Annotated in this window: 45 protein-coding genes and 1 pseudogene (2 of these 46 running past the window's edge); 23 read left to right on the top strand and 23 right to left on the bottom strand. The window is 68.8% G+C overall.

Annotation, left to right across the window (positions count from 1 at the left end; translation table 11 throughout):
• From MRB47_RS08080 to MRB47_RS08070, 3 genes are all read right to left on the bottom strand, one after another.
• Positions 1 to 857, bottom strand: the 5' portion of a protein-coding gene (locus MRB47_RS08080; protein ID WP_252102401.1) for an acyltransferase family protein. The gene continues 307 nt to the left of window position 1, outside the view; only the first 857 of its 1,164 coding nucleotides appear in the window; the start codon lies at positions 855 to 857; its stop codon lies off the left edge, out of view.
• Between the two features lie 186 nt (positions 858 to 1,043).
• Entirely contained in the window at positions 1,044 to 2,000 is a 957-nt protein-coding gene (locus tag MRB47_RS08075; protein WP_252102400.1) for an NAD(P)H-dependent flavin oxidoreductase, read from the bottom strand.
• Positions 2,001 to 2,078: 78 nt separating this feature from the next.
• Entirely contained in the window at positions 2,079 to 3,869 is a 1,791-nt protein-coding gene (locus MRB47_RS08070; protein WP_011805964.1) for an acyl-CoA dehydrogenase, read from the bottom strand.
• A gap of 136 nt (positions 3,870 to 4,005) precedes the next feature.
• On the opposite strand from MRB47_RS08070, the gene MRB47_RS08065 reads away from it, so the two are divergent.
• The gene (locus MRB47_RS08065) at positions 4,006 to 5,913 is read left to right on the top strand and encodes a hypothetical protein (protein WP_252100595.1); all 1,908 of its coding nucleotides are present in this window, start codon (positions 4,006 to 4,008) and stop codon (positions 5,911 to 5,913) included.
• Between the two features lie 560 nt (positions 5,914 to 6,473).
• Here the strand turns inward: MRB47_RS08065 and MRB47_RS08060 are convergent.
• The 5 genes from MRB47_RS08060 to MRB47_RS08040 all read right to left on the bottom strand — a co-directional run bounded on the left by MRB47_RS08060 (position 6,474) and on the right by MRB47_RS08040 (position 11,468).
• Positions 6,474 to 7,406 carry an electron transfer flavoprotein subunit alpha/FixB family protein gene (locus MRB47_RS08060; protein WP_015913713.1) on the bottom strand — a complete coding sequence of 311 codons (933 nt, stop codon included), beginning with the start codon at positions 7,404 to 7,406 and terminating at the stop codon, positions 6,474 to 6,476.
• Positions 7,407 to 7,427: 21 nt separating this feature from the next.
• A complete protein-coding gene (locus MRB47_RS08055) occupies positions 7,428 to 8,177 on the bottom strand; it encodes an electron transfer flavoprotein subunit beta/FixA family protein (RefSeq protein ID WP_088886426.1) in 750 nt (249 codons plus the stop codon).
• 161 nt (positions 8,178 to 8,338) lie between these two features.
• The gene (locus MRB47_RS08050) at positions 8,339 to 9,622 is read right to left on the bottom strand and encodes a mechanosensitive ion channel family protein (RefSeq protein WP_252102399.1); all 1,284 of its coding nucleotides are present in this window, start codon (positions 9,620 to 9,622) and stop codon (positions 8,339 to 8,341) included.
• A gap of 19 nt (positions 9,623 to 9,641) precedes the next feature.
• Entirely contained in the window at positions 9,642 to 10,460 is an 819-nt protein-coding gene (locus tag MRB47_RS08045; protein ID WP_252102398.1) for an enoyl-CoA hydratase, read from the bottom strand.
• A gap of 48 nt (positions 10,461 to 10,508) precedes the next feature.
• Positions 10,509 to 11,468: a histone deacetylase family protein gene (locus tag MRB47_RS08040; protein ID WP_015913716.1), complete on the bottom strand. Its 960-nt coding sequence runs from the start codon at positions 11,466 to 11,468 to the stop codon at positions 10,509 to 10,511.
• A 38-nt stretch (positions 11,469 to 11,506) separates the two neighbouring features.
• On the opposite strand from MRB47_RS08040, the gene MRB47_RS08035 reads away from it, so the two are divergent.
• From MRB47_RS08035 to mltB, 4 genes are all read left to right on the top strand, one after another.
• The gene (locus tag MRB47_RS08035) at positions 11,507 to 12,427 is read left to right on the top strand and encodes an AAA family ATPase (protein WP_011805970.1); all 921 of its coding nucleotides are present in this window, start codon (positions 11,507 to 11,509) and stop codon (positions 12,425 to 12,427) included.
• 4 nt (positions 12,428 to 12,431) lie between these two features.
• On the top strand, positions 12,432 to 13,457 hold the full coding sequence (locus MRB47_RS08030) for a DUF58 domain-containing protein (protein WP_252102397.1): 1,026 nt from the start codon (positions 12,432 to 12,434) through the stop codon (positions 13,455 to 13,457).
• A gap of 99 nt (positions 13,458 to 13,556) precedes the next feature.
• The gene (locus tag MRB47_RS08025) at positions 13,557 to 15,623 is read left to right on the top strand and encodes a transglutaminaseTgpA domain-containing protein (RefSeq protein ID WP_252102396.1); all 2,067 of its coding nucleotides are present in this window, start codon (positions 13,557 to 13,559) and stop codon (positions 15,621 to 15,623) included.
• A complete protein-coding gene (gene mltB, locus MRB47_RS08020; protein ID WP_252102395.1) occupies positions 15,620 to 16,684 on the top strand; it encodes a lytic murein transglycosylase B in 1,065 nt (354 codons plus the stop codon). Before MRB47_RS08025 ends, mltB begins: the two co-directional genes overlap by 4 nt.
• Before the next feature lie 108 nt (positions 16,685 to 16,792).
• On the opposite strand, the gene MRB47_RS08015 is transcribed toward mltB, so the two are convergent.
• A complete protein-coding gene (locus MRB47_RS08015; RefSeq protein ID WP_411275738.1) occupies positions 16,793 to 18,106 on the bottom strand; it encodes a branched-chain amino acid ABC transporter substrate-binding protein in 1,314 nt (437 codons plus the stop codon).
• Between the two features lie 64 nt (positions 18,107 to 18,170).
• On the bottom strand, positions 18,171 to 19,064 hold the full coding sequence (locus MRB47_RS08010; protein WP_252102394.1) for a DUF2242 domain-containing protein: 894 nt from the start codon (positions 19,062 to 19,064) through the stop codon (positions 18,171 to 18,173).
• Between the two features lie 192 nt (positions 19,065 to 19,256).
• Between MRB47_RS08010 and MRB47_RS08005 the strand changes: the two genes are divergently transcribed.
• A complete protein-coding gene (locus MRB47_RS08005) occupies positions 19,257 to 19,655 on the top strand; it encodes an Hsp20/alpha crystallin family protein (protein WP_172207315.1) in 399 nt (132 codons plus the stop codon).
• Between the two features lie 252 nt (positions 19,656 to 19,907).
• On the opposite strand, the gene MRB47_RS08000 is transcribed toward MRB47_RS08005, so the two are convergent.
• From MRB47_RS08000 to MRB47_RS07985, 4 genes are all read right to left on the bottom strand, one after another.
• Positions 19,908 to 21,113, bottom strand: coding sequence for an ABC transporter permease (locus MRB47_RS08000; RefSeq protein WP_187148620.1), 1,206 nt, complete (start codon positions 21,111 to 21,113; stop codon positions 19,908 to 19,910).
• Positions 21,113 to 21,883, bottom strand: coding sequence for an ABC transporter ATP-binding protein (locus MRB47_RS07995; RefSeq protein ID WP_252102393.1), 771 nt, complete (start codon positions 21,881 to 21,883; stop codon positions 21,113 to 21,115). The genes MRB47_RS08000 and MRB47_RS07995 overlap by 1 nt, the downstream gene beginning before the upstream one ends.
• Positions 21,880 to 23,289 (bottom strand): efflux RND transporter periplasmic adaptor subunit, encoded by a 1,410-nt coding sequence (locus MRB47_RS07990; protein WP_252102392.1) that lies wholly within the window; start codon positions 23,287 to 23,289, stop codon positions 21,880 to 21,882. Before MRB47_RS07990 ends, MRB47_RS07995 begins: the two co-directional genes overlap by 4 nt.
• 70 nt (positions 23,290 to 23,359) lie before the next feature.
• Positions 23,360 to 24,787 (bottom strand): efflux transporter outer membrane subunit, encoded by a 1,428-nt coding sequence (locus MRB47_RS07985; RefSeq protein ID WP_252102391.1) that lies wholly within the window; start codon positions 24,785 to 24,787, stop codon positions 23,360 to 23,362.
• A 158-nt stretch (positions 24,788 to 24,945) separates the two neighbouring features.
• On the opposite strand from MRB47_RS07985, the gene MRB47_RS07980 reads away from it, so the two are divergent.
• Positions 24,946 to 26,397, top strand: coding sequence for an aldehyde dehydrogenase (locus MRB47_RS07980; protein ID WP_252102390.1), 1,452 nt, complete (start codon positions 24,946 to 24,948; stop codon positions 26,395 to 26,397).
• Between the two features lie 68 nt (positions 26,398 to 26,465).
• Here MRB47_RS07980 and tsaD read toward each other — a convergent pair whose 3' ends face one another.
• Both tsaD and MRB47_RS07970 read right to left on the bottom strand, forming a co-directional pair.
• The gene (gene tsaD / locus MRB47_RS07975; protein WP_103738014.1) at positions 26,466 to 27,515 is read right to left on the bottom strand and encodes a tRNA (adenosine(37)-N6)-threonylcarbamoyltransferase complex transferase subunit TsaD; all 1,050 of its coding nucleotides are present in this window, start codon (positions 27,513 to 27,515) and stop codon (positions 26,466 to 26,468) included.
• Positions 27,516 to 27,592: 77 nt separating this feature from the next.
• Positions 27,593 to 28,771 (bottom strand): annotated as a pseudogene (locus tag MRB47_RS07970) (branched-chain amino acid ABC transporter substrate-binding protein).
• Between the two features lie 142 nt (positions 28,772 to 28,913).
• Here MRB47_RS07970 and MRB47_RS07965 point away from each other — a divergent pair.
• The 4 genes from MRB47_RS07965 to MRB47_RS07950 all read left to right on the top strand — a co-directional run bounded on the left by MRB47_RS07965 (position 28,914) and on the right by MRB47_RS07950 (position 32,886).
• Positions 28,914 to 29,534, top strand: coding sequence for an ANTAR domain-containing response regulator (locus MRB47_RS07965; RefSeq protein ID WP_011805986.1), 621 nt, complete (start codon positions 28,914 to 28,916; stop codon positions 29,532 to 29,534).
• A 331-nt stretch (positions 29,535 to 29,865) separates the two neighbouring features.
• Complete coding sequence (locus tag MRB47_RS07960; RefSeq protein ID WP_135149171.1) at positions 29,866 to 31,110, top strand: CmpA/NrtA family ABC transporter substrate-binding protein; 1,245 nt, start codon at positions 29,866 to 29,868, stop codon at positions 31,108 to 31,110.
• A 34-nt stretch (positions 31,111 to 31,144) separates the two neighbouring features.
• Positions 31,145 to 32,086: a nitrate ABC transporter permease gene (ntrB, locus tag MRB47_RS07955; RefSeq protein ID WP_088886412.1), complete on the top strand. Its 942-nt coding sequence runs from the start codon at positions 31,145 to 31,147 to the stop codon at positions 32,084 to 32,086.
• Positions 32,083 to 32,886, top strand: coding sequence for an ABC transporter ATP-binding protein (locus MRB47_RS07950; protein WP_011805989.1), 804 nt, complete (start codon positions 32,083 to 32,085; stop codon positions 32,884 to 32,886). Before ntrB ends, MRB47_RS07950 begins: the two co-directional genes overlap by 4 nt.
• A gap of 176 nt (positions 32,887 to 33,062) precedes the next feature.
• Here MRB47_RS07950 and MRB47_RS07945 read toward each other — a convergent pair whose 3' ends face one another.
• Positions 33,063 to 33,500, bottom strand: a complete 438-nt coding sequence (locus tag MRB47_RS07945; protein ID WP_011805990.1) for a CBS domain-containing protein — start codon at positions 33,498 to 33,500, stop codon at positions 33,063 to 33,065.
• Between the two features lie 179 nt (positions 33,501 to 33,679).
• A complete protein-coding gene (locus tag MRB47_RS07940) occupies positions 33,680 to 34,348 on the bottom strand; it encodes a DUF937 domain-containing protein (RefSeq protein WP_252102389.1) in 669 nt (222 codons plus the stop codon).
• 378 nt (positions 34,349 to 34,726) lie between these two features.
• Here MRB47_RS07940 and MRB47_RS07935 point away from each other — a divergent pair, with 378 nt between their 5' ends.
• The 8 genes from MRB47_RS07935 (at position 34,727) to cobA (ending at position 49,318) form a co-directional block, all read left to right on the top strand.
• Positions 34,727 to 36,067, top strand: a complete 1,341-nt coding sequence (locus MRB47_RS07935; protein WP_252102388.1) for an efflux RND transporter periplasmic adaptor subunit — start codon at positions 34,727 to 34,729, stop codon at positions 36,065 to 36,067.
• 18 nt (positions 36,068 to 36,085) lie between these two features.
• Positions 36,086 to 39,253: an efflux RND transporter permease subunit gene (locus tag MRB47_RS07930; protein WP_252102387.1), complete on the top strand. Its 3,168-nt coding sequence runs from the start codon at positions 36,086 to 36,088 to the stop codon at positions 39,251 to 39,253.
• Positions 39,250 to 40,836 (top strand): efflux transporter outer membrane subunit, encoded by a 1,587-nt coding sequence (locus MRB47_RS07925; protein WP_252102386.1) that lies wholly within the window; start codon positions 39,250 to 39,252, stop codon positions 40,834 to 40,836. The genes MRB47_RS07930 and MRB47_RS07925 overlap by 4 nt, the downstream gene beginning before the upstream one ends.
• A 489-nt stretch (positions 40,837 to 41,325) precedes the next feature.
• Entirely contained in the window at positions 41,326 to 43,791 is a 2,466-nt protein-coding gene (nirB, locus tag MRB47_RS07920; RefSeq protein ID WP_135148576.1) for a nitrite reductase large subunit NirB, read from the top strand.
• Positions 43,792 to 43,867: 76 nt separating this feature from the next.
• Entirely contained in the window at positions 43,868 to 44,257 is a 390-nt protein-coding gene (gene nirD / locus MRB47_RS07915; RefSeq protein WP_088886406.1) for a nitrite reductase small subunit NirD, read from the top strand.
• Between the two features lie 370 nt (positions 44,258 to 44,627).
• Positions 44,628 to 47,486 carry a nitrate reductase gene (locus MRB47_RS07910; RefSeq protein ID WP_252102385.1) on the top strand — a complete coding sequence of 953 codons (2,859 nt, stop codon included), beginning with the start codon at positions 44,628 to 44,630 and terminating at the stop codon, positions 47,484 to 47,486.
• A gap of 93 nt (positions 47,487 to 47,579) precedes the next feature.
• On the top strand, positions 47,580 to 48,509 hold the full coding sequence (gene ybiB, locus MRB47_RS07905) for a DNA-binding protein YbiB (RefSeq protein WP_252102384.1): 930 nt from the start codon (positions 47,580 to 47,582) through the stop codon (positions 48,507 to 48,509).
• On the top strand, positions 48,506 to 49,318 hold the full coding sequence (gene cobA, locus MRB47_RS07900; RefSeq protein ID WP_252102383.1) for a uroporphyrinogen-III C-methyltransferase: 813 nt from the start codon (positions 48,506 to 48,508) through the stop codon (positions 49,316 to 49,318). Before ybiB ends, cobA begins: the two co-directional genes overlap by 4 nt.
• A 4-nt stretch (positions 49,319 to 49,322) precedes the next feature.
• Here the strand turns inward: cobA and MRB47_RS07895 are convergent, their stop codons facing one another.
• Positions 49,323 to 49,823 carry an acyl-CoA thioesterase gene (locus MRB47_RS07895; protein WP_011806000.1) on the bottom strand — a complete coding sequence of 167 codons (501 nt, stop codon included), beginning with the start codon at positions 49,821 to 49,823 and terminating at the stop codon, positions 49,323 to 49,325.
• Between the two features lie 194 nt (positions 49,824 to 50,017).
• On the opposite strand from MRB47_RS07895, the gene MRB47_RS07890 reads away from it, so the two are divergent.
• From MRB47_RS07890 to MRB47_RS07875, 4 genes are all read left to right on the top strand, one after another.
• Positions 50,018 to 51,184 (top strand): ABC transporter substrate-binding protein, encoded by a 1,167-nt coding sequence (locus MRB47_RS07890; protein WP_123676045.1) that lies wholly within the window; start codon positions 50,018 to 50,020, stop codon positions 51,182 to 51,184.
• A gap of 70 nt (positions 51,185 to 51,254) precedes the next feature.
• Positions 51,255 to 52,496 carry an NAD(P)/FAD-dependent oxidoreductase gene (locus MRB47_RS07885; protein ID WP_252102382.1) on the top strand — a complete coding sequence of 414 codons (1,242 nt, stop codon included), beginning with the start codon at positions 51,255 to 51,257 and terminating at the stop codon, positions 52,494 to 52,496.
• A gap of 102 nt (positions 52,497 to 52,598) precedes the next feature.
• Positions 52,599 to 53,804, top strand: a complete 1,206-nt coding sequence (locus MRB47_RS07880) for an NnrS family protein (protein WP_123676044.1) — start codon at positions 52,599 to 52,601, stop codon at positions 53,802 to 53,804.
• Positions 53,805 to 53,874: 70 nt separating this feature from the next.
• Positions 53,875 to 54,174, top strand: coding sequence for a DUF2249 domain-containing protein (locus MRB47_RS07875; protein WP_011806004.1), 300 nt, complete (start codon positions 53,875 to 53,877; stop codon positions 54,172 to 54,174).
• 67 nt (positions 54,175 to 54,241) lie between these two features.
• On the opposite strand, the gene sufT is transcribed toward MRB47_RS07875, so the two are convergent.
• The 4 genes in view from sufT to MRB47_RS07855 are tightly spaced (each overlapping or abutting the next) and all read right to left on the bottom strand, a layout consistent with a single transcriptional unit that may run on beyond the window.
• Positions 54,242 to 54,799, bottom strand: a complete 558-nt coding sequence (gene sufT, locus MRB47_RS07870) for a putative Fe-S cluster assembly protein SufT (protein WP_088886400.1) — start codon at positions 54,797 to 54,799, stop codon at positions 54,242 to 54,244.
• Positions 54,796 to 55,275, bottom strand: coding sequence for a Fe-S cluster assembly sulfur transfer protein SufU (gene sufU, locus MRB47_RS07865; protein ID WP_011806006.1), 480 nt, complete (start codon positions 55,273 to 55,275; stop codon positions 54,796 to 54,798). The genes sufT and sufU overlap by 4 nt, the downstream gene beginning before the upstream one ends.
• Positions 55,272 to 56,537: an aminotransferase class V-fold PLP-dependent enzyme gene (locus MRB47_RS07860; protein WP_220637650.1), complete on the bottom strand. Its 1,266-nt coding sequence runs from the start codon at positions 56,535 to 56,537 to the stop codon at positions 55,272 to 55,274. The genes sufU and MRB47_RS07860 overlap by 4 nt, the downstream gene beginning before the upstream one ends.
• A protein-coding gene (locus MRB47_RS07855; RefSeq protein ID WP_252102381.1) for a SufD family Fe-S cluster assembly protein crosses the window boundary here: on the bottom strand, positions 56,530 to 57,032 show its final stretch. It continues 745 nt past the right edge of the window; 503 of the gene's 1,248 nt are visible here — the last part of the coding sequence; its start codon lies beyond the right edge, outside the window; it ends in the stop codon at positions 56,530 to 56,532. The genes MRB47_RS07860 and MRB47_RS07855 overlap by 8 nt, the downstream gene beginning before the upstream one ends.

The following is a 57,032-nucleotide window of genomic DNA, read 5'->3' as shown; positions in this document are numbered from 1 at the left end:
GGGCTGCGCATGGCCACCACCAGCAGCAGCGCAGTCACGCCGGCCAGCGCAATGCGGGGGCGCCACTCCAGCGCCAACGCAGCCACCACCAGCGCCGCGATCAGCAGCGCCCAGCTCCAGGCTCCCAGCGCCCGGGGCGACTGCACGGCCCAGTAGGCCAGCATGCCAAGGCCATAGGCACCGAAGAAATACACCGCCCAGACGTCCCAATCGGCGTCGCGGTTGAAGTACAGCAGCGAGGCGGCGACGCCCGTCGCCACGAGTGCCTGCGCGCCGCTCAGGGCCCAGGGCCAGTAGCGGGACATGCCGCGCGCACGCAGCGCCACCGCCGCGCGTGATACCCCAGTCAGGACCAGCGTGGTGAGCGCAAACAGCTGAAAGTCGATGGCCACGTACCAGACGCCGGCCGACAGCGACTCCTCGTCCAGCACGCTTTGCAGCAGCAGCGCATGCGCGAGCAACTGGCCCAGGTCCGGCACGTCGGATACCGAGGCGTGATCGAACCACGGTTGCACGGTCGCCTGCACGACGATGGCGATCACCAGCGCCACCGCGTAGGGCACCACCAGGCGCACGAAACGCCGTGCGATGCGCTGGGCAGGGTCGGTAAAGCGCGCCTGCCCCTGCGGCGCCAGACTGGCCGCTGCCAGGAATCCCCCCAGCACCAGGAACACCTGCACCGCCATGCGCGCGTATTCGTAGAGCCAGTCGATCAACCCCGGCACCGCTTGGCGCGCCACGTCGGACATGGGCCCGTAGAACGCCAGGTGGTGCCAGACGATGGCGGCGCAGGCCAGGCCTTTGGTGCAGTCGATCAACGCACTGCGGGAGGCATGAGACGGGGTGTGCTGGGACATTCAAAACAGGAACACCGTGCAGGCAGCAGGCCTGCGACGGGGGTTCACGGTAATCGGGCAAGCCCGAGATTTTGCGCCTTTTGCGCTGATGCTGCTGACCGCTACACAGCGCACGTGCATCAACAAAAACGGCGCCCCTGGGGCGCCGTAGGGCCAACGGGGCTACGTTGCAGCCCCGCGCGGGCATCAGCCCAGGGCCAGGCGCTCGCGCGCTTGCTGGTATTCGCGGCGCAGGCGCGCGACGAGTTCAGCCGTCGAAGTGACCTCGGTGATGCTGCCGATGCCCTGGCCGCAGCCCCAGATGTCCTTCCATGCCTTCTTGGCGTCGCCACCGAAGTTCATCTTGCTCGGATCGGACTCCGGTAGGTTGTCGGGATCCAGGCCCGCCGCGCGGATCGACGGCGCCAGGTAGTTGCCGTGCACACCCGTGAACAGATTGCTGTAGACGATGTCGTCGGAGTTGCCCTCGACGATGGCCTGCTTGTACGCATCGATGGCGCGCGCCTCGTGCGTGGCGATGAAGGCCGAGCCGATATAGGCGAAGTCCGCGCCCATGGCCTGCGCGGCCAGGATGGCGCCGCCCGAGGCGATGGAGCCCGACAGCGCGAGCGGACCGTCAAACCATTGGCGGATTTCCTGGATCAGCGCAAACGGGCTCTTCACCCCTGCGTGCCCCCCCGCGCCCGCCGCCACGGCGATGAGGCCGTCGGCCCCCTTCTCGATGGCCTTGTGCGCGAACTTGTTGTTGATGATGTCGTGCAGCACGATGCCGCCCCAGCTGTGCACGGCCTGGTTCACGTCCTCGCGCGCGCCCAGGCTGGTGATGACGATCGGCACCTTGTACTTGGCGCAGATCTGCATGTCGTGCTCCAGCCGGTCGTTGCTCTTGTGCACGATCTGGTTGATAGCGAACGGAGCGGAGGGCGACTCGGGATGCGCCTTGTCCCACGCCGCCAGCGTTTCGGTGATCTCGGCGAGCCAGTCGTCGAGTTGCTCCGCCGGCCGTGCGTTGAGCGCAGGCATGGAGCCCACGATGCCGGCCTTGCACTGCTCGATCACGAGCTGGGGGTTGCTGATGATGAACAGCGGCGAGCCGATGACGGGCAGCGAGGGTTTCTGCAACGCTGGGGGCAGTTTGGACATTCGGACGGTCTCCATAATAAAAATGGGCTGTAGCGCTTTACCCGCAAGCGCTAACAGCTATCAAAACAGAAGCAATTTTCAGAATGCTTCCAGCGGCAGAGCCGTGACGCTGGCCGCACCGTGCACGATTGCGTCGCGCTGGCCCGGCGCCTTGGTCAGCAGGTGGTCGGCATAGAAGCGCGCCGTGGCGATCTTGGCCTGCATGAAGGCCACGTCCTGTCCCTTGGCGGACAGCTCCTGCGCCACCAGCAACGCGCGCGCCAGCTGCCAGCCCGCCACCAGATTGCCGGCCAGCATCAGGTAGGGCACGCTGCCCGCATACACGTCGTTGGGGTGGGCCTTGGCGCCACCTGCGATGAAATCCACCACTTCCAGGAATGCCTGGCGTGCGGCAGCCAGGCGCTGGGCCACCGCTTGAGCGTCGGCCGTGCCGCTGGCGCGCAACTCGCCCTCGGTGGCCTCTATCTGCGCGGCAATCGCCTTGGCCGTCTGGCCGCCGTCGCGCGCCGTCTTGCGGCCCACCAGGTCGTTGGCCTGGATGGCGGTCGTGCCTTCGTAGATGGTGAGGATCTTCGCGTCGCGGTAGTACTGCGCAGCGCCCGTTTCCTCGATGAAGCCCATGCCGCCGTGTACCTGCACGCCCAGGCTGGCCACTTCCAGGCTCATTTCGGTGCTGTAGCCCTTGACCAGTGGCACCATGAATTCATAGAACACCGCGTTCTGCTTGCGCACCTCGGCATCGGGATGGTGGTGCGCGGCGTCGTAGGCCGCAGCGGCCGTGGTGGCCATGGCGCGGCAACCCTCGGTGTAGGCGCGCATGGTCATCAGCATGCGGCGCACGTCGGGGTGGTGAATGATGGCGGCGCTGCCGGCCACGCTGCCGTCCACGGGGCGGCTTTGTACGCGGTCGCGCGCATACTGCACGGCCTTCTGGTACGCGCGCTCGGCCACCGCGATGCCCTGCACGCCGACGGCGTAGCGCGCGGCGTTCATCATGATGAACATGTATTCCAGGCCGCGGTTTTCCTCACCCACGAGGTAGCCGATGGCGCCGCCGTTATCACCGTACTGCAGTACGGCCGTGGGCGACGCCTTGATGCCCATCTTGTGTTCGATGGACACGCAATGCACGTCGTTGCGCGCGCCCAGGCTGCCATCCTGGTTCACCAGGAACTTGGGCACCACGAACAGGCTGATGCCCTTCACGCCCTCGGGCGCACCCGCCACGCGCGCCAGCACCAGGTGCACGATGTTCTCCGCCATGTCGTGCTCACCATAGGTGATGAAGATCTTGGTGCCGAAGACCTTGTACGTACCGTCGGGCTGGGGGTCGGCCTTGGTGCGCACCAGCGCCAGGTCGGAGCCTGCCTGCGGCTCGGTCAGGTTCATGGTGCCGGTCCACTCGCCCGTGACCAGCTTTTCCAGGTAGGTGGCCTTGAGTTCGTCGCTGCCGGCCGTGAGCAGCGCCTCGATGGCACCATCGGTCAGCAGCGGGCACAGCGCAAAGCTCAGGTTGGCGCTGTTGAGCATTTCCACGCAGGCCGCGCCGATGGTCTTGGGCAGGCCCTGGCCGCCGAAGTCGGCAGGGTGCTGCAAGCCCTGCCAGCCGCCTTCGGCGAACTGGCTGAAGGCCTCCTTGAAGCCCGGCGTGGTGGTCACGGCACCATCCTTGAACCAGGAGGGTTTCTCGTCGCCAACCACATTGAGCGGAGCCACCACGCCCTCGTTGAACTTCGCGCACTCTTCCAGCACGGCAGCGGCCGTGTCCAGACCAGCGTCCTCGAAACCGGGAATCTGCGCGACCTGGTCGATGCGTGCCAAGTGCTCGATGGCGAACAGCATGTCCTTGACTGGGGCGGTGTAACTCATGGGTGTCTCCAACTCAAAACGGTACGAATGTGATCAAAAAAAAGGCATCGCAAGCGACTAGCCGTTCTGTTAAAGTGTTGCTAAGAAAGCTGTAATGGCTCAAAATTCCGCCCTAGTCAACGACTAGGGCGTTTCTTTGTCCAAGGAAAAATCTCATCCAACTTCAGTAAAGCCGACTAAGTGGCCGCCTAGATTTCCGCCGGCCGCGGCGGGTATTCAAGTCAATCACTGCAAGAACCCCAAGTGCGGTAACTTCGGCGTACCGCCCAAGCTTGCGGTTGCCCGAGGCGGGGCCGGTACTCCAGCTTCTTCCGTTGGCCCAGGCGACTACACCGTGGTCGCTACCGGTAAGGACCAGCCGGCACTGAAGTGCCGCCTGTGCGAGGAAATCACCCCTATGCAGAGCAACTTGGCGATTGCCGAGGAGCTTATGCGCATGTCGGAGTACCTTGAACCAGTACTCCCGCAGTGTCCGAACGAGGCCTGCTCTCTATCGGAGGGGGCGCCATCCCTTGAGAATGTGACTCGCTTCGGCACCAACGCCCACGGAACTCCCCGGTTCAAGTGTGTCGGCTGCAAGAAGGCGTTCTCCTTCGGCGGCCGGTCAACCAAGCGCCAACGTCGCAGTCACTCCAATCGCGATATCTTGGTGCATCTGATGAACGCCATGCCGCTGCGGCGCATCATCAAGGTCCTCGATATCTCCCCCAGCCAGCTATACGACCGCATCGACTTCCTCTATGAGCAGGCCCAGATGTTCGCCGGCGAGCGTGAGCGAACCCTCATGGGACGCGACGACCTAGGCTCAAGATATCTGTCGGTTGACCGGCAAAAGCTGGTGGTGAACTGGCACTCTAAGAAGGTGCGAAAGAACACACTTTTGCTGTCCATTGCAACGGCCGACCAGGCTACGGGCTATGTGTTCGGGGTCAACGTCAACTTTGACCCTGCGCTGGACTCTGCTGACGTAGAGAAGGACATGGTTCGCTTTGGCGACCATGCACTTGCCAGAGCGTTTCGCCGCTACGCGAGAGTCTGGCTACCGGCTGATTGGAATGCTGCGGCTGAGAGGGCGGCGCCTCGCGGAGGTACCTCCCGAAAGCCTATGGAATCGGTCATCGAAGAGACGTACGACGCAGCCTTAGGTCGCCCCGATATAGAAGATGGTGAAGGCCCCGCGAACTCATCCCGTGCCCCCGTAAAGGGCATGCTGCTGCATGAGCAAGTGGTGATGTACGCCCACATCCAGCTTGTCACTCGACTGCTCTGCCGTGCCAAGAAGATTCGCTTCTTCACAGACCAGGAGTCGGGCATACGTGCGGCCATTCTGACGGCCGTGCCGAAAAGGGTTCTGGACCGGACGGCTGACGCTTTCTATGTCAAGGTGCTCAAAGATATGTCAGTGGACATGAAGCGCGCGCTGGTTGGTGCAACCAAGCGGCGTCTGGCGCGCTTAGCGGAGAAATACGGGGTAACCCCTGAGGCTGCAGAACTTCTGGCTGCCGAGGAAGAACTGGCGCGCATGGTTGCCATCGGCAAGTGGGGGGACCGCTGGTTCCGCCATCCCATATCGGAGATGCGTGAGCCTGAGAAATCCGTTTGCTGGCTGACCGATATCGACCCGGTCGAAACCGAACCGGACAAGCGTCGGCTCCAGCTTAGCCACCAGGCGCTACTGCACCTGAAAGCCACCCTTACCGCTGTCGACCGCTTCTTTATGCAGGTCCGGCGAGGCCTCACGCTGGCAGAACGCGCGGTGGCCAGCGCCAACACCGACCGACGTCTCTGGTTCGGGAAGAGCGCCTACAACCCCGAAGTCCTGGTGAAGGTGCTCGGCATCTTCCGGACGTACTTCAACTACTGCGAGGTTGGCCGGGACGGGAAAACGCCGGCAATGCGGCTGGGGCTGGCGCGCGGACCCATAGCGCCCGAAGACATCATCTATTTCACTCCCGAACCGCCCGAAAGACGCCGCGCGCCTGCCGCTCGGTCGCTCAAGCCCTCCGGCCCCGTGGCTCACGCAAGCGAGTCACTTGCCGCGTAGGACCCGTAGTTCGAGGTGAGCTTGGTCCGCAGTCAGGGAGCTCACTCGCACTTGGTAGACAGAGAGGGGGGCTCCCGATTCAGGCCCCGAGGACTCTTCCCATTCGGCTACACCCCCTTCACCCTCGCCGCTCACCGAGGAAAGGTACGGGCTCCGCCCTGTGCAGGCCAGCACTACTGCCGGGGCTAGGGTCATCCGCGGCAGAATACCGGTTGGTTTGACCCAATTTGTTACTTCAGCGCCTCTGATAAGGACACGACAAGGCTGGCTGCCATTGTCTCGCCAAGCCTCAACGCTCAGAGAGACAGTCCGATTGCCGTATGCCACGGGAGTGCTGCCCCTGAAGTCCGGAGCGGGCTCGTCGTTGCAGGCAGTGAGGAAGCTGGCGGCACACACGAGCGCGACGCCTAGGGAAAGGGGCTTGAAATTCAGCATGTCCCTTATAGCGACCAAAGAAACGAAGCCCCTCGTGCCGAAGCAGAGGGGCTTGAATCAAGGGCTTAGCAACACCTTAACGGAACGGCTAGTCGCAAGCGATGCCTTTTTGCCGGCGCAGCGGCTTACAGGGCCTTCACCAGTTCCGGCACGGCCTGGAACAGATCCGCCTCCAGCCCATAGTCGGCCACCGCAAAGATCGGCGCCTCCGGGTCCTTGTTGATCGCCACGATCACCTTGCTGTCCTTCATCCCTGCCAGGTGCTGGATCGCCCCCGAGATCCCCGCCGCGATGTACAGCTGCGGCGCAACGATCTTGCCCGTCTGCCCCACCTGCAGGTCGTTCGGGGCGTAGCCTGCGTCCACCGCTGCGCGGCTGGCGCCAATGGCCGCGCCCAGCTTGTCCGCCAGCGGGGTCATGACTTCGTTGAACTTCTCGCTGCTGCCCAGCGCCCGGCCGCCCGAGACGATGATCTTGGCGGCGGTGAGCTCGGGGCGGTCGCTCTTGGTGACTTCGCGTCCGGCAAAGCTGCTCTTGCCGGCGTCGGCCACGGCGGCGGTGGTTTCCACCGCGGCGCTGCCGCCCGTGGCGGGCGCCGCGTCAAAGCCGGTGCCGCGCACGGTGATGACCTTGACGCTGTCCGCGCTTTGCACGGTGGCGATGGCGTTGCCCGCGTAGATGGGGCGCTCGAAGGTGTCGGCGGAGATCACTTTGGTGATGTCGCTGATCTGCGCCACGTCCAGCTTGGCGGCCACGCGCGGGGCGACGTTCTTGCCGCTGGCGGTGGCCGGGAACAGGATGTGGCTGTAGTTGCCGGCAATCTGCAGCACCTGGGCGGCCAGGTTCTCAGCCAGGCCGTCCTTCAGGCTGGCGCCGTCGGCGTGCAGGACTTTGGCGACGCCTGCGATTTGGGAGGCGGCCTGGGCGGCGGCCTGCGCGCCTTCACCGGCTACGAGCACGTGCACGTCGCCCCCGCAGGCGAGTGCGGCGGTGACGGTGTTCAGGGTGGCGGCCTTGAGGCTGGCGTTGTCGTGTTCTGCAATGACGAGTACGGTCATGTTGTTTCTCCTGTCCTGCCTTTAGATGACCTTGGCTTCGTTCTTGAGCTTGTCCACCAGCGTGGCGACGTCGGGCACTTTCACGCCGGCGCCGCGCTTCGGGGGTTCGGCCACCTTGAGGGTCTTGAGGCGCGGGGCCACGTCTACGCCGAGGTCTTCGGGTTTGACGGTGTCCAGCGGCTTTTTCTTGGCCTTCATGATGTTGGGCAGCGTGACGTAGCGCGGCTCGTTCAGGCGCAGGTCGGTGGTGATGACGGCCGGGGTGGTCAGTTGCAGGGTTTCCAGGCCGCCGTCGACTTCGCGTGTGACGCTGACCTTGTCGCCGGCCACTTCGACCTTGCTGGCGAAGGTGGCCTGGGGCAGGTCTGCCAGGGCCGCCAGCATCTGGCCGGTCTGGTTGGCGTCGTCGTCGATGGCTTGCTTGCCCAGGATGATCAGGCCCGGTTGCTCTTTGTCCACCAGGGCCTTGAGCAGCTTGGCCACGGCCAGGGGTTGCAGCTCGGCATCGGTTTCCACCAGGATGCCGCGGTCGGCGCCAATGGCCATCGCCGTGCGCAGCGTTTCCTGGCATTGCGCCACGCCGCAGCTCACCGCGATCACTTCCGTGGCCACGCCTTTTTCTTTGAGCCGCACCGCCTCTTCCACGGCGATTTCGTCAAAGGGGTTCATGCTCATCTTCACGTTCGCGATGTCTACGCCCGTGCCGTCCGACTTCACCCGGACCTTCACGTTGTAGTCCACCACGCGCTTGACGGGGACCAAAACCTTCATTGCTGCGGCTCCTTCAATAGTTGATTGCTTGACGTTTACGTAAACCGGTCCATTCTATTGCGCACCGCAGCATTTCCGTCACGGAAACATGGTGCACAAGGCAAAAACGAACGATCGTGCTTTTTGACGATTATGCCAGTGCATTCATGGCAGGTCGAGGCCTACACCGGTGGCAGTGCCGCCGGCGCGACTCCGTCTTGCCCCGGCGTCGAAGCCACGACATGCACCACGCGCTGCGGCTGTGCGATCTCGATACCCGCTGTGCGCAAGCCTTCCAGCACCGCGAGGTTGACGGCAGACCGCACGCTGGCAGTGCCGGCAGCCGGATCATTGATCCAGTAATTGAGGTTGAACACCAACCCGTCGGGCATGAAATCGAGCAAGAAGGCTACGGGCGCCGGGTCGCCCAGCACGCGCGCTTGCGCACTCGCCGCAGCACACAGGATCTGCTGCACCTTTGCGGCATCACTGCCGTAGGCGACGGTGATATTGGTCGTGAGGTTGAATTTGCGGTCGGACGCGGTCAGGTTTTCCACGCGCTGGGTGATCAGGCTTTCGTTGGGCACGATGGACTCGCGCCCGTTGCCCGCGCGGATCAACGTGTAACGCGTCTTGATGTCCGTGATGCGGCCCTCGAAACCATCCACGCGCACGTTGTCCCCGATGCGCAGCGAGCGTTCCAGCAGAATCACGAAGCCGCTGACGTAATTGGCCGCCAGCTTCTGCAGGCCAAAGCCCAGACCCACGCCGAGCGCACCGCCCAGAACCGACAGCGCGGTGAGGTCCACCCCCACAGCGGCCAGCGCCAGCAGCAACCCCACGAACAGCAGCAGCGCCCGCGTGGCATTCACCGCCACCTTGCGCATGGACAGGTCGGCCACCGCATGGTCGAGCACGCGCCGCTCGAAAGTCGACGCCGCCCACAGCGCAGCCACCAGCACCAGCACCGCGGACAGACCGCCTTGCAGCAGCGCCAGCAGGCTGACGCTGGACTTGCCGAACGCGATGCGGATGTCGTCCAGTTCCTGCAGCACGCGCGGCAGCAACCCGGCGATCCACAAGGCGGCCACGCCCCAGGCCAGCCAGGAGAGCACGCGCTCCATCAGTCGCATCAGGCCTGAACGCGGAAACGCCATGGCCAGCACGCGTGCCACGAAGCGGATCAGCACCAGTGACGTGAACACCGGCACCGCCAGGCGCAGCAGGAAAACCGCCTGGTACTGTTCCACCACCACGCGCGCCCCATACACCAGTGCCAGCACCACCGCAGGAAACATCAACCCGTCCACGATGCGGCGGCCGAACCAGACCGACTCCGGCGGCTGTCCTCGACCGGCCCGCCGGCTCAGCCCATAAGCGAGTGCCACGCTACCGGCCAGCACCGCCAGTTCCAGCCACAGGCTGGACAGCCGGAAGTCGGCCGCCAGCCGTTCCCACCATTCCATCAGCGCGGCGCTCCTCGGCTCAGGCCTTATCAGCAGCCGGCTTCCAGGCCGGCTGACGCTTCTCTGCAAAGGCGCGCGCACCTTCTTGCGCGGCGTCGTCCATCATGTTGGTGGCCATGGTCTGGCCCGCCAGTTGGTACGCCGCGTCCAGGCCCAGTTCGCGTTGCTGGTACACCAGCGCCTTGCCCATGGCCACGGCCACGCGGGGTTTCTGCAGAATGGACTGCACCAGCGACTCCACCTCGGCGTCCAGCGACTCGGGCGCCACCACGCGGTTGACCAGCCCCTGGTCCAACGCGGTGCGCGCGTCAATGAAGTCCCCGGTGAGCAGCATCTCCATGGCCCGCTTGGCCGGTACGTTGCGCACCAATGGCACGCTGGGCGTGGCGCAGAACAGGCCATAGTGGATGCCACTGGTCGCAAAAGTCGCGTTTTCGCTGGCAACGGCCAGGTCGCACTGGGCCACCAACTGACAGCCCGCCGCCGTGGCCATGCCGTGCACACGCGCAATCACCGGTACGGGCAGCTTGTGGATGCTCAGCATCATGCGGCTGCACTGGGCGAACAGGCGCTGGTACCACGCCAAGTCCGGGTTGGCCGCCATATCCTTGAGGTTGTGGCCCGCACAGAAGGCCTTGCCAGCCGCGGCGAGCACCACCACGCGCACGCTGTCGTCGCGCGCAACATCGTCCAGTGCCTGCTGCAGTGCTGCCAGCATCTCGTGGCCGAGGGCGTTGAAGCGCGGCGCGTCATCCAGCGTGAGGGTGACCACGCCGCGATCGTCGCGCTGCACATGCAGTGGGCCGCCACCGGCCGCCGTGGAGGGGGAGGAAGTCATGGCGAAGTCTCCTGAGTACGAATACCGCGCGGCGCGCGCGGGGAAGAATCAAAGGTCTGCCAACACGCGCACATGGGCTTCCACGCTGCGCGCCAGCGGCCCCATCATGTAGCCGCCCTCCAGGCACGACACGATGCGGCCGCGTGCAAAGCGCCGGGCCACATCCTTGACGCGCATGGTGATCCAGGCGTAGTCCTGCTCGTTGAGGCTGAGCTGGCCCATGTCGTCCTCGCGGTGCGCGTCAAAGCCCGCACTCACGAAAATCATCTCGGGCTTGAACGATTCCAGCCGCGGCATCCAGACCATGTCCACGATATCGCGCACCTCCATGCCCTTGGTGTAGGCGGGAACGGGCACGTTGAGCATGTTGGACGCCGGCTCCTGGTCCCCGCAGTACGGGTAGAACGGATGCTGGAAGATGCTCACCATGAGCGCGCGCGGGTCGCCGGCCAGGATGTCTTCCGTGCCGTTGCCGTGGTGCACATCGAAGTCCACCACCGCCACGCGCTTGAGGTTGTAGCGCTGCAGCGCGTACTTGGCGGCGATGGCCACGTTGTTGAAGAAGCAAAAGCCCATGGCCTTGGTGCGCGTGGCGTGGTGACCCGGCGGGCGCACGCTGCAAAAGGCGTTCTCGATCTCTCCGGCCATCACCGCGTCGGTGGCGGCCAGTGCGGCGCCCGCGGCGCGCAGCGCGGCCGTCCAAGTGTGGCGGTTCATCGAGGTGTCCGTGTCCACCTGCACATAGGGCGGTCCGCCCGCGGCCTCTTCCTCGATCAGCCGGTCTGACAGGCCGCGCAGCGCGGCCATGTGCATGCGGTCATGGGCCAGCTCGATGTCGGCCAGGGAGGCCAGCGGTACCTCACAATGCTGCAAGGCATCGGCCACGCCGGTCACCAGCAGCCGATCCTCGATGGCGTCCAGCCGCGCCGGGCATTCGGGGTGTCCTGGGCCCATCTCGTGCTTCCAGCAGTCACGGTGGGTGTAATAGCCCGTCTTGCTCACAGTCATTCCCCGATGTCTCAATCGTTTTCGGATAACGTCACGCCATGCATGCACAGCAGAAGATCAAGTCGCTTTTGGATCAGCTTAACACGGTGATCGTGGGCAAAACCGCGCAGGTACAGGACTGCGTGGCCTGCCTGCTGGCCGGCGGGCACCTGCTCATCGAGGACGTACCGGGCGTTGGCAAGACCACGCTGGCCCATGCGCTGGCACGCACCTTCGGCCTGCAGTTCGCGCGTGTGCAGTTCACGGCCGACCTGATGCCCAGCGACCTCACCGGCGTGTCGGTGTACGAGCGTGGCAAGGAGGCCTTCGTGTTCCACCCCGGGCCGGTGTTCGCCCAGGTGCTGCTGGCCGACGAGATCAACCGCGCCAGCCCCAAGACGCAGAGCGCGCTGCTGGAGGCCATGGAGGAAAAGCAGGTGTCGGTGGAAGGCGAGACGCGCGCCCTGCCCCACCCGTTCTTCGTGATCGCCACGCAGAACCCGCACGACCAGCTGGGCACCTTCGCATTGCCCGAGAGCCAGCTCGACCGCTTCCTCATGCGCATCTCGCTGGGCTATCCCGACCGTGGCGCCGAGCGCCTGCTGCTGGCCGGCAGCGACCGCCGCGACATGCTGGACGGCCTGCTGCCGCTGCTGTCGCTGGATGACTTGGCCGCGCTGCAGCACCAGGTGCTGGCCGTGCACACGGCCGAGCCACTGCTCAACTATGTGCAGGATCTCATCGCCGCCACGCGCTCGGGCCGCTGGTTCCTGCAGGGCCTGTCGCCGCGCGCGGGCATCGCGCTGATGCGGGCGGCCAAGGCCCAGGCACTCATCGAGGGGCGCGACTACGTGGCGCCGGACGATGTGCAGGCCATCCTGCCGCAGACCATTGCCCACCGCCTGGTGCCGGTGGGCGACGCCGGCCGCGGCGCCGTGGAGCAGGTGCGCGCCATGGTCGAGTCCGTCCCCCTGCCCTGACGCCATGCCCGCAGCATTCGAGCAGGCCGCACCGCCCGGTGCCGCGGCCCCGCGGCAGATGCCCTGGCGTGCCGTGGCCGCGCGCTGGCAGCGCTGGTGGCTGGCGCGCCTGCGGCGCACCGACACGCACACGCTCACGCAGGGCAACATCTACATCCTGCCCACAGGCGCAGGATGGATGCTGGCCCTCACGCTGCTGGTGCTGCTGGTGGCGTCCATCAACTTCCAACTCAACCTGGGCTACCTGCTCACCTTCCTGCTCGCCGGCAGCGTGGTGGTGGGCGTGCACCTGTGCCACGCCACACTGCGCGGACTCACGCTGCACCTGGTGCCGCCGCAGCCGCAGTTCCTCGGTGCTGGCGCGCTGCTGCAGGTACAGCTGCACAACCCGCGGCGCGCCACGCGCCATGGCATCGCGTTGGCGGTGCGCGGCGGCCAGGCCGCGGAATGGGCCTGGACCGACGTGCCCGCCGAAGGCTCCGCCACCGTGCGGGTGGCGTTCCAGCCCGCGCGGCGCGGGCTGCAGGACGTGCCCGTGCTGATGGCGGAAACCCGCTACCCGCTGGGCACGTTCCGCGTGTGGACGCTGTGGCAGCCCGCCGCGCAGCTGCTGGTCTACCCGCGCCCGGAGGTGGGCGCCCCTGCGCTGCCCGCCGGCGAGCCGCGCTCGGGCAGCGGCGGCCAGGCACCGGCGCGCGGCATCGGGGAATTCGATGGCGTGCGCGCGTACCGGCGGGGTGATCCACTCAAGCTGGTGGTCTGGAAGAAGGCCGCCAAGTCGCTTGCCACCGGCACCGACGACCTGGTGAGCCGCGACACCCAGCAGGCGCAGCACCACGAACTCTGGCTGGACGGCGCCGCCACCGGCCTGCAGGACCCGGAGGCCCGCGTCTCGCGCCTCACGGCCTGGGTGCTGCAGGCCGACCGGCTGGGCGTGGAATACGGCCTGCGCCTGCCCGGCCAGCAGATTGCACCGGACAGCGGCGCCGCACACCGCCACCGCTGCCTGGAGGCACTGGCGCTGTGCTGATTCTGTGTTTGACATGAAAAAAGCACCTAGCCCACTACCAACAAGCGCGAACAGCTATTCATTCAATAGCAGACCCTATCGACGCGCGGGAGCCTCGACGTGAATCTGGCCCAGCGGCTTTCGCATCTGCCGCGCGAAGCGCGCGACACCCTGTTCCTGCTGGCGGTGGTGGCCTGTTGCGTGGCGCCGCTGGCCGCGTACCTGCCGCTGTGGACCAGCGCGCTGACCGCAGCGCTGCTGGCCTGGCGCGGCTGGCTGGCCGTGGGCGCGCGTGCCCTGCCGGGGCGCTGGGTGATTGGCGCACTGCTTGCGGCGGCTGTGGCGCTCACGCTGCTGTCGCACCGCACCATCGTCGGGCGCGACGCGGGCGTGACGCTGATCGTGGTGCTGCTGGCGCTCAAGACCCTGGAGCTGCGCGCGCGGCGCGATGCCATGGTGGTGTTCTTCCTCGGCTTCTTTACGCTGCTGGCCAACTTCTTCTTCTCGCAGTCGCTGCCCACGGCCGCCGCCCTGCTGGTGGCGCTGCTCGGGCTGCTCACCGCGCTGGTCAACGCCCACATGCCGGTGGGGCGGCCGCCGCTGGCGGCCTCCATGCGCACCGCCGCGCGCATGGCGCTGCTGGGCGCGCCCATCATGGTGGCGCTGTTCCTGCTGTTTCCGCGCATGGCACCGCTGTGGGGCGTGCCGGACGATGCGCGCTCGGGGCGCAGCGGCCTGTCGGGGGAGATGTCCATCGGCAGCATGGCGTCGCTGGTGCTGGACGACAGCGTGGCGCTGCGCGTGCGCTTTGACACGCCGGGCGGAGCCCCACCGCCGCAAAGCAGCCTGTACTTTCGCGGCCCGGTGCTCACGGCCTTCAACGGGCGTGACTGGTATGCGCTGTCGCAGCCCGAGGCGCGCGGCATCACCTGGGCCTACCCCACGCCGGCCAACCTGCAAATGCAGGGTGAGTCCGTGCGCTACGAGGTCACGCTGGAGCCCAGCCGCCGCCCCTGGCTGCTGACGCTGGACGCCGTGCAGGAGCGGCCCGAACTCCCACAGGGCACTGGCGCGATGATGTCGCCCGAACTGCTATGGTCCGCCAGCCGGCCCATCTCCAGCGTGCTGCGCTACCGCGCCGAAAGCCACCTGCGCTTCACCCACGGCCCCACGCGGCGCACCTCCCTGCTGAACGGCTACGTGGAACTGCCCGCGGAGATGAACCCCCGCACCCTGGCCCTGGCCGAACAGATGCAGGCCGACCCCGCGATCGCGGCGCGCGTGTCCGCCAGCGGGGCACAGGCCTACATCGACGCCGCGCTGGCACGGCTGCGCACGGGCGGCTACACCTACACGCTGGAGCCCGGCGTGTACGGCGAGCACACCGCCGACGAGTTCTGGTTCGACCGCAAGGAAGGCTTTTGCGAGCACATCGCCTCGGCCTTCGTGGTGCTGATGCGCGCGCTGGACGTGCCATCGCGCATCGTCACGGGCTACCAGGGGGGCGAGCTCAACGGTATCGACGGCTACTGGACCGTGCGGCAGAGCGACGCACACGCCTGGGCCGAGGTCTGGCTGGAGGGCCGCGGCTGGGTGCGCGTGGACCCCACGGGGGCCGTGTCGCCGGGGCGCATCGGCCAGTTCCAGCGATTGCAGGCGCCACGCGGCGTGTTGGGCACCGCGATGGATGCCGTCGTCAACCCTTCGCTGGTACGCAGTCTGCGGTCGGTGTGGGAGGCCGTGAACAACGGCTGGAACCAATGGGTGCTGAACTACACCCAGGGGCGCCAGCTCGATTTGCTCAAGTCGCTGGGCATGCAGTCGCCCAGTTGGCAGGACCTGGTGCGCCTGCTGGGCCTGCTGGCCGCGCTGGCCGCCGCCACGGGCGCAGGCTGGGCCCTGTGGGAGCGCAGCCGCCAGGACCCCTGGCAGCGCCTGCTGCTGCAGGCCCGCCAGCGACTGGCACGCGCCGGCCTGCCGCTGCCACCCCACCTGCCGCCACGCACCATGGCCGCGCGTGCGCGCGCCGAACTGGGCGCCCCCGCCGAAGCCGCCGCGCAGTGGCTGCTGCGCGTGGAGCAGGCCCGCTACGCCCCCGAACCCCGCGCCCTGCTGGCCGACCTGCAGCGCGAATTGCGCCGCCTGCCCTGGCCCACCGCGCAGAATCCACGCCCCTCTGCCCCATGATCCGCACCCTTGCAAAAGCTACATTTTTCATAGCTGTCAGCGCTTTACCCATAAGCGCCTTAGCCCAAAATCATTCTAAAAAAACAGCCACCAAGACCGCGGCCACCTATCACTATGCGCAACGTGCGCAGGCCATGCAGTTCGCCGACGATCTGGCAGAGCGGCGCGGGCTGGACCGCGAATGGGTGCGCCAGGCGATCGGGCAAGCGCGGCTGCTGCCCCAGGTGCCGCGCCTGGTGCTGCCGCCCACGCGGGGTACGCCCAAGAACTGGGCGGCCTACCGTGCGCGCTTCGTGGAGCCCACGCGCATCCGCGCGGGCCTGCGCTTCTGGCAGGACAACGCCGATGCGCTGGCGCGCGCTGAAACGCAATACGGCGTGCCCGCCGAGATCATCGTGGGCATCATCGGCGTGGAGACACTCTACGGCCAGCACATGGGCAACCTGCGGGTGATCGACGCGCTGGCCACGCTGGCCTTCGACTTTCCCGACGCACACCCGCGCGCGGCCGAGCGGCGCGCGTTCTTCCAGCGCGAGCTGGAGCAGTTTCTGACCCTCATGGACCGCACGGGCATCGACCCGCACACCCCGCGCGGCAGCTACGCGGGCGCCATGGGTCTGGGGCAGTTCATGCCGTCGAGCTGGTCGCGCTACGCGGTGGATTTCGACGGCGACGGCCGCATCGACCTGTGGCGCAGCGCGCAGGACGCCATCGGCTCCGTGGCCAACTACTTCGTGGGCCACGGCTGGCAGAGCGGCATGCCCACGCACTACGCAGTGGCGTTCGACGCGGCCACGCTGCAGTTGGACGCGCTGCTGGCGCCGGACATCCTGCCCACCTTCAGCGTCGCCAGCATGGCGGCCCAAGGGGCGCACGTGCAGAGCGAAGGCGCGCAGCACACGGGTCCATTAGCGCTGGTGGAACTGCAGAATGGCGCTGAGGCGCCCAGCTACGTGGCCGGCACCGAGAACTTCTATGCGATCACGCGCTACAACTGGTCGAGCTACTACGCCATGGCGGTGATCGAGTTGGGGCGGGCGGTAGCGGCGGCGCGGCCTTGATTCCAGTGGTATCGGTTGTGCTCTGCATGAGCCTCTGGTCGTAAGGTGGATGCCGCTGGCCGGTAGGTGCGCCCGGCCAGCCACATCAACGTCCAGCCACCCCGCCCATCACCCACCCATTCCAGGCCGCTGCATCTGGCAGCTGGCGGGCTGCGCCGCCTTGTCCGCGGCGATGGTGCGTACCACGCGAAAGCCGTAGCCCGAGCCTTCCACGTCGAACTTCACGCCGGGCGCCCCCAGCCGGTCCATCACCCCCACCACCAGGTTCTGCTGGAACTGGTGGTCTTGCGCGCGCATGGCGCCTGCCTGGCCGTACAGGCGGACACTGGCATGCTCCAGCGCGCGCGCCACGGCCAACGGATCGTCACTGCCCGCCTGCTGCAGGGCCTGCGCAAGCGCTTCGGCCATGAGCTGCATGCGCATGTGCACATAGTCGTCCTGCGGGCTGGGAAAGCGCTCGCGGAAGGCACGGTAGAAGGTCTCGCTGCCCTGCGTGGGCAGATTGGGCAGCCAGTCGGCCACGGCCACCACCTTGCCCACGCCCGCATCGCCCAGGGCCGCAGGCGCGCCGAGCGCGTTGCCGTAGAAGGTATAGAACATGCCGTCGTAGCCCACCTCCCGCGCAGCTTTGACCAGCAGCGTGAGGTCATTGCCCCAATTGCCCGTGATGACGGCTTGCGCGCCGCTGGCCTTGATCTTCACGGCGTAGGGCGCGAAGTCCTTCACGCGGCCCACGGCGTGCAGCTCGTCGCCGACGATGGCGACATCGGGCCGTTGCGCGGCCAGCTGGCGCCGGGCTTCGCGCAGCACGGCCTGGCCGAAGCTGTAGTCCTGCCCGATGAGGTAGGCGCGCTGCAGGGTCTTGTCCTCGCGGATCACCTCCATGAGCGCTGCCATGCGCATGTCGGCATGCGCGTCGAAGCGAAAGTGCCAGAAGCTGCACTTCTCGTTCGTGAGGGCGGGGTCCACGGCCGAGTAGTTCAGGAACACCACACGCTTGCCGGGCTCGCGCTGGTTGTGCTTGTTGATCGCGTCGATGAGCGCAGCGGCCGTGGCCGATGAGTTGCCCTGCATGACGAAACGCGCGCCGCCGTCAATGGCGGCGCGCAGCGCGGACAGCGCCTCTTCGTTGGTGCCCTTGCTGTCGTAGCGCACCAGCATCAGCGGCCGCGCCCCGCCCGCCGCAGGGGGCAGTGCCACGCCGCCGCGCGCGTTCACACGTTCCATGGCCCAGGCGATGTTGCGGAACACCGCCTCGCCGGTGTTGGCAAAGCTGCCGGACAGGCTCTCGATCAGCGCCACGCGGATCGGCGCGCCCTGGGGTGGCGCCGCTGCACCGGCCAGCGGCGTCGCAACGCCCAGCAGGGAGGACAGAGCCAACGCACAGGCGCGCAGAGCATGGCGGCGGGGCAGGATCATCATGGCAACGGACACAAGCAAGAAAAGATGGCAGCGTAGCCGCGCGCTGGCTCACGAAGAATGGAATTCACTGGGCCATGAGCTGCTGGATGCCCGGCGGCGCCGCGCCGTCGGATGCGCCGTCAGGTGCGCCGTCGGATGCGCCGGCCGGCTGCGATTCTGGCGCTGGCTGAGGGGCTTGCGCGGACGCCTGCGTGCGCGGTTGCTCCCAGGCGGGAACCGGGGGTGCAGGGGTGCTGGACTCTGCAGCCGGGCTGGCGGTGGCGGCTGCAGCAGCGGCAGGCGGCTGCGCCGCAACGGTCGCGGCGACCGCAGCGTGCGGCACAGCTTCGCGCTCGTGCAGGGCTGGCTTGGCCGCCACCGTCGGCGCGGCCGGCACCACGGGCGCCGCGCGCACGAACTGCTCGAAGAGCTGGAAGAACCGCTCGTAGAACTGCGGATCGGCGATGGTCTCGCTGCCCACCTTCACCAGCGTGTCGTCGATCGCCGTGACGGGCAGCGACACCGAGCCGATGCCACCGACGCCAAGCGACGCCGAGTTGTTGATCTTCTTGATCACGTAGCGGTCCTGCAGCGCGCTGGCAAAGGCCGACGTACGCACGTCGCCCTGCCCTTCGGATGCGCAGACCACGCGCATCTCCACGACGTAGTGCACGTCGGTGTGGGGCTGGTAGTACTTGCGGCCCGCCACCGTGTCGCTGGAGGCCACGTGCACCATGTAGCCCTGGCTCAGCAGCGCCCGCCGGGCCGCCTCGCAGGTGCTGGCCTGCGGCGCCGCCATGTGGCGCGTGTGCATGCCGGCGGTATCGAAGTCGTTGGGCGAGAACTGCAGGTTGCGGTCCAGGCCGGGCATGGTGTCGGGAATGTGGGCACAGCCAGCCAGCAGGGCGCAGGCCACCAGGCCCAGCCGGCAGCCCAGGGAAGCGAAGGGGGAAAGGCGTGGGAATCGAGACACGGGCATCAGCTAGAAAAAATCCGCAGCAGGGCCGCATTGTGAAGCCTGAGCGATGTCCCTCCCGCGCGCGCTCGTTGTAACCCATTGCAAGGCGACGTTCCATCCGCGCGGCGGGGCACTCTTGAAAAACACCGCACGCAAACACATGTGCGGTCCATGCGGCCGACCCGTGCCGCGTCTGACCCAGGAGCCACCGACATGATTTTCGCCCCCGTGATCCGCCACGCCACCTATGTCGCACCGCGCGTGGGAGACGCCGCCCTGCAACGCTTCCTGCACCACACGCTCACTGCCCCCGCCGCCGCGCCGCACGATGCACGCGCCACTGGCGTGAACGTGCAGCAGGACGACAAGGCGATCACCGTGCAGCTGGACGTGCCAGGCCTGTCGCGCGAGCAACTCGCGGTCACGATCGAAGGCAACCAAGTGCGCGTCGCCAGCGCCGAAGGTGCGCCCCGGCGCGTGCAGCGTGCATGGGAGTTGGCGCAGGACATCGACCCGCAGGCCAGCACGGCGCGACTGGAACATGGCGTGCTCACCCTGGTGCTGGCCAAGAAGCCGCCGCAGAGCAGCGCCGTTCGACTGGCCATCGACTGACAAGACGCAGAGCGTCGCCTGATTCCAGGGCGGCCGGGTGGCTGACCTTTTGCTATGTTTTATATAGCTACTACCGCTTGAAGGGTGGGCGCTACCGCCCATTTTTAACCTGATCCTCTTCCAGGGCACACCACAGCGAGACTCCGACTAAACCGTCAGCGTTCGACGCAGGCCGGGCCTTGTCCTGGCTTGTCCAGTCCGGCGCCTGTCCGCATCGAACGCCCCGGCCGCGTGCGGCCCCATCGCAGCGCCTCACTCATGGCGCAGCGCCTCGATGGGGTCCAGCCGCGCGGCGCGGCGGGCCGGGAAATAGCCGAACAGCACCCCGATGCCCGCCGAGAACACGAACGACAGCAGGTTCACGCCCGCGTGGAACACGTAGGGGATGCCCATCACCTGCGCCAGCGCAATCGACGCGCCCGTGGCCAGCACGATGCCGATGAGGCCGCCCAAAGCAGCCAGCACCACGGCCTCGATGAGGAACTGCATCAGCACCTCGCGCTCCAGCGCGCCGATGGCCAGGCGCAGGCCGATCTCCCGCGTGCGCTCGGTCACGCTCACCAGCATGATGTTCATGATGCCGATGCCGCCCACCAGCAGGCTCACGGCCGCCACCGCGCCCAGCAGCGTGGTCATCACGCGCGTGGTGCCCGAGAAGGTGTCGGCCAGTTGCTTGGTGTCCAGCACGTTGAAGTTGTCATCGTCGGTGTCGGCCAGCTTGCGGCGTTCGCGCAGCAACTCCGTCAGGCTGGCCTTCACGCGCTCGGGGTCGCTGCCATCCTTCATGGACACCAGCAGCGTCGGCACGCGCGTGGAGCCCGTCACGCGGCGCTGCAGCGTCTTGAGCGGCAGCAGCACCAGATCGTCCTGGTCGTTGCCGAAGGCGCCCTGCCCCTTGGAGGCCAGCACGCCCACCACCTCGCACGAAAACTGGCGCACGCGCACGCGCTCACCCAGCGCATCGCCGCCGGCGAACAGCTCCCGCCGCACCGTCTGGCCGATCAGGCACACGGCAGCGCCCACGCGCAGCTCGTCGGTGGTGAATTCGCGCCCGCTTTCCAGCGTCCAGTTGCCGGTCTGCAGCCAGGCATTGGTGCTGCCCATGACGCTGGTGGCCCAGTTACGCCCGTTGGCCACCACGGTGGCGCTGGTGCGCGCCTCGGGCGCCACGGCCAGAATGCCGCCGATCTGCTGCGCGATGGCCTCGGCATCTACATCCTTGAACGAGGGTGCGCCGCCACTGCCGCCGGGCCCCAGCCGCTGGCCAGGACGCACTTGCAGCAGGTTGGTGCCCAGGCTGGAGATCTGCGCCTGCACCGCCAGCGTGGCGCCGTTGCCCAGAGTGACCATGGTGATCACCGCGCTCACGCCGATCACGATGCCCAGCACGGTGAGAAAGGACCGCATCAGGTTGCGCCGTATCGAGCGCAGCGCCTGCAGCAGAGAGTTGAGCAGCATCATGGCGCCACCTCCCCCGTGCCTGCACTTGCAGGCGCTTCCCGGGGCACCTGCGCATGCGGGTGCGGATTGCGCTCGTCGCTTTCGATGCGCCCGTCCACGAAGCGCACGATGCGCCGCGCGTACTGCGCCATGTCGGGCTCGTGCGTGACCATGAGCACGGTGATGCCCTGCTCGGTGTTCAGGCGCCACAGCAGTTCCATGATCTCGCGGCTGCGCTGCGTGTCCAGATTGCCGGTGGGCTCGTCGGCCAGCAGCACCGTAGGCTCGGTGACGATGGCGCGCGCAATCGCCACGCGCTGCTGTTGGCCGCCGGACAGCTCGGCCGGTGTGTGGTGCTCCCAGCCCTTGAGGCCCACGGCGTCCAGGGCGCGGGCCGCAGCCGCATGGCGCGCGGCCGTGCTCTCGCCGCGGTACAGCAGCGGCAGCTCCACGTTCTCCTGCGCCGAGGTACGCGCCAGCAGGTTGAAGCCCTGGAACACGAAGCCCAGGAAGCGCCGCCGCAGCCGCGCACGGTCGTCGCGCGACAGCGAATGCACCGGCAGCCCGCGAAACAGGTAGGTGCCCGCGGTGGGCCGGTCCAGGCAGCCCAGCACGTTCATGGCCGTGGATTTGCCCGATCCGCTGGGGCCCATGATGGCCACGAAGTCGCCGCTGTCGATGTCCAGGTCCACGCCCTTAAGCGCCTGGAAAGCCAGCGCACCCTCGCCGTACACCTTGGTGATGCCGCGCAGGCGGATCAGCGGTTGCGCATCGGCGGGCGCAATCATGGCTTCGCCCCGCTCGCAAGCTGGTCGGTGATGACCTGCATGCCCGGCTGCAGCTCGTCGCTCTCCACCTCGGTGACGCGGCCGTCGCTGATGCCGGTCTTCACGCGCACGGGCTTGGGCGCGCCGTCCTGCAGCACCCACACCTGGCGCTGGGGGCCGTCGCCGCGGCTGCCGTCCGCGCCCGCGCTGCGCCGCTGGCCCGAGGGGCGCGGCATGCGCGGCATCAGCTGGGACATGATGCCGCCGCTGCCACCGCTGCCGCCCGCGCTTGCGCCAGAGCTGCCCTGTGCACCGGGCCGGCCTGCCTGCGGGGCTTCCCCCGCCGCGCCCGCGGGCTTGAAGCGTAGGGCCGTGTTGGGCACGGTAAGCACGTCATTGCGCTCGGTGGAGGTGATGGTGGCCGCGGCCGTCATGCCGGGGCGCAGGCTCAGATCGCCGTTGTCCACCTCCAGGTAGGTGATGTAGGTGACCACGTTGTCGGTCTTGGTGGAGCCGAAGGCCACGCGCGTGGTGCGCGCCGGGTAACGCCGCGAGGGGTAGGCGCTCACGGTGAAGGTGGCCTTCTGGCCCGGGCGCACCGAGCCCACGTCGGCCTCGTCCACGTTGACCTCCAGGCGCAGCTTGGTCAGGTCCTCGGCCAGGGTGAGCAGCGTCACCGCCTGCAGCGACGCGGCCACGGCATTGCCCGGCTCCACCGCGCGCGAGAGCACCACGCCGTCGATCGGCGATCGGATGGAGGCCTTGGTGACGTTGGTCTCGTCGGTGGCCAGCGCCGCGCGCGCATCCTGCACGCTGGCGCGCGCAGCGGCCTCGTCGGCCTGGGCGCGCTCGTAGGCGGCGCGGCCGGTGTCCAGCTCGGCCGCCGAAGGCACCTTGCCGCCGGACAGGCGTGCCACCTCCTCCAGGCGCGACAGGCTGGCGCGCGCCTCCTGCATGGTGGCCTGCGCCTGTGCCAGGCGCGCCTGCGCCGACGCGACCGAAGCGCGCGAGCGCAGCACCTGCGAGTCGAGCTTGGTGGTGTCCAGCTCCACCAGCACCTGGCCCTTCTTGACCTGGTCGTTCACGTCCACCAGCACGCGGCGCACGGTGCCCGAGAGTTCACTGCCGATGTTCACCGACCGCGTGGGCTGCAGCGTGCCGTTGGCCGCCACGGTGAGCGTGATCTGCCCACGCTGCACCTCCTGCGTGACATAGCGCGGCGCCGCCTGGGCGCGCTGGCGGTCTTGCCAATACCACCAGCCGCCGGCAGCGGCGGCCAGCACCAGCACGGCCAGCCACAGGGTGATGCTCTGCCACCAGCGCCGATGCAGGCCGTCGCCCAGCAGGGCCTGCAGGCGCTGCGGGGCCGCCGCAGCGGCATGGGAAGCGGGGGCGCTGGAAGAGCTTGGGGATTCTTGGTCGGTCATGGTTCTTGCCTGGGAAGGCGCCGCGTCGGCGGCAGCGCCGGGTCATTCAGCAGGTTTTTTTGGGGGCCGCTCAGGGTGCGGGCCAGCCGCCTCCCAGCGCCTTGTACAGGCGCACATGGTCGGTACTCACGCTGGCGGCCGTACCGGCCACGCTGTCCTGCGCGGACAGCAGCGTGCGTTGGGTGTCCAGCACGGTTTGGAAGTCCACCAGCCCGCTCGCATATTGGTTCTGCGCCAGCAGCGCCGCGTTGCCCGCAGCCTCGGCCGCGGCGGACAGGCGCTGCAGTCGGTCACGGTCGCCCTGCAGCGCGACGAGCGCATCTTCCACATCCTTGAGCGCGGTCAGCACCGATTCCTCGTAGCCCACCTGCGCCTGCTGCAGCGCAGCCTCCTGCGCGCGCACCTGGGCACGCAGCGCCCCGCCATCAAACACCGGCAGCGACACGCTGGACAGCAGCGACGCCGCCGTGGCGCCCCCACCCGTGAGCGCGCCCAGCGTGAGGGCGCGCAGGCCCAGCGTTCCGCTGATGCGCAGGCTGGGCATGCGCTGCGCCTCGGCCTGGGCGACGCGCTCCCAGGCGGCGCGCACGCGCTGCTCGGCCTGGCGCACGTCGGGGCGCTGGCGCAGCGTGTCTGCGGGGAAGGCCAGCGCCAGGTCCGCCGGCGGTTGGGGCACGGGCGCGTGCGCGGCCAGGGCCTCGTCCAGCGCCGCGGGCGGCTGGCCGGTGAGCACCGCCAGCGCATGCCGCGCCTGCGCGATGCCCGCCTGCAGCGTGGGCACCTGGGCGGCGGTCTGCTCCACGGCGGCGCGGGCCTGCTCGGCCGCCAGCGAACTGGCCAACCCCGCCTGCACACGCCATTGGACGATCTGCGCAGTTTCGCTCTGCGCCGCCAGGTTCTGCTGGGCAATCTGCAGGCGCTGCTGCTGGCTGCGCAGGCTGATGTAGTTCACCGCCACCTCGGCGGCCAATGCCACCTGGGCGGCGGCCACGCCCTCCTCGGCGGCCAGCAGGTCGGCCTCGCTGGCGCGCACGCCGCTGGCCAGGCGGCCGAACAGGTCGGGCTCCCAGCTCGCGTCCAGTCCCGCCTGGAAAGTGTTGCCGGTGCTGCCATTGCTGCGGCTGCGCTGGGCGGAGCCCGATGCGTTCACGGAAGGCAGCAGGCCGGCGGCCTGCACGTCGCGCTGGGCACGCGCCTGCTCCACGGCGGCGCGTGCGCTGCGCATGCTGGTGTGCGACTGCAGCGCGCGTTCCACCAGGCCGGTGAGCTGCGCATCGCCCAGTTGCCGCCACCACTGTGCCAGGTCTTGCGGGGTCGCGGCCGCGCCAGCCTGCACTGCCCCCTGGCCGGCCCAGGCGGCGGGAGTGGCCACCGCCCCCTCCAGCGCGGGAGGCGGCCGCGTGGCGCAACCGGCCAGCACCAGGGCGGCCAGCAAGGCCAGTGGCGCCGAAGCGCGCGGGCGACGGCGGGAGCGAGAAGGAAGCGCTGCGGCAAACATGAGGGCAATTGTTACAGCGCTCCTTGTCAGCGCCACCTGCGGCAGATGAACTTTTGTAAAGAAAACCGGAGAACCCGTGGCGTGGCACGCTGCTACCCTTGCGTGCCAAACGCCCGCGTGGCCTCGCCGCCGCGGCCGCCCCTCGAAAAGGAGTTCCCATGCCCCCTCTTCCCCTGCTGATCGACGGCGCGCCCCGGCCCGCCTCGGGCGGCGCCACCTTCGAGCGCCGCAACCCGCTGGATGGCCGCATTGCCACCACGGCCGCTGCGGCTACGCCCGAAGACGCCGTGGCCGCCGTGCAGGCGGCCGCCCGGGCCTTTCCTGCGTGGGCCGCGCTGGGCCCCGCCGCGCGACGCGACCTGCTGCAGCGCGCCGCGCAGGCCCTCACGGCGCGCGCCGATGCCTTCGCCGCCACCATGGCGGCCGAGACCGGCGCCTCTGCCGCCTGGGCCGGCTTCAACGTGCACCTGGCCGCCAACCTGCTGCAGGAGGCCGCCGCCCTCACCACGCAGATCGCCGGCGATGTGATCCCGTCCGACATGCCGGGCAGCCTGGCCATGGGCGTGCGCCAGCCCGCCGGCGTGGTGCTGGGCATGGCGCCGTGGAATGCGCCGGTCATCCTGGGGGTGCGCGCCATTGCCACGCCGCTGGCCTGCGGCAACACGGTGGTGTTCAAGGGCTCGGAAACCTGTCCGGCCACCCACCGCCTCATTGCCGAGGCGCTGCACGACGCCGGCCTGCCCGCGGGCGTGGTGAACTTCATCACCCATGCGCCCGGCGATGCGGCCGACGTGGTGGAGGCCATGGTGGCCCACCCAGCCGTGCGCCGCGTGAACTTCACGGGCTCCACCAAGGTGGGGCGGCTGGTGGCGCAAACCTGCGCGCGCCACCTCAAGCCCGTGGTGCTGGAGCTGGGCGGCAAGGCCCCGCTGGTGGTGCTGGACGATGCCGACGTGGATGCCGCCGTGAACGCCGCCGTGTTTGGCGCGTTCGCCAATTCGGGGCAGATCTGCATGTCCACGGAGCGCCTGGTGGTGGACGAGGCTGTGGCCGATGCGTTCGTGCACCAACTGGCCGAACGCGCCCGCGCCCTGCCGCTGGGCGACCCGCGCCAGGGCCCCGTGGTGCTGGGCCCGGTGGTGGACATGGCCACCGTGCAGCGCTGCAACGCGCTGATCGACGACGCGCTGGGCCAGGGCGCGACGCTGGTGTGCGGCGGCAAAAGCGACACCCCGCTGATGCCCGCCACGCTGCTGGACCGGGTGACGCCCGCCATGCGCATCTACCACGAGGAGACCTTTGCCCCGGTCAAGGCGATCGTGCGGGTGCGCGGCGTGGAGCAAGCCATCGCCACCGCGAACGACACCTCCTACGGCCTGTCGGCCGCCGTGTTCGGGCGCGACGTGGCGCGCGCCTGGAACGTGGCCGCACGCATCGAGTCCGGCATCTGCCATGTGAACGGCCCCACGGTGCACGACGAGCCGCAGATGCCCTTTGGCGGCGTGAAGCAGTCGGGCTGGGGGCGCTTTGGCGGCATGGCGGGCGTGCGCGAGTTCACGGAACTGCGCTGGATCACGGTGCAGACCGCGCCGCGCCACTACCCGTTCTAGCTTGCTACCAAAATGTGAGCTACCAGCGCTTGATAGACAAGCGCTGGAGCCTATTTTGACCCATATCTTCAGGCCGCGAGCGTGATGGCGTCCAGCGGCCAGCGCGGCTTCACGTCGAAGGCGTAATCGCGGTTGGGCTGCTGCTGCCCGGCCTGCAGGCGCATGGCCGCGGCCATGGCGATCATGGCGCCGTTGTCGGTACACAGGTGCAACTCGGGGTAGTGCACACGCACCTTGGCTCGCGCGCAGGCCGCGTTGAGTTGCGCGCGCAGATGCCGGTTGGCGCCCACGCCGCCGGCCACCACCACGCGCTGGAGCCCTGTTTTCTGAAGGGCGGCCAGCGTCTTCTTGACCAGCACCTCCACGATGGCGGCCTCGGTGCTCGCGGCCAGGTCGGCCTTGCGCGCGGACAGTTCGTCGCCCAGCTTCTTGGCCTGGGTCAGCACGGCGGTCTTGAGGCCTGCGAACGAGAAGTCCAGGTCGCCGCTGTGCAGTAGCGGGCGCGGCAGTTTGAACGCGGTGGCGCTGCCCTGCTCGGCCAGGCGCGACAGCGCCGGCCCGCCGGGGTAGCCCAGGCCCATGAGCTTGGCCGACTTGTCGAAGGCCTCGCCCGCCGCGTCGTCGATGGTCTCGCCCAGGATCTCGTAGCGCCCCACGCCCTCCACGCGCATGAGCTGCGTGTGCCCGCCCGACACCAGCAGCGCGACGAACGGAAACTCCGGTGGGTCGCTGCTCAGGAACGGTGATAGCAGGTGGCCTTCGAGGTGGTGCACGCCCAGCACGGGCTTGTCCAGCGCTGCGCCCAGCGCGCAGGCCACGCCCGCGCCCACCAGCAGCGCACCCGCCAGGCCCGGCCCGCGCGTGTAGGCCACCACGTCCACATCCTCCAGGCGCTCGCCCGATTCGCGCAGCACCTCGCGGGTCAGCGGCAGCACGCGGCGGATGTGGTCGCGGCTGGCCAGCTCGGGCACCACGCCGCCATAGGCCTGGTGCATGTCGATCTGGCTGTGCAGCGCATGCGCCAGCAGCACGGGCACGGCGCCGCCCTCGCCGGCGCGCACCAGGGCCACGCCGGTTTCGTCACAGGAAGATTCGATACCGAGGATCAGCTGACTCATGCCCGCGAGTGTAGTGGCCGCCCCCCGCGCCCGCCGGGCCGGGGGCAATCGCACGCCCGCGCATACCCGGACGGCGGCTACCAGCGGTCGGAGCGCATGCGCAGCTCCCACTGGCCCTTGCGCAGCTCGTACACGCCCACGGCGCCGTAGCGCAGCTCGCCCTGACCGTCCCAGGCCATGGTGCCGGTGACGGGGGCGTAGCCGTTGATGCCGCGCAGCGCGCGCGTGATGTCGGCGGGCGCGGCGGAGCCGGCCTTCTTGATCGCCTCGCTGACCACGTACACGGCGTCGTAGGTGTAGTGGCCACCATAGGCCGGGGGCTTCTGGAAGGCGGCGATGTACTTCTCCAGGAACTGGCGGCCGGTGGTGAACTCGGCCACGTCCAGCACCGGCGAGGTGGCCTAGATCCCGTCGATCACGCCCATGCCCTTGGCCATGTCGGCCGTCTTCACCAGGTCGCCGCCCAGCAGCGCCACACGGCTGTGGCCCAGCTTCTGCAGTTCCTGCAGCAGCGCCAGCGCCTGGAAGTCGTTGAGCATGCAGACGATGACGCGCACCTGCGCCTCCTTGAGCCGGGCCGCCAGTTCAGCAAAGGCCACGGTCTTGTCGTCGAAGCTCTGGCGCACGGCGATGTGCTTCTTGGCCGCCAGCAACTGCGCGGCCGCGCCCTCGGCCAGTCCCTTGCCGTAGGGCGAGCCATCGTCGACCACCGCGTAGGCATCGGCGTTGAGCTGCGCGGCCGCGAACGCCCCGATGGCGCGCGCCTGCAGGTTGTCGTTGGCGACGATGCGGAAGGTGGTGGCCAGCCCCAGCTGCGTGATGCGCGGGTTGGTGGAGATGATGAGCTGCGGCACCTCCTTGGCGGCATAGATGGGCGCGGTCTCCAGGCTCACGCCCGAGTTCAGGTGCCCGATGACGGCCACCACGCCCGATTCCAGCAGCTGCTGCGCAGCCGCCTTGCCCGAAGCGGCGTCCGCGCGGTCGTCCTGCGCCACCACCTCCAGCGTCACGCGCTTGCCGTCCACGTTCAGGCCGGATCGGTTGATCTCGTCCACCGCCAGCTTCACGCCATTGAGCAGGTCCTGCCCCAGACCCGCCAAGGGGCCGGACAAGGGCTGCGCCACACCGATCTTGATGGTTTCCGGCACCTTGCTGCATCCCGTGATCCACCCGCCCACCCCCAGCGCCGCCAGCCCCAGGCTGGCGGAAAAACCGCGTCGTTTGATTCCCTGCTGCACAGTCGACTCCTCTCTCATTCATGTGGATATGTGACAGGATGTTCGCGAAAGGATGCCGCGCGCGCCAGGGGGATTGCCCGCGGCCCCAACCGGGGCGTTTCGGCAATCTTCCACAACGCATCGGGGCGGGTGTGGCGTATTTCTTGCTGGCGCCTGCAGCATGACTGAACAACTGCGGATCGTGGTGGTGGCGCCGGACCTGGCGGCCGACGGCGACGCGCATGCGGCGCTGCAGGCCGAGCGTTCGCGCGCGTTGCGCATCGGGCTGCTGGAGAACGGCTTCAACCTCGTGGCCACGCTGCCGGGCGATATGTTCCTGGGCGAGCGCCTGGCCCAGTTGCAGCCCGACCTGGTGATCGTGGACGCCGAAAGCGAGGCGCGCGACGCGCTGGAGCATGTGGTGATGGCCACGCGCGAGGCGCCCCGCCCCATCGTGATGTTCACCAACGACGAGGACACGCGCCACGTGAAGGACGCGCTGGCCGCGGGCGTGACGGCCTACATCGTCGCGGGCCTGGCACCGCAGCGCATCCGCCCCATCCTGGAGGTGGCGCTGGCCCGCTTTGCCCACGAACAGGCGCTGCGCACCGAACTGGCGCAGGCACGCACCGCCCTGCACGAGCGCAAGACCATCGACCGCGCCAAGGGCCTGCTGATGCAGCGCCAGGGCCTGACCGAGCAGCAGGCCTACGAGCGGCTGCGCCGCGCCGCCATGGACCGCGGCCTGCGCCTGGCCGAGGTGGCGCAGCGCATGCTGGACGCGGCCGATTTGCTGGGTTGATGCGCCGGTTTGTGCATTGCACAAATGCGGTGCATCCGATGCCGCGCCGCACGGCCATGAAGCATTCAAACAAAACGGGGCTGGAACGCCCGACTATCAAGCGCTGGCAGCTATCAAAATGAAAGCAACCCCAGAGATGGCACACCGCTTGCAACAGGCCCGGTGACCACCGCTGGTCACGCACCAGGCCCTTCCAACGGCGGAAGGGCCAGGCTCCCAGGACAAAGGCGTCCCCACCCGCTCGGACAGCGCACATGCGCCGGCCGCGCGGCGTGAGGACGCCTTTTTCCGTTGCTGCACTGCTTTTTTGACGACCCCAAAGGACTCTTGCATGACCGATCTGCTCCACACCCGAATCCCCCGACGCACCGTGCTGCAGGCGGCCACCGTGGGCGCCGTGGGCGTGAGCCCCGCGCTGCGTGCCCTGGTGCACGCCCAGGGCTCGGACGCCCCCGAGAAGAAAGAGGTGCGCATCGGCTTCATCCCCCTCACCGACTGCGCCAGCGTGGTCATGGCATCGGTGCTGGGCATCGACCAGAAGTACGGCGTGAAGATCATCCCCACCAAGGAGGCCAGCTGGGCCGGCGTGCGCGACAAGCTGGTCAACGGCGAGCTGGACTTCGCCCATGTGCTCTACGGCCTGGTCTACGGCGTGCATCTGGGTGTGGGCGGTCCCAAGAAGGACATGGCCGTGCTGATGACGCTCAACCACAACGGCCAGGCCATCACGCTGTCGCGCAAGCTGGCCGACAAGGGGGCCGTCAACGGCGCAGGCCTGGCCCAGCTGATGGCCAAGGAACGGCGCGAGTACACCTTTGCGCAGACCTTCCCCACCGGCACGCATGCAATGTGGCTGTACTACTGGCTGGCCGCGCACGGCATCCACCCCCTGAAGGACGCCAAGGTCATCACCGTGCCGCCCCCGCAGATGGTGGCCAACATGCGCGTGGGCAACATGGACGGCTTCTGCGTGGGCGAACCCTGGAACCACCGCGCCATCATGGACGGCATTGGCGTCACGGCCACCACCACGCAGGCGATCTGGAAGGACCACCCCGAAAAGGTGCTGGGCACGACCGCCGACTTCGTGCAGAAGTACCCCAACACCGCACGCGCCGTGACGGCCGCCATCCTGGAGGCCAGCCGCTGGATCGACGAAAGCCTGGCCCACAAGAACCAGATGGCCGAGACCATCGCCGGCAAGGCCTACGTGAACACCAGCGTGGACGCCATCAACCAGCGCATCCTGGGGCGCTACCAGGACGGCCTGGGCAAGACCTGGGACGACCCCGACCACATGAAGTTCTATGGCGGCGGCGCGGTGAACTTCCCCTACCTGTCCGACGGTATGTGGTTCCTGACCCAGCACAAGCGCTGGGGCCTGCTTAAGGACCACCCGGACTACCTGGGCGTGGCCAAGGCCATCAACCGCACCGACGTGTACCGCCAAGCCGCCACGGCCGCGAAGGCCCCCCTGCCCGCAAGCGACATGCGCAGCCACAAGCTGGTGGATGGCGTGGTCTGGGACGGCAAGGACCCCGCGAAGTACGCCGACGGTTTCAAGCTCAAGGCCTGACGCCCCGATCGCCCCACCCCCACCAGGAGAAACCATGGTCAGTGCCGTCTTTCACAGCCCGCTGGAGCCGCAAGCGCCGGCCGGCGCGTCCGATGCTTCCAAACCGATAGCTGCCAGCGCTTATCCCACAAGCGCTGCAGGCCCAAAAGCCTCAGGGCCTGCCAGCCCACCCCCGCGCAGCGACGCGCGCCAGCGTTGGAACGCCCTCTGGCTGGCCGTGCTGCCGCCGCTGTGCGGCGTGGGCCTGCTGCTGGGCCTGTGGGCCGTGGTCTCCGCCACCACGGGCCAGAGCATTCCTGGCCCGCTGCAGACCTGGGCGCAGGCGGTGGAGATCTTCAGCGACCCGTTCTACCGCAACGGCCCCAACGACCAGGGCGTGGGCTGGAACGTGCTGGCCAGCCTGCAGCGCGTGGCCGTGGGCTTCGGCCTGGCCGCGCTGGTGGGCATACCGGCGGGCTTCGTGATCGGGCGCTTCGCGTTCCTCTCGCGCATGTGCAACCCGGTCATCAGCCTGCTGCGGCCCGTCTCGCCGCTGGCGTGGCTGCCCATCGGCCTGCTGGTGTTCAAGGGCGCCAACCCGGCCGCCATCTGGACGATCTTCATCTGCTCCATCTGGCCCATGGTCATCAACACCGCCGTGGGTGTGCAACGCGTGCCGCAGGACTACATGAACGTGGCGCGCGTGCTCAACCTGAGCGAATGGAAGATCGCCACCACCATCCTGTTCCCGGCGGTGCTGCCCTACATGCTGACCGGCGTGCGCCTGGCCGTGGGCACGGCCTGGCTGGTGATCGTGGCGGCCGAGATGCTCACCGGCGGCGTGGGCATCGGCTTCTGGGTGTGGGACGAGTGGAACAACCTGAACGTCACCAACATCCTGGTGGCCATCTTCGTCATCGGCGGCGTGGGCCTGCTGCTGGAATGGGCGCTGGTCCGGCTGGCCACGGCCTTCACGTTCGAGGAGGTGCAATCATGAGCGACGCAAAATTCCTGCAGATCCAGGGGGTCGAGCAGACCTTCCGCACCGCCAAGGGCGTGTTTCCCGCGCTGCGCGGCATCGACCTGGCCATCGCCCGGGGCGAATTCGTGGCACTGATCGGCCACTCGGGCTGCGGCAAGAGCACGCTGCTGAACCTGATCGCGGGCCTGACCACGCCCACCGCCGGCGCGCTGATCTGCGCCGGGCGCGAGATCAAGGGCCCCGGTCCCGAGCGCGCGGTGGTGTTCCAAAACCACTCGCTGCTGCCCTGGCTGACCTGCGAAGGCAACGTGCACCTGGCCGTGGAACGCGTGTTCGGCGCGCGCGAGTCCAAGGCCCGGCTGAAGGAGCGCACCCACGCCGCGCTGGAACTGGTGGGCCTGGCCCATGCCGCGCACAAGCGCCCCGGCGAGATATCGGGCGGCATGAAGCAGCGCGTGGGCATCGCACGCGCGCTGTCGATGGAGCCCCAGGTGCTGCTGATGGACGAGCCCTTCGGCGCGCTGGACGCGCTCACGCGCGCACGGCTGCAGGACGAGCTGCTGGAGATCGTGGCGCGCACGCGCAGCACCGTGGTCATGGTCACGCACGACGTGGACGAGGCCGTGCTGCTGTCCGACCGCATCGTGATGCTCACCAACGGCCCCGCCGCCACCATTGGCGAGGTGCTGGACGTGGGCATTGCACGCCCGCGCAACCGGGTGGCGCTGGCGGAGGATGCGCGGTACCTGCAGTGCCGCAAGGCGGTGATCGACTTTCTCTACACGCGGCAGGGGCACGTGGAGAGAGCGGCTTGAGGGTTTTTGGGCTCTAGCGCTTGCTGGGCAAGCGCTGGCAGCTATTGTTTTTGATCATTTGCCCTTGGGTTTCATGCCGCTGGCCGGGGCGAGTCCCGGCCAGCGACGAAGAAACTCACACCGCAGGGCTTCACAGAGCCCGCGCCCCGCTCGGCACAGGCCCGCCCGGAACACCGTCACCGCACCCCCGTGATGTAAAGCTCCATCTGCTCGATGATGAACTGCTGCTCCGAAATCACGCTCTTGACCAGGTCGCCGATGGACACCAGCCCCACCACGCGCCCGCCCTCCACCACCGGAAGGTGCCGCAGCCGGTTTTCTGTCATCAGCGCCATGCACTGCTCGGCGCTCTGCGCGGGCCGCACGAAGCGCACCGCGCGCGTCATCACCTCGCTCACCGGGGTGTCGCCCGAGGAGCGGCCCAACAGCACCATCTTGCGGGCGTAGTCGCGCTCGGTGAAGATGCCCGCGATCTGATCGCCTTCCATCACCAGCAGCGCACCGATGCCCTTGTCGGCCATGCGCCGCAGCGCGGTGAGCACGGTGTCCGAAGGTTCGACGGCATGGACCTGCCCATCGGCTTTGGTTCTGAGGATTTCTGCAACAGTCGTCATGGCTGCCTCCCTGGCTGTGGATGGAACGAAACCGAACACGCGCCCACAGTGTCCGCCGAACCAGGGCGGGCGCGCAACCGGGTTCAAAATTTGTTGCAACCAGGTGGTCGCAGCGCCCACGGGCCGGGCGAGTGCAGCTATGCTTTTGGAAGCTGCAGGCGCGGCCTGAGCCGCTGCGCTCAGCGCCGCCCACCCAGCAGGCTGCCGCCGATCTTGAACAGGTCGCCCAGGCCCACCTGGCCGTCGCCGTCCTGGTCCAGCAGGCTGCCCAGCAGATCGCCGCCGGGCGCGCCCGTGCGCTGCACCTGGGCGCGCTCCTGGCCCAGCACCTGCCCCAGGCCACCCGCGTCCAGCCCGTCGCTGCGCACCCGTTGCGCCAGGAACGCCATGACGATGGGCGCCAGCATCTGCAGCAGCTGACCGGCGTTCGCACCCAATCCGCTGGCCTGGCCCAGGCCGGCTTCGGCCCTCTCGCGGCCACCGCCGAAGATATGGCCCAGGATGGCGCCCGCATCGCCGCCCTGCCCGGCGCCGCCGGCCATGCCGCCGCCCAGCACCGACCCCAGCAGCCCGCCCAGGTCCAGGCCGCCGATGCCCTGCGCCGCAGGTGCCGCGGCGTCCATGTGATCGCGCTGCAGCGCCCCCAGCAGCGACTGCGCACCCTGCGGCCCCTCGGCGTTGCGCCCCAGGGCACCCAGCAGCAGCGGCAGGGCCATCTCCACGGCGCTTTGCGTCTGGGCGATGTCGGTGCCAAGGCGCTGGGCCATCTGCTGCAGCGGCGCCCCCTGCAGGTGCTGCAAAAGCTGCTGGGTCAGCAGCGGGGTGGATGCGGAAGTGGAAGTGTTCATGGCAGGCAACTCCTTCAGACGGTGATGCGCGGCCACGGCAGCCGCGTCAGGCGTACATGGTAGGCGCTGCACGGCTTCGCTGCATGTCGGTAGCTATCATTTACATAGCTACAAACGCTGAACACACAAGCCCAAAGCGCCGATTTAAAGCACCAACAGCCGCCCCCCCCACACCCTGCCGGCGGGGGCTCTGCGGCGCGCGATGCCCTTTGACAATGCCTTGTAAAGAAGCATGAAGAATCGCCGCTACCACGGCAGCCTTGCCGTCAATGTGCGAAAGTGCAACGCTTGCCTGTAGAGCGGAGCGCCCTGCGACGCCCTTCCAGGCCCCGCTTTCCTGCTCTGCGCCACCCTTTCCAGACCTTGCGCCTTCGCCCCATGATCCACGCGACGACACCCGCGCCCATTGAGCGCCCCGCCCGCGCCGCCCGTCTTTCCGCTTCACCCGCTTTTTCCCCCTCGTGCACCACTGCGGCCCGTCACGGCGCGCTCGCGCAGCGGCTGGCTGGCCTGGCCCTGGCGCTGGGCCTGGCGGCCTGTGGCGGCAAGGACGCGCCAGCCACCGAGCCACAGGGCCCCACCGCCGTGGGCGTGGTCACCCTGCAAACGCGCGCGCAGCAACTGGACGCCACCTTGCCCGGCCGCACCCGCGCCTACCTGACCGCCGAGGTGCGCCCCCAGGTCTCGGGCATCGTGCAGCAGCGCCTGTTCACCGAGGGTGCGCTGGTGCGCAAGGGCCAGCCGCTGTACCAGATCGACGACCGCCCGCTGCGCGCCACCGAGGCCAGCGCCGAGGCCACCCTGGCCCGCGCCGAGGCCACGGCGCGCACGCAGGAGGCCAATGCGCGCCGCAATGCCGAACTGGTCAAGATCGACGCCATCAGCCGCCAGGCCTATGACGAGAGCCAGGCCGCGGCCGCGCAGGCCCGCGCCGACGTGGGCGTGGCCCGCGCCAACCTGGAGACGGCGCGCATCAACCTGCGCTACAGCCGCATCGAGGCGCCCATCGCCGGACGCATCAGCCTGTCCAGCGTCACCCCTGGCGCGCTGGTGACAGCCAACCAGGCCAATGCGCTCACCACCATCGTGCAGATGGACCCGATGTACGTGGACTTCACCCAGTCCAGCACCGAGCTGGTACAGCTCAAGCGCGACTGGGAGGCCGGCCGCTACCAGAAGGTGGACGGCAACCAGATGCGCGTGCGCATCCGGCTGGACGACGGCAGCGACTACCCGCACGAAGGCCGGCTGCAGTTTGCAGGCGTGATCGTCAACGACACCACGGGCACGGTGACGCTGCGCGCCGTGGTGCCCAACCCCGACGGCGTGCTCATGCCCGGCATGTACGTGCAGGCGCTGCTGCCCACGGGCCTGGCCAGCGACGCGCTGCTGATCCCGCAGCAGTCCGTGCACCGCGACCTGACGGGCCGCGCCAGCGTGCTGGTAGTCAACGCCGACAACGTGGTCGAGAAGCGCCCCGTGGAACTGGCGCGCGCCTTGGGCAACCGCTGGCTGGTGGACAGCGGCCTGCAACCCGGCGAGCGCCTGGTGGTGGATGGCTTTCAACGCATCAAGCCCGGCGACAAGGTGGCGCCCCAGGTGGTGGACCTGAACACCAAGAACGGCCCGGCCGCCGCGGCGCCAGCACCCGCCGCCAGCGCCCCCCCCGCGGCGGGCCAGAGCGTGGACATCACCGCCCGCCCCGGCGCATCCCGCTGAGCACGAGGTCAGGCGCACATGGCCCAGTTCTTCATCAACCGCCCCATCTTCGCGTGGGTGCTGTCCATCATCATCATGCTGGCGGGCGGCCTGGCGATCTTCACGCTGCCGCTGGAGCAATACCCCGACATCGCACCGCCGCGCGTGACCATCTCCGCGCAGTACACGGGTGCTTCGGCCGAGACCGTGGAAAACTCGGTCACGCAGATCATCGAGCAGCAGCTCAAGGGCATCGACAACATGATCTACATGGGCTCGACGTCGGATGCGTCGGGCCGCTCGGCCACCACCCTCACGTTTGCGCCGGGCACCAACATCGACGTGGCCCAGGTGCAGGTGCAGAACAAGCTGCAGTCGGCCATGAACCGCCTGCCCGATGCCGTGAAGAGCCGGGGCGTGTTCGTCAACAAGGGCGGCCAGGACTACCTGGTCACCTACAGCTTCTTCTCGGGCGACCCGAACATGAGCGCGGTGGACATCGGGGACTACCTGAACTCCAACCTCGTGGACGTGATCGGCCGCCTGGACGGCGTGGGCGACATCCGCGTGTTCGGCACCTTCTACGCCATGCGCCTGTGGATGGACCCGGCCAAGATGGAGAAATTCCAGCTCATGCCGTCGGACCTGATCAGCGCCCTCAACGCGCAGAACGCACAGGTCTCGGCCGGCCAGCTCGGCGCGCTGCCCGCCGTGCCCGACCAGCAGCTCAACGCCACCATCACCGCGCGCACCAAGCTGCAGACGGTGCAGGAGTTCGAGGACATCGTGCTCAAGACCGCCACCGACGGTTCGGTGGTCACGGTGAAGGACGTCGCGCGCGTGGAACTGGGCCCCGATAACCTGTCGGTCAAGGCCAAGCTCAACGGCCGCCCGGGCGCGGGCATGGGCATCGTGCTGGCCGACGGCGCCAACGCCATGGCGGTGTCGGACGCCGTGGCCGCCAAGCTGGCGGAGCTCAAGCCCTACTTTCCCAACCAGATCGACTATTTCGTCAGCTCCGACTCCACGCCCTTCGTGCGCGCCTCGATCCGCGAAGTGGCCACCGCGCTGGGCGAGGCCATGGTGCTGGTGGTGATCGTGATGTTCATCTTCCTGCAGAACTTCCGGGCCACGCTGATCCCTGCGATCGCCGTGCCAGTGGTGCTGCTGGGCACCTTCGGCGTGCTGGCTGCGGCGGGTTACTCGATCAACACGCTGACCATGTTCGCGCTGGTGCTGGCCATCGGCCTGCTGGTGGACGACGCCATCGTGGTGGTGGAGAACGTCGAGCGCGTGATGCACGAGTCGGGCCTCTCGCCCAAAGAGGCCACGCGCCACTCGATGCGCGAGATCACGCCCGCGCTGGTGGGCATCGGCCTCACGCTGTCGGCGGTGTTCGTGCCGATGGCGTTCTTCGGCGGCTCCACGGGGGTGATCTACCGGCAGTTCTCCATCACCATCGTGGCGGCGATGGCGCTGTCGGTGCTGGTGGCGCTCACGCTCACGCCGGCGCTGTGCGCCAGCATCCTCAAGCCGTCCGCCCACCTGGGCAAGGACCCGCAGGTGCGCCGCGGCCTGCTGGAGCTGAACGACCGCTTCTTCCTCTGGTTCAACCGCCACTTCGAGACCAACACGCTGCGCTACCAGCGCGGCGTGGGCTGGATGCTGCACCGCGCCAAGCACATGCTGCTGATCTTTGCCGCCATCTGCCTGGCCGTGTGGTGGATCATCGGCCGCGTGCCGACGGCCTTCCTGCCCGATGAAGACCAGGGCTACATCCTGGCCAACGTCAACCTGCCCGCTGGAGCCACCGACGCGCGGCTGCAGGACGTGCTGGACCAGGTGAATCTGTACTTCAAGGACGTGCCCGAGGTCATCAGCTTCAACCAGGTCTCGGGCCTGAACGGCGACCAGAGCTCGGCGCGCGCATTCATCCGCCTCAAGCCCTGGGACCAGCGGCCGCTGGCCAGCCAGTCCGCGGCGGCCATCGCCCACCGCGCCACCCAGGAGCTGGCCAAGATCCGCGACGCGCGCATCTTCGTGTCGCAGCCGCCGGCCGTGCGCGGCCTGGGCTCCAACGCGGGCTTCAACTTCATGCTCAAGGACATCAACGGCCTGGGGCACGAGGCGCTGCTGGCCGCCAAGGACCGGTTCCTGGCCGAGGCGCGCAAGCACCCCGAGCTGACCAACCTGCGCACCACCAACCTGGACGACGCCACCGAGCTGCGCCTGGACATCGACGACCGCAAGGCCGCCGCGCTGGGCCTGAGCTACGACGCCATCAACAGCGTGCTCTCCAGCGGCATGGGCGGCACCTACGTGAACGACTTTCTGAACAACGGCCGCGTCAAGCGCGTCTACATCCAGGGCGACGCGCCGCACCGCATGCTGCCGCAGGACATCGGCAAGTGGACCGTGCGCAACAAGAACGGCGAGATGGTGCCGTTCGGCGCCTTCTCCAAGGCCCACTGGGCCTATGGCTCGCCGCAGCTCATGCGCTACAACGGCGCGCCCGCCTATGAGATGGTGGGCAGCGCCGCGCCGGGCGTCAGCTCGGGCGTGGCCATGAAGATCGTGGAGGACATCCTGAAGGGCCTGCCCCCCGGCATTGCGTACGAATGGACGGGCGCCTCGCTGCAGGAGCGCCAATCCGGCGCGCAGGCGCCGCTGCTGTACGCCATCTCGATCCTGTTCGTGTTCCTGTGCTTGGCCGCGCTGTACGAGAGCTGGACCGTGCCCCTGTCGGTGATGCTGGCCGTGCCGCTGGGCGTGCTGGGCGCGCTGCTGGCGACCTGGACGCGGGGTCTGGCCAACGACGTGTACTTTCAGGTCGGCCTGATCACCACGGTGGGCCTGGCCTCCAAGAATGCCATCCTGATCGTCGAGTTTGCCGTGCAGTTGCAGGAACAGGGCCGCAAGCTGCTGGATGCCACGCTGGAAGCCGTGCGCATGCGCCTGCGCCCCATCCTCATGACCTCGCTGGCCTTTGGCTTCGGCGTGGTGCCGCTGGCCCTGGGCACGGGCGCCGGCGCAGGCGGGCGCAACGCCATCGGCACGGCCGTGCTGGGCGGCACCGTGGCCTCCACGGTGCTGGGCATCTTCATGGTGCCGGTGTTTTTCCTGCTGATCCGCAGCTGGTTCAAGAGCCGCTCGCGCCAGGACGACGCTGCCCAGCCTGCCCCCATCCATCCGGAGAGTGCCGCATGACGCGCCCCCATTCCTTCACGCCTGTGACCGCCGCCCTGGCCTGCGCCCTGCTGGCCGGCTGCAGCCTGGCGCCGCGCTACGAAGCGCCGCCGCTGCCCGTGCCGGACACGGTGGCATCGCCCCTGCCCCAGCCACCGACCGCCGGCGCCGTGGCGCTGCCGGACGGCGGCCCCATGGCCTGGCAAGACTTCGTGCAGGACGCCCGCCTGCGCACGGTGGTGGAACAGGCCCTGGCGAACAACCGCGACCTGCGCGTGGCGGTACTGGCCATCGACAAGGCCCGCGCGCAGTACGGCGTGGTGCAGGCCGACCGCTTTCCCACGGTGAACGCGGCCGGCGCGGGCAACCGCAGCCGCACCGCCGACGACCTGACCGCCGCGGGCCGCTCCAACACCACCAGCCAGTACAGCGCCACACTGGGCTTCAGCAGCTACGAGATCGACTTCTTCGGCCGCGTGCGCAACCTGAACGATGCCGCGCTGCAGGAGTTCCTGCGCGTGGCGGAGAACCGCCGCAGCGTGCAGCTCAGCCTGGTGGCCGAGGTGATCGGCGCCTGGCTCACGCTGGACGCCGACGCGCGCCGCCTGCAACTGGCACGCGAGACCCTGCGCACGCGCCAGCAGGCCCTGGAGCTCACGCAGCGCAGCCATGAACTGGGCGCCAGCTCGGGCCTGGTGCTGGCGCAGGCCCAGTCGGCGGCCGACACCGCACGCGTGGATGCGGCCGCCTTCGTCTCGCAGCTGGCGCGCAGCCGCAACGCCCTGGCCCTGCTGGTGGGATCGCCCGTGCCCCCCGCGTTGTTGCCCGCCAGCGTGGCCACCGTGGAAACGGCCATGCCGGTCACGGCCATGGCGAGCCCGGCCACGCCGGCAACCCAGCCCCCTCCGGGCACCGGTATTGCGGACAGTCCTGCCCCCCGGTCCCCTGTCCCCGCGCTGGCCGATCCCGCGGCGCCCGCAACGGCGCTGCTGGCCGTGCCTGCAGACCTTCCGTCCAGCGTGCTGCTGCGCCGCCCCGACGTGCGCGCGGCCGAGCATGCACTGCAGGGCGCCACGGCCAATATCGGCGCGGCCCGCGCGGCGTTCTTTCCGTCGATCACGCTCACAGCCTCGGTGGGCACGGCCAGCAATGCGCTGTCGGGCCTGTTCGAGGGCGGCAACGGCACCTGGGCGTTCGCGCCGCAGATCCGCCTGCCGATCTTCGACGCCGGCCGCAACCAGGCCAACCTGCGCGTGGCCGAGGTGACGCGCGACACCGCCGTGGCCCAGTACGAGAAGGCCATCCAGACCGCCTTCCGCGAGGTGTCCGACGCGCTGGCCGAGCGCGCCACGCTCACCGAGCGCCTGCAGGCGCAGGGCTCGCTGGTGCAGGCCACCCAGCGCACGCTGCAGCTGTCGGACGCACGCTTTCGCCTCGGTGCGGACAACTACCTCGCCGTGCTGGACGCGCAGCGCACGCTGTATGCCGCACAGCAGGCGCAGATCACGCTGCAATTGGCCGAGCAGGTCAACCGCGTGACGCTCTACAAGGTGCTGGGCGGCGCCTGGACGGACCCAACACCACCGCCGGCAGGCGGCTCCTGATTCCATCGCTGGTAGCGCCTGAGGGACAAGCGCTGGACGCTGTTCTTGTTCAATTGCGGTGCACCGGGCGCGCACGCAGGGGCCACGCCACCGGCACAACATCCCCTACGAGGTCCGGGCGCAATCAGGACGCCAGCGCCCGCACCATCGCGCCGCCACTTGCACCACGGCGGTGCGCAGCCCGCCACGCCCGGCCAAGCGCGCGATTGCTCCTAAAACCATAGCTGCTCACGCTTGTCCATCAAGCGATAGCGGACTATTCAGCCCAACCCATGAGCGCACACCTCTCACCCCGCCGCACCCTGGCACGCCCATTGCATTGAAGCCAGCGCGGCCACGGTAGGCCGCAGCGCGTGCCCTCTCCAACGGCGGAGGCAGGGCTCGCGGGACGAAGGCGTCCCCACCCGCAACCAGGCCCCTGCCCGGTGCGGCGTGCGGACGCCTTTTTTTGTTGATGTGGCTGCGCGGGGCATTCCCGCCGGGGAGACGATGGTGAAGCAATCCAGGCTGGTGATGGTGGGCAATGGCATGGCAGGCGTGCGCGCGCTGGAAGAGCTGCTCAAGATCGCGCCCGACCTCTACGACATCACGGTGTTCGGCGCCGAGCCGCACCCCAACTACAACCGCATCCTGCTGTCGCCCGTGCTGGCGGGCGAGCAGACGCTGGAGGAGATCGTCCTCAACGACTGGTCCTGGTATGCGGACCACCACATCACGCTGCACGCGGGGTGCACCGTGACCCATGTGGACCGCACGCGGCGCACCGTGCATGGCGTGGCGCAGGACGGCCGCACCGTCGAGGCTCCCTACGACCGGCTGATCCTCGCCACGGGCTCCAACCCATTCATGCTGCCCATTCCGGGCCGTGAGCTGCCCGGCGTGCTGGCCTACCGCGACATCGCGGACACGCAGGCCATGATCGACGCTGCCGCCAGCTACAAGCACGCCGTGGTGATCGGCGGCGGCCTGCTGGGCCTGGAGGCGGCCAACGGCCTCATGAAGCGCGGCATGCAGGTCACCGTGGTGCATGCGGGCGAGTGGCTCATGGAGCGCCAGCTTGACGACGTGGCGGGCAAGCTGCTGCAGCAGTCGCTGGCCGAGCGCGGCATGCAGTTCCTGATGCAGGCCCAAACGCAGGAACTGGTAGCCGGCGGCGACGGCCGCGTGGCCGCGGTGCGCTTCAAGGACGGCAGCGAGGTGCCCGCCCAGCTTGTGGTGATGGCCGTGGGCATCCGCCCCAACACGGCCCTGGCCGAGCAGATGCACCTGCACGTCAACCGCGGCATCGTCGTCAGCGACACGCTGCAGACCGTGACCGACCCACGCATCTACGCCGTGGGCGAATGCGCGGCGCACCGCGGCATCGCCTACGGGCTGGTGGCGCCGCTGTTCGAGCAGGGCAAGGTGCTGGCCAACCACCTGGCGGAATGGGGTATCGGGCGCTACCAGGGCTCGCTCACCTCCACCAAGCTCAAGGTCACGGGCATCGACCTGTTTTCCGCCGGCGACTTCCAGGGCGGCGAGGGCACGGAGGAGATCGTGCTCAGCGACCCGCATGCCGAGGGCGGCGGCGTATACAAGAAGCTGGTGCTCAAGGACGACCGGCTCGTGGGCGCCTGCCTCTATGGCGACACGGTGGACGGCAGCTGGTACTTCAAGCTGCTGCGCGACGGCCGCAGCGTGGCCGACATCCGCGACCGGCTCATGTTCGGTGAATCGCACCTGGGCGACGCGGGCCATCAGGGCCAAAACAAGGCCGCCGCCATGGCCGACAGCGACGAGGTCTGCGGCTGCAACGGCGTGACCAAGGGCCAGATCTGCAAGGCGATCAAGGACAAGGGCCTGTTCACGCTGGACGAGGTGCGCAAGCACACCAAGGCCAGCGCCAGCTGCGGCTCGTGCACCGGGCTGGTGGAGCAGATCCTCATGGCCACTGCGGGCGGCGACTATTCCGCCACGCCCAAGACCAAGCCCGTGTGCGCCTGCACCGACCACGGCCACCAGGCCGTGCGCGAAGCCATCCGCACACACCGGCTGTTGACCGTGGACGGCGTGTTTCGCTTCCTGGAGTGGAAGACGCCCAACGGCTGCGCCACCTGCCGCCCGGCCGTGAACTACTACCTCACCAGCACTTGGCCCAAGGAGGCGCGGGACGACCCGCAAAGCCGCTTCATCAACGAGCGCAGCCACGCCAACATCCAGAAGGATGGCACCTACAGCGTGGTGCCGCGCATGTGGGGCGGCGAGACCAGTGCCGCCGAACTGCGCCGCATCGCCGACGTGGTGGACAAGTACCAGATCCCCACGGTGAAGGTCACGGGCGGCCAGCGCATCGACCTGCTGGGCGTGAAAAAGGAAGACCTGGTCAACGTCTGGCGCGACATCGGCATGCCCTGCGGCCACGCCTACGCCAAGGCACTGCGCACGGTGAAGACCTGCGTGGGCAGCGAGTGGTGCCGCATGGGCACGCAGGACAGCACGCAGCTCGGCAAGGACCTGGAGCACGCCTTCGTGGGCATGTACGCGCCGCACAAGGTCAAGTTCGCCGTCAGCGGCTGCCCGCGCAACTGCGCCGAGAGCGGCATCAAGGACGTGGGGATCATCGGCGTGGACTCGGGCTGGGAGATGTACGTGGCCGGCAACGGCGGCATCAAGACCGAGGTGGCGCAGTTCTTCACCAAGCTCAAGACCGCCGAGGAGGTGCTGGAGTACACGGGCGCCTTCATGCAGCTGTACCGCCTGGAGGGCTGGTACCTGGAGCGCACGGTGCATTTCGTCGCCCGCGTGGGATTGGACTACGTCAAGCGCCGCGTACTCCAAGATGCCCCCGGCCGCCAAGCGCTGTGGCGCGAGCTGCAGGACGCGCTGGCGGGCGAGCCCGACCCGTGGTTCGAGTTCGAGCCGGCTGCGGTGGACCGGCGCCAGTTCATCCCGATCACGCCGATCCCCGCATGAACGTTGGCAGGAGTTTCAGCCAAAAGTGCCTGTCACGCCCTGCCAGCAAGCGCCAACAGCTCCTAAAGGAATAGCTATGACCACCTGGACCCCGATCTGCTCCCTGGACGACATCCCCGTGCTCGGCGCGCGCCGCGTGGCCCGCCCGCACGGCATGGACGTGGCCGTCTTCCGCAACGACGCCGGCGGCGTGTTCGCCCTGCTCGACCGCTGCCCCCACAAGGGCGGCCCCTTGAGCCAGGGCATCGTCTTCGGCAACAGCGTGGCCTGCCCGCTGCACAACTGGACCATCGGCCTGTGCGACGGCCAGGCCGCCGCCCCCGACGAAGGCTGCACGCCGCGCTTTCAGGTCAAGGTGGAAGCCGGCACCGTCTACCTGGACGCCCAGGAGCTGGCCCACCACGCCCTGGACCTGCAACGCCCCGTGGCCGGCCCCGCGCTGCGCTGCAAGGCAAACCCACCATGACCCCGCGCAGGCGCAACGCGCCGCGCAAGGCCAGGCCGAGCGCAGCGATGGCCCGAATGGGCTGTCCGGTTTCCGGGTTCCCTTCAGGATGCGCCGAGGAGCGCAGCGGCCAGCGGATCAGGGCTCGCGATTGTTTGAGCGAAGCGAGTTTGAGCGAGACCCCGCTGGACGCGAGCACCGCAGGTTGCCCGTAGCGAAGCGAAGGGACGCAGCCTGTAGGGTCGCCTTTCTTTTGGGTACTTTGCTTTGGCGAAGCAAAGAAAAGTACCTCGCCCGCCGGGGCGAGTCCCGGCCAGCCACGTCCAAAAAGAATAGCTACTCGCGCCCACACCACAAGCCCTAAAGCCCAAAAATACCAAGAGAACACGCCATGCAAGAAACCCGTTCCACCTGCCCCTACTGCGGCGTAGGCTGCGGCGTGATCATCCAGTCCGACGGCGACACCATCACCGGCGTGCGCGGCGACCCCCACCACCCCGCCAACTTCGGCCGCCTGTGCACCAAGGGCAGCACCCTGCACCTCACCGCCAGCCGGCCCGTCACACTGCAGACCCGGCTGCTGCAACCCCAGCTGCGCCCGCAGCGCGGCCAGGCAGCGCACCCCATCGACTGGGACGCGGCTCTCGACACCGCGGCGCAGCGCTTCGCCGCCACCATCGACCGCCACGGCCCCGACGCGGTGGGCTTCTACCTGAGTGGCCAGTTGCTCACCGAGGACTACTACGTCTTCAACAAGCTGGCCAAGGGCCTGATCGGCACCAACAACATCGACACCAATTCGCGCCTGTGCATGAGCAGCGCCGTGGCCGGCTACAAGGCCACGCTGGGCGCCGACGCGCCGCCCGCCTGCTACGACGACCTGGCCCACGCGCAATGCCTGTTCATCGCTGGCAGCAACACGGCCTGGGCGCACCCCATCGTGTTTCGCCGCATCGAGGACGCGCGCGCCGCCAACCCGGCCATGAAGATCATCGTGGCCGATCCGCGCCGCACCGACACCGCGGCCATGGCCGATCTGTTCCTGCCCCTGCTGCCGGGCAGCGACGTGATGCTGTTCAACGCCATGCTGCACGTGATGCTGCGCGAGGGCTGGGTGGACCAGGGCTACATCGCGCGCCACACCAGCGGCTTCGCCGATCTGCAGGCCGTAGTGCAGGACTGCACGCCCGAGCGCGCTGCCGCCGTCTGCGGCCTGCCGCCGCAGGACATTGCCACCGCAGCGCGCTGGTTCGCCGGCGTGGAGGGCATGGCGGAGGGTGGGCCACGCCGGCCCACGCTGAGCCTGTACTGCCAAGGCCTGAACCAGAGCACCAGCGGCACGGCCAAGAACGCCGCGCTGATCCACCTGCACCTGGCCTGCGGGCAGATCGGCCAACCGGGCGCCGGCCCCTTCAGCCTGACGGGCCAGCCCAACGCCATGGGCGGACGCGAGGTGGGGGGCCTGGCCAACCTGCTGCCCGCGCACCGCGACATGGCCAACCCCGACCACCGCGCCGAAGTGGCCCGGCTGTGGGGCGTGGAGTCCGTGCCCGCGCGGCCCGGTAAGACGGCGGTGGAGATGTTCCAGGCCGCGGCCGACGGCGAGATCAAGGCGCTGTGGATCGCCTGCACCAACCCCGCGCAGAGCCTGCCCGACCAGACCACCGTGCGCCGCGCCCTGCAGCGCGCCGAGTTTGTGGTGGTGCAGGAGGCCTTTGCCACCACCGCCACCGCGCAGTACGCCGACCTGCTGCTGCCTGCCACCACCTGGGGCGAGAAGACCGGCACCGTCACCAACAGCGAGCGCCGCATCAGCCGCGTGCGCGCGGCAGTGGCTGCACCCGGCGGTGCGCGGCACGACTGGCAGATCGCGCTGGCGCTGGCGCAGCGGCTGGAGAGGCACCTGCGCCCCGGCCAGCCCACGCTGTTCCCCTACGCCGGGGACACGGCGCAGGCCTGTGCCGAGGCCATTTGGAACGAGCACCGCGAGACCACGCGCGGGCGCGATCTGGACATCACCGGCCTGACCTGGGCCGCGCTGGAGGCCGACGGGCCGCAGCAGTGGCCCTACCCGAGCGGCGCCCGCGCGGGCCGCGCGCGCCTGTATGCGGACGGCGTCTTTCCCACTCCCGACGGGCGTGCGCGCTTCGTCCCCGCGGCCTGGCAGCCCCTGTCCGAGCCGCCCAGCGCGCGCTACCCGTTCAGCCTGACCACGGGACGCCTGCGCGACCAGTGGCATGGCATGAGCCGCACCGGCACGCTGGGGCAACTGTTCGGCCATGCGGCCGAGCCCGCACTGCAGATGCACCCGCAGGACCTGCCGCGCCTGCAGCTGGCCGCTGGCGACTTGGCGCATGTGACCAGCGCGCGCGGCTCCATCATCGCGCCCGTGCAGGCCGACGACACACTGGCACCCGGGCAGGCCTTCATGGCCATGCACTGGGGCGGCGAATACCTGGGCGGGCGCTCCAGCACGGGCCGGCCGCTGGCGGGCGTGAACGCGCTCACCACGCCGGCCTTCTGCCCTGGCTCCAAACAGCCGGAGCTCAAGCACGCGGCGGTGAAGGTGCTCAAGGCCGAGCTGCCCTGGACGCTGCTGGCCATGGCCTGGCTGCCCGAAGATGAAGCCCTGGCCGCGCGCGAGGCCCTGGCCGCGCTGATGCCCGAACTACCCTTCGCCCACTGCGTGCCCTTCAGCGGCGCCGCGCCGGCGGCAGGTCCCGCGCGCACGGGCGTTCTGCTGCGCGGCGCCGCGCACGAGGCGCCGCCACCAGCCCTGCTCGCGCGCATCGAGCACCTGCTGCACCTGGACGGGCCTGGCACGCTGCGCTATGCCGACCGCCGCCGCGCCCAGCACCGCGCCGCGCGCCTGCAGCGCCAGGCCGACGGCCGCACCACTTTGGACGCACTGCTGCTGGCCGGCAATGGCAGCGCTGGCGGCTGGCTGCGCACGCTGCTGCAGGAAGAACTGCCCGTGCAGACCTATGGCCGGTTGCTGCTGCTGCCCACCCAACAGCCGCCCGTGGCCGTGGCCGCACGCGGCAAGCGGGTGTGCGTCTGCCTGAACGTGACCGATACCGACATCACCGAGCGCCTGGGCCGGTGCCAGGGCAGCCCCGCCGAGCGCCTGGCGCAGTTGCAGGGCGCGCTGCGCTGCGGCACGCAATGCGGCTCCTGCGTGCCCGAGCTCAAGCGCATGGTGCAGGCGGCGGTCGCGGGCAGAGGCACCACTGCGGTGCAGGCAGCGTGACGCGGCACGCAATCCGCCGCACGCATATAACGGGCGGTTATCAGACATGCCGCAGAATGGACACCACTCGTCCCACCCGCCAGCCAATACCCCATGGGCATCAGCCACTACATCAAGGAAATCGGCCGCGGCGCACGCGGCGCCAAGGCGCTGGACCGCGCACAAGCTGCCGACCTGTTCGGGCAAGTGCTCGACGGCCAGGTGACCGATCTGGAGATCGGCGCCTTCTGCGTGGCCATGCGCATCAAGGGCGAAACCGCCGAGGAAATGTGCGGCCTGCTGGACGCGGTGCATGCGCGCATGGCCGCCATACCGGCCTGTGCGGACGGGCAGCCGCTCATCGTGCTGCCCAGCTACAACGGCGCGCGCAAGCTGCCCGTGCTCACGCCGCTGCTGGCTCTGCTGCTGGCGCGCGAAGGCTTGCCCGTGCTGCTGCACGGCATGCGCACCGAGGCGCGCCGCATTCTGGCATCAGATGTGCTTGAAGCGCTGGATATACCTGCGCTAACAGCTCCTCAATCCATAGCACCCGGCAACGTGGCGCACATCGGCACCGCGGTGCTGCTGCCCGGGCTGGCGCGCCTGCTGGCGGTGCGCGAGGTGATCGGCCTGCGCACACCGGGGCACAGCGTGGCCAAGCTGATGAACCCCTGCGCCGGCCCGGCGCTGGTGGTGAGCAGCTTCACCCACCCCGAATATTTCGACATCCTGAGCGGCACCTTTGCCACGCTGGGCGCGCACGCGTTGCTGTCGCGCGGGCTGGAGGGCGAGGTGGCGGCCGACCCGCGCCGCACGCCGCGCTACGACGCCTTCATTGGCGGCACGCACCAACTGCTGCAAGACCAGCAGCCCGGCACGGCCGCCGAAGTGCCCGGCCTGCCGGCCGAGATCGACGTGGCCACCACCGCCGCCTATACCCGGCGCGTGCTGGCGGGCGATGCGCCCGTGCCCCCTGCCCTGCGCCAGCAGGTGGAACATATCTTGCACTTGAGCCGTCAAATCACTGCACAGGCCTCGTCATGACCACACCTTCTCTTCCAGCCCATGCAGGCAGCTGCACCCTGGTGGGCGCCGGCCCCGGCGACCCCGAGCTGCTCACCCTCAAGGCGGTGAAGGCCATCCAGGCCGCCACCGTGCTGCTGGTGGACGACCTGGTGAGCGACGCCATCGTCGCCCTGGCCCGCCCCGGCGCCCGCGTCGTGCATGTGGGCAAGCGCGGCGGCTGCAAGAGCACGCCCCAGGCGTTCATCGAAAAGCTCATGCTCACCGCCGTGCAGGAGGGCGAGACTGTGGTGCGCCTGAAGGGCGGCGACCCGTTCATCTTTGGGCGGGGCGGCGAAGAAGTGGAGCACCTGCGCGCGGCGGGCGTGCCGGTGCAGGTGGTCAATGGCATCACCGCCGGCCTGGCGGGCATGACGCAGCTGGGCGCGCCGCTCACCCACCGCGAACATGCGCACGGCGTGGTCTTCATCACGGGCCACAACAAGCCTGGGAACCAAGGCACCGACTGGCGCCAGCTGGCCGCCACCGCGCGCGATGCACGCCTGACCCTGGTGATCTACATGGGCGTGACCGGCTGCGCCCACATCCAGGAGGAACTGCTTACTGGCCTGCCTGCGCACACGCCGGCGGTGGTGATCCAGCATGTGAGCCTGCCGCAGCAGCGCCACGCGGTGACCACGCTGGGCCAGTTGCAGTCCACCATCACCCTCGAGGGGCTGGCCAGCCCCTCGGTGATCGTGATCGGCGACGTGGTGCGCGGCATCCAGGCCGTGGCGCACGGCGAAGATGCAGCCGCCCCGGTAGCAGGCACGCGCAGCCGGGCGGTGTGACGGCTCAGCCGGCGGCGCTGGCCTGCGCCGCCTGGCGGATCTGCGCGAAGCGCTCGGCCTGTTCCTTGCGCAGGGCCTTGCGCAGCAGCGCGGCCTCCCAGCGGCGGCGCTCGTCGTAGCTGGTGGGGGCCAGCGGCGGCACGGGGGTGGGTTTGCCCGCATCGTCCACTGCCACCATCGAGAAGAAACAGCTGTTCACATGCCGCACCACCTGGGTGCGGATGTTCTCGGCCACCACCTTGATGCCGATCTCCATGGACGACGTGCCCGTGTGGTTGACGCTGGCCAGGAAGGTCACCAGTTCGCCCACGTGGATGGGCTGCAGGAACATCACCTGGTCCACGCTCAGCGTGACCACGTAGCTGCCCGAATAGCGGCTGGCGCAGGCATAGGCCACCTGGTCCAGCAGCTTGAGGATGGCGCCGCCGTGGACGTTGCCGGAGAAGTTGGCCATGTCGGGCGACATGAGCACGGTCATGCTGAGTTGGTGCGCGGGAAGGTGCATGGCGGTATTAGAGCGTGTTTACGCCGACCGTGCGGGGCCGGAGCACGTGCCTTCACCCGCCACGCCCCGTGTCACACCCGCGTCACGGTTTCTTGGTTTCCCCCAGTGGGCGCGTGCGCCGGCGTTCCTAGCATGGCCCCTGCGCTGCCCATGGCGGTGCAGCGCCAGCCCAATACAAAAAGCAGGGAGCTCTCATGACCACGCCGTTCATCGTCCACCCTTGTGCGCCGCGCAGGCGGCTGCTGCAGTCGCTGTGCGCGAGTGCCTGTGCGCTCGCGTGGCCGGCGCTGGCCCAGCAGCGCTCGGCAGACGCCAAGGCAGCCATCCTCATCGGGCGCTCCTCGGCACTGTCGGGCCCCATGGCGCCGTTCCTCACGCCGGTGCACGAGGGGCAGGAAGCCGCCCTGGCGGACTTCAACGAGGCCGGCGGCGTCGCAGGGCGCAAGGTGCAGCTCGTGTCCCTGGACGACAAGTTCGACGCCGCGCTCGCCCTGGACAACGCCCGCAGACTCGTGCAGGACAGCGGCGTGGTCGCGCTGTTCGGCCAGGCCGGCACCTCGCAGGTGCTGGCGCTGCTGCCCTACCTGGCGCAGGCACGCACGCCGCTGGTGGCCGTCTACACCGGCAGCCCCGCAGTGCACGGCGCGCGCAGCCCCTACCTGTTCACCACCAGCGCCAGCTACGCGGACGAGCTGGTGAAGATCGTGCGCAACCTCGTGGCCATTCAGACCACGCGCATCGGCGTCGCCTACGAGAACAACGACTTCGGCAAGCTCGCCCTGCCCCTGGTCGAGAAGGCCATCACGGCCGAGGGCGGCACCTTCGTGGGCGCCCATGCCATGCACAGCAGCGGCCAGGACGCCGAGGCCGCCGCCAAGGCCCTGGCGGCCCTGCGGCCGCAAGCCGTGGTGATGATTGCCGCGGGCCCGCCCGTGGTGGCCTACGTGCGCGCCAATAAGGCGCACCTGGGCGTGCCGGTGTACACGCTGTCGCTGGGCGCGGGTGCGCAGGTCATCCGCGCGCTGGGCAGTGACGCGCGCGGGCTGGCCGTGGCGCGCACCACGCCGCCGCCCACGCGGCTGACCACCGCCGTGGCGCGCGAGTTCCAGGCGTCCATGAAGCGCCACGGCCACCCCGTGGACTATGACCGCTTCAGGGGCTACCTGGACGCGCGCATCCTCATTGAAGGCCTGCGCGCCGCGGGGCCTTCGGTGACGGGCGCGTCGCTGGCCGCGACCCTGGAAGGGCTGCACAAGGTGGACCTGGGCGGCTACACCTACCAGTACAGTGCGCAGAACCGCAATGGCTCCAGCTACGTGGACATTGCCGTGATCGGGCCCGACGGCAACTACATGCACTGAACTGCCTGCACTGCACGGCCTCGGAGCCCGTACGCGACAATCGGCGGCTTTGCCCGCCAGGTTGCTGCCCGTGTCCACACCCTTCTTTGATGCCGTCATCATCGGCGCCGGCGCCGCCGGCCTGTTCTGCGCCGCCCAGGCGGGCCAGCGCGGGCTCAAGGTGCTGCTCGTCGACCATGCGGACAAGGTGGCCGAGAAGGTCCGCATCTCGGGCGGTGGGCGCTGCAACTTCACCAACCGCGACCTGGACGTGCGCGCGCCACACAAGCACTTCGTGGGGCAGAACGCGCAGTTCTGCCGCTCCGCGCTGTCGCGCTACACGCCGGCGGACTTCATCGCGCTGGTGGAGCGCCACGGCATCGCCTACCACGAGAAGCACAAGGGCCAGCTGTTTGCCGACCGCTCGGCCGAGGACATCATCGCCATGCTGCTGGCCGAATGCGCCCAGGGGCGCGTGGAGCGCTGGCAGCCCTGCGGGGTCAAGAATGTAGTCTTTTTGGCCGATGAGGCAGGCGGCACAAGCTCTGGCAGCTATCAAATTAATACCGACCGCGGCCCGGTGCAGGCGCGCAGCCTGGTGGTGGCGACGGGCGGGCTGTCCATCCCCAAGATCGGTGCCACGGACTTCGGCTACCGGCTGGCGCAGCAGTTCGGACTGCCGCTGGTGGCGCAGCGCCCCGGCCTGGTGCCGCTGACCTTCGACGGCCAGGCCTGGGCGCCCTACGCGCAGCTTGCCGGGCTGGCGCTGCCGGTGGAGATCAGCACCGGCGCCAAGAAGGAACGCATGGCCTTCGTGGAAGACCTGCTGTTCACGCACCGCGGGCTGTCGGGCCCGGCCGTGCTGCAGATCTCCAGCTATTGGCAGCCGGGCACGCCGCTGGCCATCAACCTCGCACCGGGCGTGGACCTGCCGGCCGCACTGGCCCAGGCCAAGGTGCGCTCGCGCAAGCTGATCGCCAACGAATTGGCCGCGCTCGTGCCCAGCCGTCTGGCCGACGCCTGGGCCAGCCAGAGTGCGGACTGGCAGCGCCCCATCAACGAGGCCGCGGACAAGGCCCTGGCGCGGTTGGCCGAGCGGCTGGCGCGCTGGGAGCTCACCCCCACGGGCACCGAAGGCTACAAAAAGGCCGAGGTGACGCTGGGAGGCGTGGACACGCGCGCCCTGTCGCAACAGACCATGGAATGCAAGGCCCAGCCGGGCCTGTACTTTATCGGCGAGGTGGTAGACATCACCGGCTGGCTGGGCGGCTACAACTTCCAATGGGCCTGGGCCAGCGCCCACGCCTGCGCCCAGGCTCTGCCGCTCCACTGAACGCCCTCCGTCTCTAGGGGCCGTCTGCGCGCGAACTTCTGGCCGATTTTTAATATTCATGTAAAATGAATCTTAAGAAAACCGCCCTGCCAAAGGCCCGCCATGTCCCTGCCCCCGCTCGTCTCCGCCTCCCGCCCGGCCCAGTCCGCCGCTCCGCTGCACGGCTGGCCATTGCTGCGACTGGGGTTTCGGCCCTTCTACCTGGGCACGGCCCTGCTGGCCTGTCTGGCGGTGCCGCTGTGGATAGCGATCTTTCTGGGCCGCATCCAGGTGCCGTTGCCGATGTCACCTTTGCTGTGGCATGCGCACGAGATGCTGTTCGGCTTCGCCGCGGGCGTGGTGGTGGGCTTTCTGCTCACCGCCGTCAAGGCCTGGACCGGCCTGGAGACGGCCCGTGGTCCGCTGCTGGGCGCGCTGGCCCTGCTGTGGCTGGCCGCGCGGCTGGCTTCGCTGGTGGCGCCCTACGCCGTCTATGCCACGCTGGACATGCTGCTGCTGCCCGCCGTGGCCGCCGTGCTGCTGCGCGTGCTGATCAAGGCCGGCAACAAACGCAACATTCCGCTGATCTGCCTGCTGCTGCTGATGGCTGCGGCCAACCTGGTGTTCCATCTTTCGGTGCTGGGCATCGTGGCGGTGCCGGCCGTGAGCGCGCTGTATGCCGAGCTGGCGCTGATCCTCATGGTGGTGAGCGTGATCACCGGCCGCGTGGTGCCCATGTTCACGCGCAACGTGACGCCCGGCCTGGTCATCAACATGCCGCGCAAGTTCGAGCTGTCGCTGCTGGCCGTCACGGCCGTGGCGCTGGCGCTGTGGGTGTTCGCAGCGCCCGCGCCGGTGGTGCTGGTGGCCAGCCTCGCGGCGGGTGTGATGCATGCGGTGCGGCTGTGGAAGTGGCATCCGCAGGTCACGTTCAAGCGCCCCATCCTCTGGATCCTGCACGCTTCGTACGCATGGCTGCCCTTGGGCTTCGTGCTGCTGGCGCTGGCGCAACTGGGCTGGGTCGTGCCGTCGTTGGCCGTGCATGCCTTTGCCGTCGGCGTGATCGGCGGGCTGATCATCGGCATGGTCACGCGCACCGCGCGCGGCCACACCGGCCGGCCACTGCAGCCCTCGCGCGGCGAGGTGGTGGCCTATGCCCTGGTGATGCTGGCCGCCGTGCTGCGTGTGCTGGTGCCTGCCGTGCAACCCGCCTGGTACGCCTATGCGCTGGAAGGCGCCGCCTGCCTGTGGGCCATCGCCTTCGCGATCTACCTCGTGATCTACACACCCTGGCTGATGCGCACCCGTCTGGACGGCAAGGACGGCTGATGCCGGCCCATGCCTCACAACTGCAAGCTCCCTCCCCCCTTTTTTCTACACACACCCGAAAGGTTGAACCATGAGCAACACCGTTTCCGTGATCGACGTACGCACCATCGCTCCTTATGAGCGCCATGCGCAAATCTTTGGCCGCCTGGACGCGCTGGGCGCGGGCGAGTCGCTGCAGATCGTGAACGACCACGACCCCGTGCCGCTGCGCATGCAACTGGAAGGCCGTGCACCCGGCCAGTTCCAGTGGGCGTACCTGGAGGCAGGCCCCCGACAGTGGCAGATCGAAATCACCAAGCTGGCATCCAAGACCCAGGCTGCCGCAGAGGCTGAAGACTCCTGCTGCTCGGGCGGTGCCTGCTGCGGCTGATCGGCGAAGCCACTCAACCAAAGCAAAAGGGGCAGGTATCACCTGCCCCTTTTTGATCGTCCCTGCTTCACAGCCCCAGCGCCAGCTGCGCCTCCTCGCTCATCATGGAGCGGTCCCAGGGCGGGTCAAACACCAGATTCACCGTGATCTCGCCCACGCGCGGCAGGGCCAGCAGCTTGTCGCACACCTCGTCGGCAATCGCTTCGCCCATGCCGCAGCCGGGGGCGGTGAGCGTCATGTCCACCAGCGCGCGCACCTTGTGGGCATCGTCGGGCAGCGGCTCGAAGGCCAGCCGGTACACCAGGCCCAGGTCCACGATGTTCACCGGGATCTCCGGGTCGTAGCAGGTGCGCAGCGTCTCCCACACCAGCGGCTCCAGTTCCTCGATGGGCAGGTCCGCGGGCGCAGTGATAGTCTCGGGCGGCGTCTTGCCGATAGCGTCGGCATCCACACCCTTCAGCCGCATGAGCTGGCCTTCGACCAGCAGCGTGAAGGACGAACCCAGCGCCTGCGTGATCTGCGCCAGTTGCCCGGCCTCCAGTTCGATCGGCTCGCCGCTGGGAATCGCCTCCACGGTCACGCTGCGGCGCACCAGCACATCCTCGCGATGGCGGCGGTAGGTCATGCGGGCTCCTCCTCAGTACTTACGCTCTGGCCGTTGCCGTTGTCGGCAATCGCATGCATCAGCGCATGCCAGCCCAGCAGGGCGCACTTGATGCGGCTGGGGTACTGGCGCACGCCGGCCAGGCTGACCAGCTTGCCCAGCGGGGCATCCTCAGGCGCTTCTTCCCCCGTCAACACCGCACGAAAGTGCTGCTGCAGCGCCTGCGCGGCGGCAACCTCCTTGCCCTTCACGGCCTCGGTCATCATCGAGGTAGAGGCCATGCAAATCGCGCACCCCTGGCCGGTGAAGCGGATGTCCTGCACGCGCCCTTGCTGCAGCTGCAGTTCCACGGCAATGCGGTCGCCACACGACGGGTTGGTGCCCTGCGCCTGGTGCGTGGGCTGCGGCAGATGGCCGAAGTTGCGCGGTGCGCGCTTGTGCTCCAACACCACCTCCTGGTACAGCTCGTTCTCGGCGTTGCCGGTGAATCCAGTCATCGCATGACCTCCAGCGCCTGTGCCACGCCGGCGATCAAGCGCTCGACCTCCTCATGGCTGTTGTACAGCGCGAACGATGCGCGCGTGGTCGGCCCCAGCCCCAGGTGCTCCTGCAGCGGCTGGGCGCAGTGGTGGCCCGTGCGCACGGCGATGCCGCGCTCGTCCAGCAGCGTGCCGATGTCGTGCGGGTGCACGTCGCGCGCCACGAACGACACCAGCGACGCCTGCGTGGCATGCGGGGCAAGCACCGTCACACCCTCCAGTGCCGACAAGCCCGCCAGCGCCTGCGCGCGCAGGGTCTGCACGTGCAGGTCAATGGCCTCTCGGCCAATACCATCGATGAAGCGCGCCGCCGCCGCCAGGCCCACGGCCCCGGCCACGTTGGGCGTGCCGCCTTCCAGCCGCGCAGGCAGCGCCGCATAGCCCGCAGCGGTGTAGCTCACCCACTCCACCATGTCGCCACCCAGGCGCAGCGGGTACAACCGCTCCAGCGCCTCGCGCCGGCCGGCCAGTGCGCCGGTGCCCATGGGCCCGTACATCTTGTGGCCGGAGAAGGCCATGAAGTCCGCCTCCAGCTCCGCCAGAGCGGGCATGGCATGGCCCACCGCCTGCGCGGCATCCAGCACCGTGAGGGCGCCAGCCGCGCGTGCCATGGCCAGCAGCGCCTCATACGGAGGACGCTCGCCCGTGGCATTGGCGCAGGCCGTGAGTGCCAGCACACGGGTGTTGGGTGTGAGCAATGGCGCCAGATCGGCCTCATGCACGCGCCCCTGAGCGTCGGGCTGGAGGACGACCAGTTCCGCCCCGCTCATGCGTGCAGCCTGCTGCCAGGGCACCAGGTTGGCATGGTGCTCCAGCCCGCTCACGATGATGCGGTCGCCGGGGCGCAGCCAGGCCTTGCCCGGCCCCGCTGCCCACAACCCTTGGGCCACGAGGTTCAGCGCCTCGGTCGTGCCGCTGGTGAAGACCAGTTCATGCTGCATGCCCGCGCCGATGAAGCGCTTGAGCGTGGCGCGCGCCTCTTCAAAGGCGTCGGTGGCGCGCTGGCTCAGCGTGTGCACGCCGCGGTGAATGTTGGCGCGGTCATGGCGTTCGAAGCGCTGCATGGCTTCCTGCACCGCCAGCGGCATCTGCGTGGTGGCGGCGTTGTCCAGATAGGCCAGGGGCTGGCCGTGGATGCGCTGCGCCAGCACCGGAAACTGCGCGCGCAGTGCCTGCACCGGCAGGCCGCCGGTGTGCAACAAAGGATGTGGTTTACCCATGGTGTGCCTCCTCGGCTGTGGGCTTCAGGCGGGCGATCGCACCGGCCAGCCAGCCGCTCTGCAGCCACTGCGCCAGCATGCCGTCCCCCTCGGCCCCCAGGCATCGATCAAGCAACGCTTGGGCCATGCCTTCGATGATGAGCGCGCGCGCAGCCGCGTCATCCAACCCGCGCTGGCGGGCGTAGAACAGCGCATCCTCGGGCAACGCGCCCCAGGTAGCGCCGTGCGCGGCCTGCACGTTGTCGTGCAGGATCTCCAGGTGCGGGCGCAGGATCAAACGCGGCTGGCCTGCCAGCGGTACGCCGGCCAGGCGCTGGCGCACATCGGCCCCTTCGCTGCCGGGCGCGATGCGCGTATAGGCATTCGCCACCGCGTGGGCGCGGCCCTGGGCCAGGGCCAGGGTCTCGACCTGGCTCACGGCTTGGGCGGCTTGCAGGTCGGTGTACGTCTGCTGGTCCAGCTTGCCGTCCGCCAACAGCAGCAACGCGGCCTGCC

Source organism: Diaphorobacter sp. LI3 (assembly GCF_022807955.1).
GTDB classification, from domain to species: domain Bacteria; phylum Pseudomonadota; class Gammaproteobacteria; order Burkholderiales; family Burkholderiaceae_C; genus Diaphorobacter; species Diaphorobacter nitroreducens.
The sequence above is the reverse complement of the archived record's forward strand: the minus strand, read 5'-3'. Positions and strand labels throughout refer to the sequence as shown.

Excerpts from the sequence above, each read along its gene's own strand:
- MRB47_RS08075 (WP_252102400.1), bottom strand. The coding sequence starts at position 2,000 with ATGTCCAAACTGCCCCCAGCGTTGCAGAAACCCTCGCTGCCCGTCATC.
- MRB47_RS08070 (WP_011805964.1), bottom strand. The coding sequence starts at position 3,869 with ATGAGTTACACCGCCCCAGTCAAGGACATGCTGTTCGCCATCGAGCAC.
- MRB47_RS08060 (WP_015913713.1), bottom strand. The coding sequence starts at position 7,406 with ATGACCGTACTCGTCATTGCAGAACACGACAACGCCAGCCTCAAGGCC.
- MRB47_RS08055 (WP_088886426.1), bottom strand. The coding sequence starts at position 8,177 with ATGAAGGTTTTGGTCCCCGTCAAGCGCGTGGTGGACTACAACGTGAAG.
- MRB47_RS08050 (WP_252102399.1), bottom strand. The coding sequence starts at position 9,622 with ATGGAATGGTGGGAACGGCTGGCGGCCGACTTCCGGCTGTCCAGCCTG.
- MRB47_RS08045 (WP_252102398.1), bottom strand. The coding sequence starts at position 10,460 with ATGACTTCCTCCCCCTCCACGGCGGCCGGTGGCGGCCCACTGCATGTG.
- MRB47_RS08040 (WP_015913716.1), bottom strand. The coding sequence starts at position 11,468 with ATGACTGTGAGCAAGACGGGCTATTACACCCACCGTGACTGCTGGAAG.
- MRB47_RS08035 (WP_011805970.1), top strand. The coding sequence starts at position 11,507 with ATGCATGCACAGCAGAAGATCAAGTCGCTTTTGGATCAGCTTAACACG.
- MRB47_RS08030 (WP_252102397.1), top strand. The coding sequence starts at position 12,432 with ATGCCCGCAGCATTCGAGCAGGCCGCACCGCCCGGTGCCGCGGCCCCG.
- mltB (WP_252102395.1), top strand. The coding sequence starts at position 15,620 with ATGATCCGCACCCTTGCAAAAGCTACATTTTTCATAGCTGTCAGCGCT.
- MRB47_RS08015 (WP_411275738.1), bottom strand. The coding sequence starts at position 18,106 with ATGATGATCCTGCCCCGCCGCCATGCTCTGCGCGCCTGTGCGTTGGCT.
- MRB47_RS08010 (WP_252102394.1), bottom strand. The coding sequence starts at position 19,064 with ATGCCCGTGTCTCGATTCCCACGCCTTTCCCCCTTCGCTTCCCTGGGC.
- MRB47_RS08005 (WP_172207315.1), top strand. The coding sequence starts at position 19,257 with ATGATTTTCGCCCCCGTGATCCGCCACGCCACCTATGTCGCACCGCGC.
- MRB47_RS08000 (WP_187148620.1), bottom strand. The coding sequence starts at position 21,113 with ATGCTGCTCAACTCTCTGCTGCAGGCGCTGCGCTCGATACGGCGCAAC.
- MRB47_RS07995 (WP_252102393.1), bottom strand. The coding sequence starts at position 21,883 with ATGATTGCGCCCGCCGATGCGCAACCGCTGATCCGCCTGCGCGGCATC.
- MRB47_RS07990 (WP_252102392.1), bottom strand. The coding sequence starts at position 23,289 with ATGACCGACCAAGAATCCCCAAGCTCTTCCAGCGCCCCCGCTTCCCAT.
- MRB47_RS07985 (WP_252102391.1), bottom strand. The coding sequence starts at position 24,787 with ATGTTTGCCGCAGCGCTTCCTTCTCGCTCCCGCCGTCGCCCGCGCGCT.
- MRB47_RS07980 (WP_252102390.1), top strand. The coding sequence starts at position 24,946 with ATGCCCCCTCTTCCCCTGCTGATCGACGGCGCGCCCCGGCCCGCCTCG.
- tsaD (WP_103738014.1), bottom strand. The coding sequence starts at position 27,515 with ATGAGTCAGCTGATCCTCGGTATCGAATCTTCCTGTGACGAAACCGGC.
- MRB47_RS07965 (WP_011805986.1), top strand. The coding sequence starts at position 28,914 with ATGACTGAACAACTGCGGATCGTGGTGGTGGCGCCGGACCTGGCGGCC.
- MRB47_RS07960 (WP_135149171.1), top strand. The coding sequence starts at position 29,866 with ATGACCGATCTGCTCCACACCCGAATCCCCCGACGCACCGTGCTGCAG.
- ntrB (WP_088886412.1), top strand. The coding sequence starts at position 31,145 with ATGGTCAGTGCCGTCTTTCACAGCCCGCTGGAGCCGCAAGCGCCGGCC.
- MRB47_RS07950 (WP_011805989.1), top strand. The coding sequence starts at position 32,083 with ATGAGCGACGCAAAATTCCTGCAGATCCAGGGGGTCGAGCAGACCTTC.
- MRB47_RS07945 (WP_011805990.1), bottom strand. The coding sequence starts at position 33,500 with ATGACGACTGTTGCAGAAATCCTCAGAACCAAAGCCGATGGGCAGGTC.
- MRB47_RS07940 (WP_252102389.1), bottom strand. The coding sequence starts at position 34,348 with ATGAACACTTCCACTTCCGCATCCACCCCGCTGCTGACCCAGCAGCTT.
- MRB47_RS07935 (WP_252102388.1), top strand. The coding sequence starts at position 34,727 with ATGATCCACGCGACGACACCCGCGCCCATTGAGCGCCCCGCCCGCGCC.
- MRB47_RS07930 (WP_252102387.1), top strand. The coding sequence starts at position 36,086 with ATGGCCCAGTTCTTCATCAACCGCCCCATCTTCGCGTGGGTGCTGTCC.
- MRB47_RS07925 (WP_252102386.1), top strand. The coding sequence starts at position 39,250 with ATGACGCGCCCCCATTCCTTCACGCCTGTGACCGCCGCCCTGGCCTGC.
- nirB (WP_135148576.1), top strand. The coding sequence starts at position 41,326 with ATGGTGAAGCAATCCAGGCTGGTGATGGTGGGCAATGGCATGGCAGGC.
- nirD (WP_088886406.1), top strand. The coding sequence starts at position 43,868 with ATGACCACCTGGACCCCGATCTGCTCCCTGGACGACATCCCCGTGCTC.
- MRB47_RS07910 (WP_252102385.1), top strand. The coding sequence starts at position 44,628 with ATGCAAGAAACCCGTTCCACCTGCCCCTACTGCGGCGTAGGCTGCGGC.
- ybiB (WP_252102384.1), top strand. The coding sequence starts at position 47,580 with ATGGGCATCAGCCACTACATCAAGGAAATCGGCCGCGGCGCACGCGGC.
- cobA (WP_252102383.1), top strand. The coding sequence starts at position 48,506 with ATGACCACACCTTCTCTTCCAGCCCATGCAGGCAGCTGCACCCTGGTG.
- MRB47_RS07895 (WP_011806000.1), bottom strand. The coding sequence starts at position 49,823 with ATGCACCTTCCCGCGCACCAACTCAGCATGACCGTGCTCATGTCGCCC.
- MRB47_RS07890 (WP_123676045.1), top strand. The coding sequence starts at position 50,018 with ATGACCACGCCGTTCATCGTCCACCCTTGTGCGCCGCGCAGGCGGCTG.
- MRB47_RS07880 (WP_123676044.1), top strand. The coding sequence starts at position 52,599 with ATGTCCCTGCCCCCGCTCGTCTCCGCCTCCCGCCCGGCCCAGTCCGCC.
- MRB47_RS07875 (WP_011806004.1), top strand. The coding sequence starts at position 53,875 with ATGAGCAACACCGTTTCCGTGATCGACGTACGCACCATCGCTCCTTAT.
- sufT (WP_088886400.1), bottom strand. The coding sequence starts at position 54,799 with ATGACCTACCGCCGCCATCGCGAGGATGTGCTGGTGCGCCGCAGCGTG.
- sufU (WP_011806006.1), bottom strand. The coding sequence starts at position 55,275 with ATGACTGGATTCACCGGCAACGCCGAGAACGAGCTGTACCAGGAGGTG.
- MRB47_RS07860 (WP_220637650.1), bottom strand. The coding sequence starts at position 56,537 with ATGGGTAAACCACATCCTTTGTTGCACACCGGCGGCCTGCCGGTGCAG.